Source organism: Gemmatimonadaceae bacterium (assembly GCA_036273715.1).
Classification (GTDB): Bacteria; Gemmatimonadota; Gemmatimonadetes; order Gemmatimonadales; family Gemmatimonadaceae; genus JADGGM01.
In genome coordinates, this window is record DASUHB010000033.1 from 57,672 (window position 1) to 115,116 (window position 57,445).

At 67.9% G+C, this 57,445-nt stretch carries 55 protein-coding genes and 1 riboswitch (2 of these 56 only partly in view); of the genes, 35 read left to right on the plus strand and 20 right to left on the minus strand.

The features are described from left to right. From VFW04_06860 to VFW04_06925, 14 genes are all read left to right on the plus strand, one after another. Positions 1–327, plus strand: partial view of a hypothetical protein gene (locus VFW04_06860; protein HEX5179031.1) — the 3' end only. It extends 687 nt beyond the left edge of the window; only the last 327 of its 1,014 coding nucleotides appear in the window; its start codon lies off the left edge, out of view; its stop codon occupies positions 325–327. Next, positions 324–1,085 carry a hypothetical protein gene (locus tag VFW04_06865; GenBank protein ID HEX5179032.1) on the plus strand — a complete coding sequence of 254 codons (762 nt, stop codon included), beginning with the start codon at positions 324–326 and terminating at the stop codon, positions 1,083–1,085. The genes VFW04_06860 and VFW04_06865 overlap by 4 nt, the downstream gene beginning before the upstream one ends. Before the next feature lie 30 nt (positions 1,086–1,115). Further along, entirely contained in the window at positions 1,116–1,967 is an 852-nt protein-coding gene (locus tag VFW04_06870; protein ID HEX5179033.1) for a L,D-transpeptidase, read from the plus strand. A gap of 104 nt (positions 1,968–2,071) precedes the next feature. After that, positions 2,072–2,156: riboswitch (cyclic di-GMP riboswitch) on the plus strand. A gap of 9 nt (positions 2,157–2,165) precedes the next feature. Further along, positions 2,166–3,155: a D-Ala-D-Ala carboxypeptidase family metallohydrolase gene (locus VFW04_06875; protein HEX5179034.1), complete on the plus strand. Its 990-nt coding sequence runs from the start codon at positions 2,166–2,168 to the stop codon at positions 3,153–3,155. Positions 3,156–3,190: 35 nt separating this feature from the next. Further along, on the plus strand, positions 3,191–4,228 hold the full coding sequence (locus VFW04_06880; GenBank protein HEX5179035.1) for a hypothetical protein: 1,038 nt from the start codon (positions 3,191–3,193) through the stop codon (positions 4,226–4,228). Positions 4,229–4,250: 22 nt separating this feature from the next. Continuing rightward, positions 4,251–4,685, plus strand: coding sequence for a DUF2281 domain-containing protein (locus VFW04_06885; protein ID HEX5179036.1), 435 nt, complete (start codon positions 4,251–4,253; stop codon positions 4,683–4,685). Then, positions 4,682–5,179: a YkvA family protein gene (locus VFW04_06890; GenBank protein ID HEX5179037.1), complete on the plus strand. Its 498-nt coding sequence runs from the start codon at positions 4,682–4,684 to the stop codon at positions 5,177–5,179. Before VFW04_06885 ends, VFW04_06890 begins: the two co-directional genes overlap by 4 nt. Positions 5,180–5,236: 57 nt before the next feature. Next, on the plus strand, positions 5,237–6,778 hold the full coding sequence (gene guaB, locus VFW04_06895) for an IMP dehydrogenase (protein HEX5179038.1): 1,542 nt from the start codon (positions 5,237–5,239) through the stop codon (positions 6,776–6,778). Positions 6,779–6,918: 140 nt separating this feature from the next. Then, on the plus strand, positions 6,919–8,394 hold the full coding sequence (locus tag VFW04_06900) for an amino acid permease (GenBank protein ID HEX5179039.1): 1,476 nt from the start codon (positions 6,919–6,921) through the stop codon (positions 8,392–8,394). Between the two features lie 63 nt (positions 8,395–8,457). Then, entirely contained in the window at positions 8,458–9,522 is a 1,065-nt protein-coding gene (locus VFW04_06905; protein ID HEX5179040.1) for a DHH family phosphoesterase, read from the plus strand. Positions 9,523–9,533: 11 nt separating this feature from the next. After that, on the plus strand, positions 9,534–9,797 hold the full coding sequence (locus VFW04_06910) for a NifU family protein (GenBank protein ID HEX5179041.1): 264 nt from the start codon (positions 9,534–9,536) through the stop codon (positions 9,795–9,797). Positions 9,798–9,817: 20 nt separating this feature from the next. Beyond that, the gene (locus VFW04_06915; GenBank protein ID HEX5179042.1) at positions 9,818–10,954 is read left to right on the plus strand and encodes an Mrp/NBP35 family ATP-binding protein; all 1,137 of its coding nucleotides are present in this window, start codon (positions 9,818–9,820) and stop codon (positions 10,952–10,954) included. Next, the gene (locus VFW04_06920; protein ID HEX5179043.1) at positions 10,951–12,396 is read left to right on the plus strand and encodes an MATE family efflux transporter; all 1,446 of its coding nucleotides are present in this window, start codon (positions 10,951–10,953) and stop codon (positions 12,394–12,396) included. The genes VFW04_06915 and VFW04_06920 overlap by 4 nt, the downstream gene beginning before the upstream one ends. Before the next feature lie 2 nt (positions 12,397–12,398). Continuing rightward, positions 12,399–13,148: an SAM-dependent chlorinase/fluorinase gene (locus VFW04_06925; GenBank protein HEX5179044.1), complete on the plus strand. Its 750-nt coding sequence runs from the start codon at positions 12,399–12,401 to the stop codon at positions 13,146–13,148. 80 nt (positions 13,149–13,228) lie between these two features. Here the strand turns inward: VFW04_06925 and VFW04_06930 are convergent, their stop codons facing one another. From VFW04_06930 to VFW04_06945, 4 genes are read right to left on the minus strand one after another with little or no spacing between them, the layout of a single operon-like run. Beyond that, positions 13,229–14,119, minus strand: a complete 891-nt coding sequence (locus tag VFW04_06930; protein HEX5179045.1) for a hypothetical protein — start codon at positions 14,117–14,119, stop codon at positions 13,229–13,231. Next, positions 14,119–15,267: a polymer-forming cytoskeletal protein gene (locus tag VFW04_06935; protein HEX5179046.1), complete on the minus strand. Its 1,149-nt coding sequence runs from the start codon at positions 15,265–15,267 to the stop codon at positions 14,119–14,121. The genes VFW04_06930 and VFW04_06935 overlap by 1 nt, the downstream gene beginning before the upstream one ends. Positions 15,268–15,271: 4 nt before the next feature. Continuing rightward, positions 15,272–15,853: a hypothetical protein gene (locus VFW04_06940; GenBank protein ID HEX5179047.1), complete on the minus strand. Its 582-nt coding sequence runs from the start codon at positions 15,851–15,853 to the stop codon at positions 15,272–15,274. A 47-nt stretch (positions 15,854–15,900) separates the two neighbouring features. Next, positions 15,901–16,527 (minus strand): sigma-70 family RNA polymerase sigma factor, encoded by a 627-nt coding sequence (locus tag VFW04_06945; protein ID HEX5179048.1) that lies wholly within the window; start codon positions 16,525–16,527, stop codon positions 15,901–15,903. Between the two features lie 91 nt (positions 16,528–16,618). Here VFW04_06945 and VFW04_06950 point away from each other — a divergent pair, with 91 nt between their 5' ends. From VFW04_06950 to VFW04_06975, 6 genes are all read left to right on the plus strand, one after another. Beyond that, positions 16,619–17,428 carry a ubiquinone/menaquinone biosynthesis methyltransferase gene (locus VFW04_06950; protein HEX5179049.1) on the plus strand — a complete coding sequence of 270 codons (810 nt, stop codon included), beginning with the start codon at positions 16,619–16,621 and terminating at the stop codon, positions 17,426–17,428. Continuing rightward, on the plus strand, positions 17,425–18,909 hold the full coding sequence (locus VFW04_06955; protein HEX5179050.1) for a menaquinone biosynthesis decarboxylase: 1,485 nt from the start codon (positions 17,425–17,427) through the stop codon (positions 18,907–18,909). Before VFW04_06950 ends, VFW04_06955 begins: the two co-directional genes overlap by 4 nt. A 40-nt stretch (positions 18,910–18,949) precedes the next feature. Continuing rightward, on the plus strand, positions 18,950–19,864 hold the full coding sequence (locus VFW04_06960) for a UbiA-like polyprenyltransferase (protein HEX5179051.1): 915 nt from the start codon (positions 18,950–18,952) through the stop codon (positions 19,862–19,864). Further along, on the plus strand, positions 19,861–20,484 hold the full coding sequence (locus VFW04_06965) for a flavin prenyltransferase UbiX (GenBank protein ID HEX5179052.1): 624 nt from the start codon (positions 19,861–19,863) through the stop codon (positions 20,482–20,484). The genes VFW04_06960 and VFW04_06965 overlap by 4 nt, the downstream gene beginning before the upstream one ends. Continuing rightward, entirely contained in the window at positions 20,477–20,974 is a 498-nt protein-coding gene (locus VFW04_06970) for a metallophosphoesterase family protein (GenBank protein HEX5179053.1), read from the plus strand. Before VFW04_06965 ends, VFW04_06970 begins: the two co-directional genes overlap by 8 nt. Before the next feature lie 140 nt (positions 20,975–21,114). Further along, positions 21,115–23,262 carry a prolyl oligopeptidase family serine peptidase gene (locus tag VFW04_06975; GenBank protein ID HEX5179054.1) on the plus strand — a complete coding sequence of 716 codons (2,148 nt, stop codon included), beginning with the start codon at positions 21,115–21,117 and terminating at the stop codon, positions 23,260–23,262. On the opposite strand, the gene VFW04_06980 is transcribed toward VFW04_06975, so the two are convergent. The 5 genes from VFW04_06980 to VFW04_07000 are packed head-to-tail and all read right to left on the minus strand — an operon-like array spanning position 23,199 to position 28,603. Then, positions 23,199–24,350 (minus strand): UvrB/UvrC motif-containing protein, encoded by a 1,152-nt coding sequence (locus tag VFW04_06980; protein HEX5179055.1) that lies wholly within the window; start codon positions 24,348–24,350, stop codon positions 23,199–23,201. The genes VFW04_06975 and VFW04_06980 overlap by 64 nt on opposite strands. Beyond that, positions 24,347–25,174, minus strand: a complete 828-nt coding sequence (gene mutM / locus VFW04_06985) for a bifunctional DNA-formamidopyrimidine glycosylase/DNA-(apurinic or apyrimidinic site) lyase (protein ID HEX5179056.1) — start codon at positions 25,172–25,174, stop codon at positions 24,347–24,349. The genes VFW04_06980 and mutM overlap by 4 nt, the downstream gene beginning before the upstream one ends. Continuing rightward, entirely contained in the window at positions 25,158–26,444 is a 1,287-nt protein-coding gene (gene purD / locus VFW04_06990) for a phosphoribosylamine--glycine ligase (protein ID HEX5179057.1), read from the minus strand. Before purD ends, mutM begins: the two co-directional genes overlap by 17 nt. Further along, positions 26,441–27,409: a M48 family metallopeptidase gene (locus VFW04_06995; GenBank protein HEX5179058.1), complete on the minus strand. Its 969-nt coding sequence runs from the start codon at positions 27,407–27,409 to the stop codon at positions 26,441–26,443. The genes purD and VFW04_06995 overlap by 4 nt, the downstream gene beginning before the upstream one ends. Positions 27,410–27,436: 27 nt before the next feature. After that, the gene (locus VFW04_07000) at positions 27,437–28,603 is read right to left on the minus strand and encodes a PLP-dependent aspartate aminotransferase family protein (protein ID HEX5179059.1); all 1,167 of its coding nucleotides are present in this window, start codon (positions 28,601–28,603) and stop codon (positions 27,437–27,439) included. Positions 28,604–28,649: 46 nt separating this feature from the next. On the opposite strand from VFW04_07000, the gene VFW04_07005 reads away from it, so the two are divergent. The 7 genes from VFW04_07005 (at position 28,650) to VFW04_07035 (ending at position 36,136) form a co-directional block, all read left to right on the plus strand. Further along, positions 28,650–29,741, plus strand: a complete 1,092-nt coding sequence (locus tag VFW04_07005) for an HD domain-containing phosphohydrolase (GenBank protein HEX5179060.1) — start codon at positions 28,650–28,652, stop codon at positions 29,739–29,741. Between the two features lie 213 nt (positions 29,742–29,954). Continuing rightward, the gene (gene glmM / locus VFW04_07010) at positions 29,955–31,343 is read left to right on the plus strand and encodes a phosphoglucosamine mutase (GenBank protein HEX5179061.1); all 1,389 of its coding nucleotides are present in this window, start codon (positions 29,955–29,957) and stop codon (positions 31,341–31,343) included. 19 nt (positions 31,344–31,362) lie between these two features. Continuing rightward, the gene (gene glmS, locus VFW04_07015; protein ID HEX5179062.1) at positions 31,363–33,189 is read left to right on the plus strand and encodes a glutamine--fructose-6-phosphate transaminase (isomerizing); all 1,827 of its coding nucleotides are present in this window, start codon (positions 31,363–31,365) and stop codon (positions 33,187–33,189) included. Positions 33,190–33,248: 59 nt separating this feature from the next. Beyond that, positions 33,249–34,226 (plus strand): SDR family oxidoreductase, encoded by a 978-nt coding sequence (locus VFW04_07020; protein HEX5179063.1) that lies wholly within the window; start codon positions 33,249–33,251, stop codon positions 34,224–34,226. A gap of 19 nt (positions 34,227–34,245) precedes the next feature. Next, on the plus strand, positions 34,246–34,686 hold the full coding sequence (gene dtd / locus VFW04_07025; GenBank protein ID HEX5179064.1) for a D-aminoacyl-tRNA deacylase: 441 nt from the start codon (positions 34,246–34,248) through the stop codon (positions 34,684–34,686). A gap of 2 nt (positions 34,687–34,688) precedes the next feature. Continuing rightward, positions 34,689–35,288: a Maf family protein gene (locus VFW04_07030; GenBank protein HEX5179065.1), complete on the plus strand. Its 600-nt coding sequence runs from the start codon at positions 34,689–34,691 to the stop codon at positions 35,286–35,288. Then, positions 35,285–36,136 carry a class I SAM-dependent methyltransferase gene (locus tag VFW04_07035; GenBank protein HEX5179066.1) on the plus strand — a complete coding sequence of 284 codons (852 nt, stop codon included), beginning with the start codon at positions 35,285–35,287 and terminating at the stop codon, positions 36,134–36,136. The genes VFW04_07030 and VFW04_07035 overlap by 4 nt, the downstream gene beginning before the upstream one ends. Positions 36,137–36,163: 27 nt before the next feature. On the opposite strand, the gene VFW04_07040 is transcribed toward VFW04_07035, so the two are convergent. Then, positions 36,164–37,213, minus strand: a complete 1,050-nt coding sequence (locus VFW04_07040; GenBank protein ID HEX5179067.1) for a glycosyltransferase family 9 protein — start codon at positions 37,211–37,213, stop codon at positions 36,164–36,166. 82 nt (positions 37,214–37,295) lie between these two features. Between VFW04_07040 and VFW04_07045 the strand changes: the two genes are divergently transcribed. Genes VFW04_07045 through VFW04_07055 form a run of 3 tightly spaced genes read left to right on the plus strand, consistent with a single transcriptional unit; the run spans position 37,296 to position 38,816 of the window. Continuing rightward, entirely contained in the window at positions 37,296–38,327 is a 1,032-nt protein-coding gene (locus VFW04_07045) for a glycosyltransferase family 9 protein (protein ID HEX5179068.1), read from the plus strand. Then, positions 38,324–38,539, plus strand: a complete 216-nt coding sequence (locus VFW04_07050) for a DUF4254 domain-containing protein (GenBank protein HEX5179069.1) — start codon at positions 38,324–38,326, stop codon at positions 38,537–38,539. The genes VFW04_07045 and VFW04_07050 overlap by 4 nt, the downstream gene beginning before the upstream one ends. Next, a complete protein-coding gene (locus VFW04_07055; protein HEX5179070.1) occupies positions 38,532–38,816 on the plus strand; it encodes a DUF4254 domain-containing protein in 285 nt (94 codons plus the stop codon). Before VFW04_07050 ends, VFW04_07055 begins: the two co-directional genes overlap by 8 nt. Here the strand turns inward: VFW04_07055 and VFW04_07060 are convergent. Genes VFW04_07060 through VFW04_07075 form a run of 4 tightly spaced genes read right to left on the minus strand, consistent with a single transcriptional unit; the run spans position 38,813 to position 43,163 of the window. Continuing rightward, positions 38,813–39,850, minus strand: a complete 1,038-nt coding sequence (locus VFW04_07060) for a glycosyltransferase family 9 protein (GenBank protein HEX5179071.1) — start codon at positions 39,848–39,850, stop codon at positions 38,813–38,815. The two genes, VFW04_07055 and VFW04_07060, sit on opposite strands and share 4 nt — an antisense overlap. Further along, a complete protein-coding gene (locus VFW04_07065) occupies positions 39,847–40,740 on the minus strand; it encodes an FkbM family methyltransferase (GenBank protein ID HEX5179072.1) in 894 nt (297 codons plus the stop codon). The genes VFW04_07060 and VFW04_07065 overlap by 4 nt, the downstream gene beginning before the upstream one ends. A gap of 6 nt (positions 40,741–40,746) precedes the next feature. Further along, a complete protein-coding gene (locus VFW04_07070; GenBank protein HEX5179073.1) occupies positions 40,747–41,553 on the minus strand; it encodes a lipopolysaccharide kinase InaA family protein in 807 nt (268 codons plus the stop codon). Next, a complete protein-coding gene (locus tag VFW04_07075) occupies positions 41,550–43,163 on the minus strand; it encodes an adenylate/guanylate cyclase domain-containing protein (GenBank protein HEX5179074.1) in 1,614 nt (537 codons plus the stop codon). Before VFW04_07075 ends, VFW04_07070 begins: the two co-directional genes overlap by 4 nt. Positions 43,164–43,337: 174 nt before the next feature. Here VFW04_07075 and VFW04_07080 point away from each other — a divergent pair, with 174 nt between their 5' ends. Next, positions 43,338–44,819 (plus strand): hypothetical protein, encoded by a 1,482-nt coding sequence (locus VFW04_07080; GenBank protein HEX5179075.1) that lies wholly within the window; start codon positions 43,338–43,340, stop codon positions 44,817–44,819. Between the two features lie 24 nt (positions 44,820–44,843). Further along, entirely contained in the window at positions 44,844–45,377 is a 534-nt protein-coding gene (locus VFW04_07085) for a nuclear transport factor 2 family protein (protein ID HEX5179076.1), read from the plus strand. Between the two features lie 19 nt (positions 45,378–45,396). Here the strand turns inward: VFW04_07085 and VFW04_07090 are convergent, their stop codons facing one another. Beyond that, positions 45,397–46,944, minus strand: coding sequence for a chorismate-binding protein (locus tag VFW04_07090; protein ID HEX5179077.1), 1,548 nt, complete (start codon positions 46,942–46,944; stop codon positions 45,397–45,399). A 9-nt stretch (positions 46,945–46,953) separates the two neighbouring features. Between VFW04_07090 and VFW04_07095 the strand changes: the two genes are divergently transcribed. Next, a complete protein-coding gene (locus VFW04_07095) occupies positions 46,954–49,047 on the plus strand; it encodes a hypothetical protein (GenBank protein HEX5179078.1) in 2,094 nt (697 codons plus the stop codon). Between the two features lie 14 nt (positions 49,048–49,061). Then, positions 49,062–49,703, plus strand: a complete 642-nt coding sequence (locus VFW04_07100) for a DedA family protein (GenBank protein ID HEX5179079.1) — start codon at positions 49,062–49,064, stop codon at positions 49,701–49,703. A 48-nt stretch (positions 49,704–49,751) separates the two neighbouring features. Here the strand turns inward: VFW04_07100 and VFW04_07105 are convergent, their stop codons facing one another. Genes VFW04_07105 through VFW04_07125 form a run of 5 tightly spaced genes read right to left on the minus strand, consistent with a single transcriptional unit; the run spans position 49,752 to position 57,112 of the window. Then, positions 49,752–52,832: an efflux RND transporter permease subunit gene (locus tag VFW04_07105; GenBank protein HEX5179080.1), complete on the minus strand. Its 3,081-nt coding sequence runs from the start codon at positions 52,830–52,832 to the stop codon at positions 49,752–49,754. Then, positions 52,829–53,881 (minus strand): efflux RND transporter periplasmic adaptor subunit, encoded by a 1,053-nt coding sequence (locus VFW04_07110; protein HEX5179081.1) that lies wholly within the window; start codon positions 53,879–53,881, stop codon positions 52,829–52,831. The genes VFW04_07105 and VFW04_07110 overlap by 4 nt, the downstream gene beginning before the upstream one ends. Next, a complete protein-coding gene (locus tag VFW04_07115) occupies positions 53,881–55,128 on the minus strand; it encodes a TolC family protein (protein ID HEX5179082.1) in 1,248 nt (415 codons plus the stop codon). Before VFW04_07115 ends, VFW04_07110 begins: the two co-directional genes overlap by 1 nt. A gap of 42 nt (positions 55,129–55,170) precedes the next feature. Beyond that, positions 55,171–56,433: a HAMP domain-containing sensor histidine kinase gene (locus VFW04_07120; GenBank protein HEX5179083.1), complete on the minus strand. Its 1,263-nt coding sequence runs from the start codon at positions 56,431–56,433 to the stop codon at positions 55,171–55,173. Positions 56,434–56,440: 7 nt separating this feature from the next. After that, positions 56,441–57,112 carry a response regulator transcription factor gene (locus VFW04_07125; GenBank protein ID HEX5179084.1) on the minus strand — a complete coding sequence of 224 codons (672 nt, stop codon included), beginning with the start codon at positions 57,110–57,112 and terminating at the stop codon, positions 56,441–56,443. 163 nt (positions 57,113–57,275) lie between these two features. Here VFW04_07125 and VFW04_07130 point away from each other — a divergent pair, with 163 nt between their 5' ends. Continuing rightward, positions 57,276–57,445 carry the start of an NUDIX domain-containing protein gene (locus tag VFW04_07130; protein ID HEX5179085.1) on the plus strand. It continues 292 nt past the right edge of the window, so the window shows 170 of its 462 coding nt (coding positions 1–170); its start codon is at positions 57,276–57,278; its stop codon lies off the right edge, out of view.

Genomic DNA, 57,445 nt, shown 5'->3' on the forward strand with positions numbered 1-57,445 from the left:
GTGCTGACGATGATCAGCGCGGCCGACCTCCGCGCTCAGCCCGATCGATATCGGGGGCAGGTGGTTCGGTGGGTGGTCCAGAAGATCGCCGTTGAGACGGCGGACCCGTTACGAAAAGGAATGGCGCCGGACGAACCGTACATTTTGGCGCGCGGACCCGGTCAGGAGAATTCCTTGCTGTACCTGGCTCTGCCGCCGTCGCTGGTCGATCAGGCCAAGCGTATCGATCCTCTCGCAGCGATCACTGTGACGGCGCGGGTCAGATCAGGTCGCAGTGAACCTTCAGGTGTGCCGTTGCTCGACGTACTCAGCATTACAGCCAGGTGACTTCGCCTCAGCCTCCGAACGACCCATCGGTGCGGCGGCTCGTCCCGAGCGAGCCGCCGCCGCCGGCCAGGCCGACGTTTTCCGGATTCCGTCGCAACCATCGCGCTCTGTTGTCGGCGATCGTGCTGCTCATCATTGCCTGCTGCGCGTTGGATGGCTGGCTGCTGTACAAGCGCGGTCGATATGAAGCCGAAACGCAGCGGCTTCGCGCGGGAATGGACGAGTTCGAGCGGCAGCGCGCCGATGCGATTCTGAGCTCGCGGTCGAAGCGGCTGAAAATGGAGATGGAATTGATCCGCCGGCAGGCTCGCTGGGGGAAAGAGATTCATCTCGCGGTGTCGGTGGACAGCGGCCGCATGTACCTGGAACGTCAGGGCGCGCTCCTGCGATCGATTCCCATCCGCATGGGACCTGAGCGCCGAATCGGGACGGCGCCGGACACCGTGCATCTGGCCATCCCGCGCGGAGCGCGCGCCGTGCAGGCGGTGCTGAGCGACAGTGATTCCTGGCAGGTGCCGGAGTGGGTGTATACGGATCGCGGACTCACGCCGCCGCCGGCGGCGCGGCGGACGCTGACGAAAGCGTTGGGCCCCGTGGCGATCGTGCTGGATGGCGGCACGGTGATCTACTCGCTGCCGACCAACGGGCCCCTCAACGATTCGTCGTACACGATGCCGGGCAGCGTGCGTGCGCGATCGGAGGACCTGCAGGCGATCGTGCCTAACGTAACCAAAGGGATGGTGGTCTATTTCTACTGAGGGCGTGTCGGGCGCTGCGAGGATCGGGCGATGAATCCGTTTCGCTCGATTTCGCGCGGTGCGTACGTGCTGGGCGGCATCGCGTTGGTCGTGGCGGCGGCGTCCGGCGCATTTCTGTATTCGACGCTGCAAGTGCGGTACCGGCGGGACATCAGCCGGATCGTGTTCAACCGCAACTGGGATCTGCTCGACCAGGTGCGGCGCGATGCCGGCGTGACGGCCGACTCGCTGCGCCGGGCGATGGCGGAGGCGAGTCCCGGCCCGGATGCGGACAAGCCGTATATCGTGGTGAGCATCTCCGACCGCCGGCTGTGGTACAAGTTAGGCGACAGCGTGTTCTACACGACGCGCGTCGCGGTGGGCAGCGGCAAGACGCTGGTGAAGCAGGACGGGCGCGACGAATACAAGTTCGACACGCCGCGCGGCCGCCTCACGGTGCAGAGCAAGGATGCGGGCCCGGTGTGGGTGCCGCCCGATTGGCACTTTCTCGAGATCGCCGAGAAGCGAAAGCTCGGCGTGGTGATGCTCAAGCGCGGACAGAAGGTGCCGGCGGCCGACGGTTCGGTGATCATGGTCGACGGCAACGACGTCGTGAAGAAATATCCGGACGGACACGAAGTGCCGTACGAGTCCGGCGAGGGCCGCGAAATCGTCGACGGAAAGAACATCATCGTGCCGCCTTACGGAACGAATCAGCGCAAATACCGTGGCACGTTAGGCGGCCATCGGCTGAATCTGGGTGACGGCTACGCCCTGCACGGCACCGATGAGCCCAGGTCCGTGGGCGAAGCGACGAGCCATGGGTGTGTGCGCTTGCGCAATGAAGACATCGATTATCTGTACGGCATCGTTCCGGTCGGAACGCCCGTGTACATTTATTGACCGTTTGGTCAGTCAAGTTGGCTTGTAGACACGGGTTGCGGGTTACCGCGAAGTGCGTCCCCCCTAAGGTTATTGGAAGTTCCTCCCCCGTCGTGACGGGGGCTCCTTGCCAAGGGCAAGTCGGCTGCGAAAAGCCGACGCGCAAAGCCAAGAGACGGCCCCGTCGTTGCCGTCAGTCTGGTTGCCGGGGAGGCGCCGATGGTCCGTGCACATACAGGCGCGCATCGCTTCGCGCGCGCCATTCGAGTCGTCGGTGCAGGAATCGCACTCGCAGCGGCCGCAGGCGCGGCACCGCGCGCTGACGCGGCGCGCGTTCCTGTTTCGTCGCGCGATTCGATCGACGCGCCCATTCCGGCCCGCGCGCCGCTTCCCGCCAAAGCAGGTCTCTGGTTTCTCGACTCACTCGTGGGCCGCAGCGGCAAACTTCGCGCGCTCTTCGTGAGTCCGTCGCATCCGTACGGCGTCGATGCGCTTCAAGAATTGTTCGGCGACAGCGCACTCGATCGGCCCGGTGTCTACGCGGTTCATGATAGCGCTCTAACGCAACCGCTCTGCTTCATCTCGCTCGTGCCGTTCGCCGCAAAGCAAAAGGGACGCATCGGATCCTATTGGCTTGGCACTTGGCCGCACGAACGGCACGCGTCTCGCGACTCGATGTACGCCGATCCGGATGGCTTCATCGAAGTCACACCGGAGAACGAGGACACCTGGGTGTCGGAGCACTTTCAACTGCGCGACTTCCTAACGCACGACCAGGAAGACGTGTGGCCCAAGTACCTCGCGCTGAGCCCGAAGTTGGTCGACAAGCTCGAGCTCGTGATCGATGATCTGAATGCGCACGGCGTCGACGTGACACACCTGACGGTCATGTCGGGGTTCAGGACGCCGGAGTACAACAGACGCGGCGTGGGCAAGCGCGGTGGTCGTGCTCGCGACAGCCGTCACCAGTATGGGGATGCGGCGGATGTGTTCGTCGACAACACCGAGTCGGGCCGGATGGATGATCTCAATCACGACGGGCGCGTGAATCTTCGGGACGCTCGCGTCATTCGCGATGCGGTCGATCGCGTGGAAGCAGCACACCCCGATCTGATCGGCGGAGTGGGGCTGTATCACGCGACTCGTGCGCACGGACCATTCGTGCACATCGACACGCGCGGTGAGCGCGTGCGCTGGAGCGCACGGTGATCAGCGGCCGGCCGTCAGCTTCCGGTCGGCATCTCATGCTCCGAGCGGCCTCGGCAACGGGCCGCCACCTAACAAAACTGCTCAAGCTGACATTCTGGGGCGGCGCCGCCGCAGGCGTCATCGGCTGGTATCATCCCCCGGGCGCGCTTGCGACTGCCACCGCGCCTCGACTTGTGGTCGACAGTTCCTTCGGCGCCCTCGCTCTCGAGGCGACACCGGCGCCCGAAGCACTCGGTAAGAGTGGCGAGCTCCGACTTGCCGTTGCCATGCCCGGCGAGGCTGTCGACTATCCGATTACGATGCCTGACGACACGCTCACGCTACGTTACGCGTGGGAGCGCGTGTCTGATTCGCAGTTGGAAGACAGTGCGCGCGCTTACTCGGGCGACACGCTTGTCGCGCCCGAGCAACCGGGCTTCTACCGGCTCACGCTGATTCACGGCACGCAGCAGCACGTGGTCGACGGCATGTCGCTCGCCGTGATGGTGCCGTTTGACGAAAAACACGGTTTGTCCCTCGACGGCTACAAGATCGGATGGTACCGCGGCGAGCGGCATCGCGCGGATTCGACCGATCGTCCCGAAGGCTTCGTGAAGGTGACGTCGGACGAAGTCGACTTGCCGATATCGGCGCACCTCCGCCTGGGCGATTTCCTGTCGCGGGACGGACAGGAGACGTGGCCGCGGTATGCGGCGATCGATCCGCGTGTGTTCGACAAACTCGAGCTGGTGCTCGAGCGCATCTCGCGGTCGCTCGGCCGCGAGCGCGGCGATGTTCCGGTCGAACTCGATCTACATTCTGGATTCCGGACGCCCGCGTACAACCGGCATGTGCCTCGTGCCGCCAGGGACAGTCGCCATCAGTTTGGCGATGCACTCGACGTCTCGATCGATGCGGACGGAAACGGCAAGATCGATCGCAAAGACGCCCGGCTCGTTGCCGCGGCCGTGGACTCGGTCGAAGCGGAGTATCCCGACCTGGTGGGCGGCATGGGAGTGTACACCAGCCGCAGATATCGTCATCCTTACGTGCATATCGACGTGCGAGGCCGCCGCGTTCGCTGGCACGGTTGACGCCGTCACTGCCGTAGATGACATGAACGAGACATTGCGGGATCGCCTCCTGCGCAAGCTCGACACGCTGCCTGATGAGCGTGGTTACCAAGTGCTCGACTACCTCGAGTTCCTAGAATCGCGCTATGCGCAGAAGACCGCGCAAACGCCCAACGTTTTTCAGCGCTTTGCCGAAGGCGTGGAGGACAGCCTGCGGGCGGGCCGGGTTTCGGCGACGGGCATCGCAGAGACGATGGGGCTCTTGAACAAGGCGATGGGAGTGTTGCAGGGCGTTGCGGCGGCGGGGAAATCAGTGGCATCGGATGTGATGGAAGTTGCGGCACGCACGGCGAGTCGCGCCGCATCGACGGATCGAGCGGATGAACCTGCATCCGAAAACGGTGCACCGTCGCCGGCGGCGGCGCCCAGTTCGCCTAACGGAACGCAGTCGCAGGAGCCGACGGGAGGTGCGTCATGAGTCTGAGAACGAAACGTCTCGAGCGACAAGGCGGCAGAGTGCTCGGCGGCGCCTGGCTGCGCGACAAGTACGAGCGACAGGAGCGCCGGTCGGGCCGCGGTCCGCGGCGTGCGGCAAAGCGCACGGTGCTCGGTGCGGTGCGGCAGATTCCGTCGTATCTGAGACTCTTGTGGGGCTTGCTGACCGATGAGCGTGTGTCCGTGCTGGACAAGGTGCTGGTGGGCGCCGCCATCGGTTACGTGGTCATGCCGTTCGACCTCATTCCGGATTTCATTCCGCTGATCGGACAGGTGGACGACATCTACGTGATCATGCTGGCGCTGGACCGGTTGATCTCGCACGCCGGCGCCGAAGTGCTTGCCGATCACTGGGATGGCGATCCGCGCGAGCTAACGCCAAAGAGTCTCGAGGCGGTCCTCTTGGCCGCGGCGTTTTTCCTGCCGTTCAGTGCGCGCGTGCGCGTCCGCCGGCGGCTGCGCAAACGACTCCTGTAGAGGGGCGATGCACCTCAGCGCGCTTGCAGCGTATAGGTGCACGCCGTAGCTTTGGCTATGGCTACCACGACTCGCGCGTCAGCCCTCCGGCCCGCCCATTCCACGTCAGTGGAGGGCGGGCCGTCGCGCATTGACGAGGGCGCGTCGCGCGTGCGCGATGGATACGCGTTGACGTTCGACGACGTGCTGCTCGTTCCTCGTCATTCGCATTCGCATCCGAAGGACGTCAGCACCACATCGCGCTTCACCACCGGCATTCCGCTCAACTTGCCGCTCGTGTCGGCCGCGATGGATACGGTCACCGAATCGGAAATGGCGATCGCGATGGCGCGGGCCGGCGGAATCGGCGTGATCCACAAGAACATGTCGATCGACCGTCAGGCCGCTGAAGTAGATCGCGTGAAGCGGTCCGAGAGCGGTATGATCCTGAATCCCATCACCCTGGCGCCGGACGCGACGCTCCGCGAAGCGAACGCGCTCATGATGCGCTTCAAGATCTCCGGCGTGCCGATCGTGGATCGCGAGGGCCGGTTAGTCGGGATCATTACCAATCGCGACTTGCAATTCGAGCGGAACCTCGACCGTCCGCTGCACGATGCGATGACGAAGGATGGACTGGTCACCGCGCCGGTGGGCACGACGCTCGATGAGGCCGAACGAACTCTTGGACAGCATCGCATCGAGAAGCTGCCGGTGGTCGATGAGTCTGGAAAGCTGCGCGGCCTCATCACGGTGAAGGACATCCATAAGCGCCGGCAGTTCCCGGTGGCGAACAAAGATCAGCACGGACGGCTGCGCGTTGCGGCCGCGATCGGCGCAGCGGGCGACATGACGGAGCGCGCGTCGGCGCTCATCGCAGCCGGAGTCGACGCGATCGTGGTGGATACGGCGCACGGGCATTCGGAGTCGGTGCTGCGGGCTACGGCCACGGTTCGCGAGATGTTCCCGGACGTGCAGCTCATTGCGGGCAACGTGGCGACGCGCGACGGTGCGGCTGCGTTAGTCGAGCGCGGTGTGAACGCGGTGAAGGTTGGCGTGGGCCCCGGGTCGATCTGCACGACGCGTGTGGTGACGGGCGTCGGCGTGCCGCAATTGACGGCGGTGCTCGAGGCGGTCGAGGGGGCGGGTGGCGTGCCGGTGATCGCGGACGGCGGAATCAAGTATTCGGGCGACATCGTGAAGGCGCTCGCCGCAGGGGCCTCATCGGTGATGATGGGGTCGATGCTGGCGGGAACGGAGGAAAGCCCGGGCGAGTCGTTCCTCCTCGAGGGACGTCGCTTCAAGATGATTCGGGGCATGGGGAGTCTTTCGGCCATGCAGGACGGCAGCGCCGATCGGTACTTTCAGGAAGGCGAGATGTCGCCCAAGAAGCTGGTGCCTGAAGGCATCGAGGGTCGGGTGCCATACAAAGGACCTGTGGCCGACGTCATCTATCAGATGGTCGGCGGGCTCCGCAGCGGGATGGGATACGTCGGTTGCGCGACGATCGAGGCGCTGCGCACGGAGACGGAGTTCGTACGGATCACAACGGCCGGTCTTCGCGAATCGCATCCGCACGACGTTGCGATTACCCGGGAGGCGCCCAACTACTCGGTGTAGCCGGCGGTGTGCGAAGCACGTGTCCCTTGACAAAGGGGGGCGCGCCCCGTGAACGTAGCACCGTCGCCGCCTAGTCCTGCCTTCATGTCGCGTGGCGCGCGCGCATCCATCAATATCATAGTCTCCGACGGAGATCCCGAATGAGTTTGTTTGCGACGAAGAGCATAGCCGCGCTCATGGACGAGGCCGGCGCTGAGGGAGAGGGCTCACTCAAGCGGGCGCTCGGGGCGACGAACCTCACGTTATTGGGCATCGGCGCGATCATCGGCGCGGGCATCTTCGTGCTGACGGGCACGGCGGCGGCGCAGTACGCCGGACCAGCGGTGGTGATCTCGTTCATCCTGTCCGGAATCGCCTGTCTGTTCGCCGGCCTGTGCTACGCGGAGTTTGCTTCCATGATTCCGATCGCCGGGAGCGCGTACACGTACGCGTACTCGACGTTGGGCGAATTCCTGGCGTGGATCATCGGGTGGGACCTGATCCTGGAATACTTGTTCGGTGCATCGACTGTGGCCGTGGGATGGTCCGGCTACTTCACCGCACTCATGAACGAGTGGGGCTTACACATTCCGGCATCGCTGTCGAACGCACCACTGACCGTCACGGGTGGATGGCACATTCACGCGACGGGCGCGCTGCTCAATCTGCCGGCGCTGGTGCTCGCCGCGGCGATGACGGTGCTCCTGGTGGTCGGCATCAAAGAGTCGGCGACTTTCAACAACTTCATCGTCTTCGTGAAGGTTGCGATCGTCCTTCTCGTGATCGGCATCGGGTTCGCGTTCGTGAATCCGGCGAACTGGCACCCGTTCATTCCACCTAATACGACGGGTCAGACGGGCGTTTATGGGTGGAGCGGCGTGATCCGCGGCGCAGGCGTGATCTTCTTCGCGTACATCGGGTTCGACGCGGTATCCACAACCGCCCAGGAGGCTCGAAATCCGCAACGCGACATGCCGATCGGGATTCTCGGATCGTTAGCCATCTGTACGGTTCTGTACATCCTCATGGCGCTGGTCATGACGGGCCTGGCGCACTACACAGATCTCAACGTCGCGTTTCCGGTGTACGTCGCGATCGCGCACACGGGGATTGGCTGGCTCAAGGAAGTGGTCAACATCGGGGCGATCCTGGGTCTGGCGTCGGTGGTGCTGGTCATGTTGATGGGCCAACCGCGTATTTTCTTTTCGATGGCGCGCGACGGACTTCTCCCGCCCGTCTTCGGGAAGGTGCACCCGCGGTTCAAGACACCATACGTGACGACGATACTCACTGGGTCGGTTGCCGCGATCGTCGCCGGTCTGTTTCCGATCCAGCTGCTGGGCGAACTAGTCAACATCGGTACGCTTCTCGCTTTTGCAATCGTGTGTGCGGCGGTGATCGTGCTGCGCCGTACGCGACCGGATCTACATCGTCCATTCCGCACGCCGCTTGTCCCGCTCGTTCCGATCCTGGGGATTTTCTGCTGCGTGGGGCTCATGGTGTTCCTGCCGCTCGACACGTGGATCCGGCTCGCCGTATGGCTCGTCATAGGGCTGTTCATCTACTTTGGTTACGGCCGGTATCACTCCCGGCTGCAGCAGAACATCGAAGCACCGTCCGCCGTCGCGGCGGATTGACCGCGCGATTCTTGCACGGAGAGCGGCGCCCCGGTTCGGGGCGCCGCTTGCTATTGATAGACCATGACTCTATCGCTGCCTGATCTCTTGACTGTTCCGTCGGTGCGCCGCGCCGCGGCCGAGCGCATCGGCGCCGAGCTGAAGCCCGGGCGGAAAGTGGCGCTGTCGACGCACATCAACGCGGACGGCGACGGATGCGGGTCGGAAGCGGCGATGGCGCATTTGCTCGCCCAGCGCGGGCTGGTGGTGCGCATCGTCAATCCCACGCCGTGGCCGTCGATGTTCTCGTTTCTGCTCGAGGGCGTGGACGAGCGTAGCGCCGCCGGCGCGCGCGCCATCGAGGACATCGATCTTCTCGTGGTGCTCGACATCAACGACGTGCGCCGGTTAGGCAACCTGGCCGACGCGGTACGCGCCCTGCACGTGCCGCGCATCGTCGTCGATCATCACGTGCCGAGTGATGCGCCGGCGGGCGACATCGTGATGGCGGACATCGCCGCGTGCGCGACCGGCGAGCTGGTGTTCGATCTGGCGTGCGTCCTCGACCTTCCGCTCTCGCCCGCCATCGCGCGGGCGCTCTATACGGCGATTCTCACCGACACCGGCGGGTTCCGTTTCAGTAACACGTCGCCACGGTGTCATGCGATGGCCGGGCAACTGCTCGCCGCGGGCGTCGATCCCGAGGAGATGTACCGCCGCATCTACGCGTCGGTCTCCGTTGGGCGCTTGCGCGTGATTCGCGAAGCGCTCGAGTCGCTGCACGTGGATGTGGCGTACGGACTGTCGTGGGTCTCGCTGCCGTCGGGCGCGCTCGAGCGACACCACGTACATCCCGAGGAACTGGACGGCATCGCAGAGTATCCGCGCAGCGTGGCGGGTACGCGCATGGCGATCTTCTTCCGCGAGCTGCCGCACGGCCAGGTGAAGGCGTCGTTTCGGAGCACAGGGAGCGTCGACGTGAACGCGTTTGCGCGACAATTCGGCGGCGGTGGTCACGCGCGAGCCGCGGGCGCACTCATCCCTGGTTCGTTGGACGAGGTCTGCGATCGTGTGCTGCGCGCGGCTCGTGAGTTCGTCGGCAAGCAGTCGCCGGGGCGAGACTTGGCAGGCGAGCCGGCCCCCACCTAGCTTTCGGCATCATGAGCTTGTGGAAGCACGCTCCGCGCGATGACGAATCCGTCGAGCGCCGGATTCGCGAAGCGCTGACGGAAATGCGGCCGCTGTTGCGTCTCGATGCCGCAGTGATCGAGCTCATCGAGTTCGACGGTGAGACGGGCGTTGCGGTCCTCCGCATCGGTGGCGACTGCCCGGATTGTGACATGGATGCCGGAATGTTGCGCCAAGGGATCGAAGCGCACCTGCGCATGCAGGTGCCGGAGATCAGCGCGGTGCGCGCGGTCTGAACGATCGGGGAGATCACGACATGTCTGAACCTCTGCAAGCGCGCATCGCGGCAGCGTTGCGCGCGGTGACGAATCCGCGCACCGGCCTCGACGTGATGTCGTCGGAGATGATCCGCGACATCGGCGTGACGGTCGAAGGCCGGGTGCGCTTCACCATGCTGCTTGCTGCCGAGGATCCGGCATCGCTGGTGCGCGCGGTGCGTCAGGCGGTCGAAGCTGTCGACGGGGTTACCGACGTGCGCGTGGACGTGAAAGATCCGTCGCAGGCAAAGCAGAAGTCGCAGCCGCCGGCACAGGACGCGTCACCTGCGGGGCGCGCGCTGCCGGTGATCGGACAGGAGCCGCAGTCACGGCGCGCGGCGGTGCCGCCTCCGCCGACACCGGTCGAGTATCCCAACCTGGGGCATGTGATCGCGATCTCGAGCGGCAAGGGCGGCGTCGGGAAGACGACGGTCGCGACCAACCTCGCCGTTGCATTGGCGCGGAGTGGTGCACGTGTGGGCATCATGGACGCGGACGTCTATGGGCCTAACATTCCGCGCATGATGGGCGTTGACGAAGCCCCGCCGGTGATGAACAACCGCATCAAGCCGCTCGTGGCGCATGGCGTGAAGCTGATGAGCCTCGGGTTTCTGATCGAGCGGGACCAGCCGGCGATCTGGCGCGGTCCGATCGTGATGAAGATCGTGACGCAGTTTCTGCGCGACGTGGATTGGGGCGAGCTCGACTATTTTCTGGTCGACATGCCGCCGGGGACGGGCGACGCGCAGTTGTCGCTGGTGCAGGCGACGCACGTGCACGGCGCGGTGATCGTGACGACGCCGCAGCCCGTGGCGGTCGGCGACGCGCTGCGGGGCGCGCGGATGTTCCAGCGGGTGAGCGTCCCGGTGTTAGGCATCGTCGAGAACATGAGCTGGCTCGAGTGCAGCGGCTGTGGCGCGCGGACGCCGATCTTCGGCGCCGGCGGCGGGCGCGGTCTGGCCGATGAGCTGGGTGTGCCGCTGCTCGGCGAGATTCCGCTCTATCCGCCCGTGCGCGCGGGCGGCGACGAAGGCGTGCCCATCGTGTTGTCGGAGCCGGAGTCGGCGGCCGCGCGCGCGCTCGAAGATGCCGCGCGTCGCGTCGTGGACGCGGTGGACCGGGCCAGAGCGGCATGAGCGAGCGAAGCGTGACGCCGTCCACTCCAACGCGGCCGCCGGAGCTCGATCCGGCGGCCGCGTTGCCGTTGGACCCTCGCGACGGGCTTCTGACCGTCGCGGTGACGGGCGAGTACGGGGCGAACCCGGCGATCACGAGTGGGCCGCTGGCGCGCGCGATCGTGGTGTTCGCGCTGCCGGCGGTCGCGTCGATGCTGCTCATGACGTTGTTCTACTCGGTCGACGCGTTCTGGGTGGGTCAGAAGATCGGCGCGGCCGGCCTGGCGGCGGTGTCGACGTCGATATTCTGGATCTGGATGATCATCTCGTGCGCCGACATGATCAGCGTCGGCCTAACGGCCGTCGCGTCGCGGCGCCACGGGCAGGGCCGGCCGGACGCCGCGGCGCGGGCGGTGGGCGACGCGGTCGTGTATGCGCTGTTCATCGGGGCGGTCATTGCCGTCGCGGGGCACCTGGCGCTCGACCGAATGTTCGCGGTGATGGACACGCCGCCCGACGTCACCGTGTTAGGCATCCGGTATCTCGGGACCTACCTGATCGGGGCGCCGCTCATTTTCGGTTTCTTCGCCGTGGACGCGGCGTTCCGCGCCTCCGGCGACACGCGCACGCCGTTCCTGCTCCTCGTGACCACGGTGGCGGCGGCGCTGGTGCTGGACCCGGTGCTCATCCTCGGCCTGGGGCCGGCGCCACGGTTAGGCATCGCGGGCGCCGCGGTGGCGACGATCGCCACGCGCGCGGTCGCCTTCGTGCTCGGCATCGCGCTCCTCGCGCGCCGACGGAAGATCCGCGTGGGGCGGATCGCGTTCGGCACGCTGGCCGCGATCTCGCGCGTCGGGCTCCCCACCGCCGTGACGGGCATCGTGTTCGCGATCGTGTACGTGCTCCTCACGCGCACGACCGCGGAGTTCGGCACGCCGGCGTTGGCGGCCCTCGGCGTCGGGCAGCGGGTCGAGAGCTGGACGTTCATGATCGGCGTGGGCTGCGCCGCCGCGGCCGCGGCCATGGTCGGACAGAACCTCGGCGCGCGGCAGCCGCAGCGCGCGGCGCGCGCCGGCTGGATCGCCACGGGGTTTTCCACGGCGATCTGCGCCGTCGGTGCGCTGCTCGAGTTCACGTTGGCGCCGCAGTTCACCGGGCTGTTCACGCGCGATCCGGCGGTCGTGATCGAGGGCGCGCATTATCTGCGGATCGCGGCGGTATCAACACTGTTCAGCGGAAGCGAGCTCGTGTTGGAGGGTGCGCTGGGCGGCGCCGGGGAGACGCTGCCGCCCATGCTCACGTCGAGCACGCTGACGGTGCTGCGGCTTCCGATCGCGGTGTGGGCGGCTGCCAGGTGGGGCACCGCCGGGATCTGGTGGACCATCTCGATCACTGCGTTGGGCCGCGGCGTGGCGATGATGTCGCTCTGGCGCTGGGGCCGATGGAAGCGTAAGTCCGTGTGACCATGCCGCTGATCACGCTCCTCACCGACTTCGGCACCGCCGACGGATACGTCGGCGAAATGAAGGGGGTGATCTACGCGATGCTGCCGCAGGCGCAGCTGGTGGACATCGCGCACGACGTGGCGCCGCAGGATGTGGATGGCGCGCGGCTCGCCATCGCGCGCTACTGGCGGCGCTTTCCGTTAGGCACGATCCACCTGGTGGTGGTGGATCCGGGCGTCGGCACCTCGCGCGCGGCGCTGGCGGTGGAGAGCGACGGCCGGTTTCTCGTCGGGCCCGACAACGGCGTGCTGTCGCCCGCGTTGCTGCGGTCGGACGTGCGGGTCGTCGAGCTGCCGACCCCGCCGCAGGCGTCGGCGACATTTCACGGGCGCGACGTGTTCGCCCCGGCCGCGGCGCGCCTCGCCGGTGGCTCGCCGCTCGAGGCGTTAGGCCGGACGTACGACGCGCCCCTGCTGCGTCGCACGCCCGAGGCGAAGCGGATGGCCGATGGCACCCTGTCGGGCGAAGTGATCACGGTCGACCGGTTCGGCAATCTGATCACCAACCTCGTGGCGCCGCGTGGAGGATCGGTAGTGCTCGGCGAGCACGTGGTGCCGATCGTGCGGTCGTACGGCGACGGCACATCGGGCGATGTGGTGGCCGTGACCGGGTCATCGGGCTTGCTCGAGATCGCCGTGCGAGATGGCAGCGCCGGCCGGACGCTGGGTGCGGCGCGCGGGACGCCGGTGCTTCTCAGGCCGGCGCCGTAGAACGGCCAGCACACGGCGTCGGATATTTGAATCGCGCTTTGTGGGTCGACGAGCCGGCGGCGACCGACGGCCTGCGCAGCCTACTCGCGGGTGATCTCGAGACCGGCAAGCGTGGCGGTGGCGTCGATGACGATCGTGCGCGTCGCGGTCGTCCAGTTGGCCGAATGGTAGACGCCGTCGCGCTCGGTGAGATCGGCGGCGTCGAGGCTGCCCAGGGTTTTGGCGACGCGCGCCTCGATCCCCACGTCCTGCGGCACGCGCAGGGTGATGCCGCCTAACGCAGCGCTCAACACCAGGTGCATCGTGCCGGTCCACGTTCCGCCGAGGTCGAGGTCCGCCCCCCCGACGCCGGCCGACACCTGCACGTTCGCCGCGCGGGCGTTGCCGAGCGAGTTCACGGTGAGGCCGGCGGCGCCGATGTTCAACTGCATGGACGTCATCGCCACCGGGTTGGGCGCCGAAAACGTCATCGTGGTCTGGCTCGCTCCGGTCTCGAGGTGCAGGCGCCGCACCGAGAGGTTCGAGAGATCGAGCGTCGCGTCGCACGCGCCTAACGTAAGCGAGAGGTCGAGCGGCACGCCGCGCGCGAGGCCCAGCGAGACGTCGGTGCCGTTGCGGTCGTCGCCCGGTCCGTTGAGGTTGAACCCCGTGCGCTTGAGGTCCAGCGAGAACGGGTGGCCGATCGCGCTGTCCGAGCGGATCGTGAGCGTGTTCGTCGCGGCGTCGTAATGGTGCATCGGCCGCACGCGGTTGGCGTCGAATCGCAGATCGAGCGTATAGAGCAGCGGCTCCGTGGCCGGCATGATGTTGAACGTGCCCGCGCCGAAGTACACGTGGAGCCGCAGTGAATCGGCCGCTCCGCGCTGACGCGAGGCGGTGACCGTCCTCCAGACCTGGCTGCGCGCTGCCGGAACGCGTGCCGCCACGAGGGCGAACACGAGCACGGCCAAGGTGTCGCGTCGAGCGCGCATCAGCGTTGCACCGACCGGGGCGGCGGCGTGGGACGGCGCGCCGCGGCGACGCCTGATACCGGCGTCGGCGTCTGCCAGCTGGCGTCAGGGATAGTGGGCGGCGTTCGCGGGGGCGGAACGCGGCCACCCGGCGCGCGTGTACCGCCGCGCGACGCAAGCGTGGCGCCGAACCCGACGGTGACAGCCACCCACGTCACCATAGCCGCGACGAGTCGAATCAGCGCGCCGAACCAACCAGCCCACGACAGCAGACCACCGACCATCCACAGCACGAAGTAAAGGGACAGCCCGATGAACAGGAACTGCACCACCGGCGGCGGAGTGTACGGCGATACCGCTCCGCGCCATCGCATGGCCGCTTCGCCGGTCATATACGACATGGCGAGGAAGCCGAGTGCGATGGCACCGGCGCCGCCCAACACGAAGCCGACGATCGCGAAGGGAATGAGCAGAATGCCGATGACGGTGATGCAGAGCGCGACGATGCAGACGACGAGCGCGGGCAAGAACGCGATCTGTCCAACGACGCCGTAGAAGAAACACCGCGAAAAGTCGTCGCGGATGCGCTCGGCGATGTTTTCGAGGTTGCCGCGCGCGAAGAGGGCGGCGAACAGGCCGATCACCGCGAGCACGAGGTACCAGCCCACGGCCAGCGACAGCGACCGTTTGGTGGCCTGCGCCGGCGTCCGCGGCGCGCTCTTGGCCAGCGGCCCCACGGTGAGGGCGGACAGCGAGCGCATCTCGCCCTCGACCGTTCCGCCGTCGAGCTGCACATGGCCGCCTAACGCGATCGCGTCGCCGCGCACCACGCCGCCCGAGTGGACGACGACGTCTCCGCCTAACGCAACGGCGTTGCCCGTGACCGTGCCGCGGACGTCGAGGGGCCCGTGGAACGATCCGATGGACCCGTTGACCGTGGTCCCCGCCGGCACCGTGCGCGGCCCGGATTCCACCGCGGACCGCTCGATCGCAACGCCGTTGGGATCGCGGCCGAGGGAGTCGACGAGGGCGGTGATCGAATCGCCGGCGCTCGGCGCGCGGGCAGGAGCGCGTTTGGTCTGGGCCCCGGCGGCATGGACGGATGTGGCCACCGCGAGCGCGCCAGCCAGGATCGCGGCGCGCAGGCAGGCCAGGTGGCGGGTCGGCATCGGTCTAACGACGGCGCGGACCCGCCACCACGGCGCGCATCGCACGGGCCGTAACGGCGGCAAACAACAACAAGAGCGTGAGCGCGACCCAGACGCCGATGGCGCCGCTCGTTCGAAACGCGTGAACGGCCGCATTCCCGAAGAACGCCGCCACGACGTCGGCCAGACCGCTGCCGACGGCAGCGCGTACCCGGCCGACTGCCAAGTCGATGGAGAAGATCACCGCGTCGAGGCGCGTCAGCAGAAAGAGCGACACGATGGTGAGGACCACGGCGGCGCTGCCTACGCCGGTCCACGCAAATGCGCGAGCCGTGCGCGTGCGCGGCATCCAGCCGCGGACGGTATCCAGCGCGGCGACGTGCCAGGGGACGAACACCTGGACCTGCGACAACACCCGATCCGCGAAGACGGTGGACGGCACGAAGTGCGGGAGATGCTCGAGCTGCCGGACCAATGCACGCGCCTCGTCGAGCTCGGCGCGACACGTCGCGCAAGCCCGAACGTGCATCTTGAGCGGCGCCGTGCCGAAGCCGACGTCGCCGTCAAGCAGCTGATCGATCTCTTCAGGAAGTAGGTGTCTGTCCACGGGGCCTCCACCAAGTCGTACGTTGCGGTGTGTCAGAGGGTTTCACGTCAGGTGCGCAGGTGAGACAGGGCTTCCCGGAGCTCGTGCCGGGCACGATGGATGTACGTTTTGACCGTGCCAAGGGGCAGGTCGAGGGTGGCCGCTATTTCCTCGTAGGACCGGCCCTCGACGTGCCGCAGGAGAATGCAGGAGCGATATTCGGGGCGAAGCTGGGCGATGGCGCGTTCGATGGCGGTTCCGAGCTCACGCGACTCGATTTCCTCGAGCGGCGATTCGTCGTGCGACCGCACGTCGACCGAGGTTGCCTCGGCTTCGGCGGTGGTCTGAGCGTGGGGCGAGCCTTCGATACTGATCGTGTCGAGCTGGCGCTTGCGGAGATGATCGATGGTGAGGTTGTTAGCGATCTTGAACAACCAGCTCGAGAACTTGAATTCCGGACGGTAGCGATCGATGTGGTTCAGGACGCGAACGAACGTATCCTGCGCGAGATCTTCCGCGGTCTCGCGATCGCGGACCATGCGGAAAATGAGCGAGAAGACGGGTCGTTCGTAGCGGTGAACGAGCTCCCGAAACGCCGCTTCCCGTCCTTCTTTGGCGAGGGTTGCGACATCGGCGTCGGGGAGGGTCGAGAGATCGTAGGAAGACGGCAACTCGATCGAGTGCGAGACGGTCAACCGGCCGATGCTCGCGCAAGTTAGCGTGCTGGTGCTCGGGCATCCAGCATCGCGCTTGCTTTGGCTTTTGCTTGAGCCCAACTTTTCCTGAATGTCTGCGGTCGACACGGAACGGCGCGAAGCGCTCGAGGCGGCGGGTGCGGGGCGCGAGCGCGCGACTGACGCGCAGGCGGAGCAGGGCGCGCAGGCGAGCGGTGTGGTCAAGCGCCGATACGTGCGGCGGATGTTCTCCGAGATCGCGCCGACCTACGATTTTCTCAACAGGCTGCTGTCGTTCAACATCGATCGCCGGTGGCGCCGGCGGGCGATCGACGTGCTCGGCTGGGAGCGTCGTCCGCGGGGGCTCTATCTCGACGCGTGCGCCGGCACGCTGGACATGAGCGTCGAGCTGTCGAAGCGCGCCGGATTTGCCGGCACCGTGCTGGCGGCCGATTTCGCCGAAGCGATGCTGCGGGCGGGAGGGAACAAGCCTGGCGCGGCGAACGTGCGCGCGCTGGTGGCGGACGCGCTCCAGCTTCCGTTAGGCGACGCGTCGGTCGACGGCGCGATGGTGGCGTTCGGCGTGCGCAATTTCGCCGACATCGACGCCGGGCTTCGCGAGCTGGCGCGCGTCCTCAAGCCAGGGGCTCGGCTCGTGGTGCTCGACTGCTCGGCGCCGCCCTCGGCACTCGTCCGCGGAGTATACCACGTGTATTTTAGACAGTTGCTGCCGCTGGTGGGCCGCCTGGTGAGCGGCCATCGCACCGCGTACCGCTACCTGCCCGAGTCGGTGGCGCATTTTCCGCCGGCGCCGGAGCTCGCGGCGCGGCTGGCGCAGGCCGGTCTCGCCGGCGTGGGCTACGAGACGCTCACCCTCGGCGTGACGGCGGTGCACTGGGGCGAACGAGGAGCCGGCGCGTGAGCCTCGATTCGTTAGGCGAATTTCTTTCGGCCCTCGAGGCGGCCGGCGAGCTGGTGCGCGTGCGCGCGCCGGTGGCCGTGGAGCTCGAGCTGTGCGCGATCGCCGACCGGGTGATGAAAAGCGCAGGGGGCGGGAAGGCGCTCGTGTTCGAGCAGCCCGTGCTGCGCGACGGGTCGCGATCGAACTATCCCGTGGCCATCAACCTGTTCGGCTCGCTGCGGCGTATGGCGATGGCGTTAGGCGTGGACGACCTGGATGCGATCGGCGCGCGGATCACCGAGCTGCTCGAGCTCAAAGTGCCGGAGGGCATTCTCGGAAAGCTGTCGCTGCTGCCGCGGCTCCTCGAGGTGGGAAAGTTTCCGCCGCGCATGCGGAGCGGGTCGCCGCCGTGCCAGGCCATCGTGTGGCAGGGCGACGAGATCGATCTGCACCGACTGCCGATCATCACTTGCTGGCCGGAAGACGGCGGTCCCTACATCACGCTGCCGATGGTCATTTCACGCGACCCGGTGCGCGGCATTCGGAACGTCGGTATGTACCGCGTGCAGCAACTGGGGTCGCGCACGCTGGCGATGCACTGGCAGCGCCACAAGGTCGGCGCCGCGCACTGGCGCGTGATGGCCGGGCGGGGCGAGACGATGCCGGTGTGCATCGCGATCGGCGCCGATCCGGCGTCCGTGTACGCGGCGTCGGCGCCGCTCCCGCCGACGGTCGACGAGTTTCTGTTCGCCGGTTTCCTGCGCCGCGAGCCGGTCTCGCTCGCCAGGGCGGTGACGTGCGACCTCGAGGTGCCGGCCGAAGCGGAGATCGTGATCGAAGGGTACATCGATCCGCGCGAGCCGTTAGTCACCGAGGGGCCGTTCGGCGACCACACGGGATTCTATTCGTTAGCCGATCTCTATCCGTGCGTGCACGTCACGGCGGTGACGATGCGAGAGAATCCGGTGTACGCGACCACCATCGTCGGCCGGCCGCCGATGGAAGACTTCTATCTCGGCCATGCCACCGAGCGCATTTTTCTGCCGCTGCTCAAGTTGACGATCCCCGAGATCGTCGACTATCACATGCCGGCGGAGGGGATCTTTCACAACCTCGTCTTCGTGTCGATCGACAAGCAGTATCCCGGACACGCGTACAAGGTGATGAACGCGATGTGGGGGCAGGGGTTGATGGCGCTGGCGAAGCTGTTGGTGGTCGTGGACAAGGACGTGAACGTGCGCGATCCGCAGGAGGCGTGGTGGGTGGCGCTCAACAATCTGGACCCGGAGCGCGACGCGCGATTCACGATGGGGCCGATCGACGTGCTCGACCATTCGAGCCGCGCCTTCACGTATGGATCGAAGATGGGCCTGGACGCGACGCGCAAATGGCCGGAGGAAGGGTTCGATCGGCCGTGGCCCGGCAGAGTGGTGATGGACGCGGCCACCGACGCCCGCGTCCGCGCGCGTTGGGCAGAGCTCGGCATTCCGCTCGGCGCGTGAGCATTCAGTTAGGCGCGCGGGGGGAGGCGCGGAGCGCGGCATGACCACGGACACGGCGCCCATGCGCGAGGGCCAGACGTTCACGGGCGCGTCGCGCCTGACACGTTACGCCAATCTGGTCAAGCTGCCGCACACGCTGTTCGCGCTGCCGTTTGCGCTCGTCGGTGTGGTGCTCGCGAGCTATGCCCAACCGGTGACGTGGCGGGTGGTGGGCTGGGTGGCCGTCGCCTTCACGGCGGCGCGGTTCACGGCGATGGGCTTCAACCGGATCGCCGATCGCCGGCTGGATGCACAGAATCCGCGGACGGCGCAACGCGAGATTCCGTCCGGTGCGATCGGCGTCGGCGAAGCGGCGGCGGCCGTGGCCGTTGCCGCCGCGCTCTTCGTGTTCGCGGCGTGGCGCCTCAATCCGCTCTGCTTCCGGCTGTCGCCGCTTGCGTTAGGCTGGGTGCTCTTCTACAGCTACACCAAGCGGTTCACGCACTGGGCGCACCTTGCGCTCGGACTCGGAACGGGCATCGCGCCGGTGGGCGGCTATCTCGCCGTGACCGGCACCTGGAGCAGTCCCTGGTGGGCGATCGTGCTGCTGGCGATCGCCGTCATGGGTTGGGTGGGCGGCTTCGACATTTTCTACGCGCTCCAGGACGTCGGCTTCGACAGGCAGCACGGCCTGCACTCGCTGCCGGTGACGCTGGGCGAGCGCGGCGCCGTGCGCGCCGCGCGCGCGCTCCACACGCTGACCGTACTCTGCCTCGCGGGCGCCGGCCTGGCGTTAGGCGGCGGCGCGCTGTATCTCGCCGGCGTGGCGGTCGTGGCCGCGCTGCTCGTGTACGAGCACGCGCTCGTGCGGCCCGGCGACCTGTCCCGCCTCGACGCCGCGTTCTTCACGATGAACGGCATCATCAGCGTCACGTTCTTCGGGTTCGTGCTGCTCGAGCGGCTGATCCGGCGATGACGCCGCGCGCCGCGCCCATCGTCGTCGCGATCACCGGCGCCTCCGGTGCGCCCTACGCGGTGCGCCTGGTCGAGCAGCTCGCGGCGGCCCGCCGGACCGTGTCGCTCATCGTGTCATCGCACGGATGGCGTTTGTTAGGCATGGAGGCCGGCATCGGGGACGCGGACGCCCTGCGCGCGCGGGTCGGCGCGGCCGCGTGGGACCGCTCCGTGACCGTGTTCGATGACGGCGATCGCGGCGCCGCTCCGGCGTCGGGCTCGGCGCGCACCAGCGGGATGGTGGTATGCCCGTGCTCGATGGGGACGCTGGCGGCGATCGCACACGGAACGTCGCGGTCGCTCATCGAGCGCGCAGCCGACGTCACGCTCAAGGAGAGACGCCCGCTGCTCCTCGTACCGCGGGAGACTCCGCTGAGCGTGATCCACCTCGAGAACATGCTGCGCGTGTCCCGCGCCGGCGCCATCGTAATGCCGGCCGCGCCGGGATTCTATCACGCGCCAACGGGCATCGATGACCTCGTCGATTTCGTCGTCGCCCGCGTGCTCGACCACCTGGGCGTGGAGCACCGGTTGAGCGCACGGTGGGGCGACGCGGCGCCGCGCCGCGGCGTCGATGCCTAACGACACGCCCGTCGTCATCGGTCTCATCTCGGACACGCATGGCCTGGTGCGGCCGGGCGTCCACAGGGCGTTGGCCGGCGTGTCGCTCATCCTTCACGCCGGCGACGTCGGCGGCGATGACGTGCTCGACGAGCTCGCGCTCATTGCGCCCGTCGAGGCGGTGTTCGGCAACACCGATGAGCCGGACGACCCGCGTCTCGCGCAGGAATTGGTGCGCGAGGTGGCGGGTGTCCGCATCCACGTAAGCCACGGACACGAGCTCGGACAGCCGCGACCCGAGCCGCTCGCCGCCCGATACGCGGGCGATGTCCTCGTGTACGGCCACACACATCAAGCGCTCGTCACCCGAGTCGATGGACGTCTCATCGTGAATCCCGGCGCCGCCGGACCGCGGCGCTTCAACCTGAAGCCGAGCGTTGCGCGGCTCACGATTGCCCGGGGCCGGGCAGAGGTCGCGATCATTCCGGTCGACGCGGAGACGGTCGGCTGATCGTCGCGAGGATTCGTCCACCGCGAATTGGTGCGCGGCAGCGAGTAATTGGTTGACGCCGCTTGCGCCGGACGCGAGTATGTCGCCGTCCGTCGCGGCGACATCGGCCGCCGCGCCGCACTCTCACTCCGAGGATCCCCATGCATCAGTGCTCATTCCGCAGGTCGCTCGTGTGCATAGCGACTGCGCTCCTGGCCGCGAGCGCGGCGACGGGCGTCGCCCGTGCGCAGCGCGCGTCGGGCCCGTTCACCCTGCAACAGGTCATGTCGTACCCGTTCCCGTCGGCGCTCGTCGCGGCGCCGAGCGGCGCGCGGGTCGCATGGGTCTTCGATGAACGCGGCGTGCGGAACATCTACGTCGCTTCGGCGCCCGATTGGCAGGCGCATCGCGTTACGAGCTACACCGCCGACGATGGGCAGGAGCTCACGAATCTCGCCTTCACCCCCGATGGCAACACGGTCGTCTACGTGCGCGGCGGCGACCACGACGCCAATTGGCCGGCGCCGGGCAATCTGGCTCCGGATCCGGCATCGAGTCCTGTACAGCCGATGGTAGAGATCTGGACCGTGCCCGCGAGCGGCGGTCAACCCAAGAAGCTCGCCGAAGGCGACCTCCCCGCGGTCTCGCCGCGCGGCGACCGCGTCGCGTACGTCCGAGATCATCAGATCTGGGTAGTTCCGACCGACGGATCGCAGGCGGGCAAGCGACTGCTGTTCGCGACGGGCGAGAGCGAGGATCCGGAATGGTCGCCGGATGGGAACACGCTCGCGTTCGTGTCGTCGCGCGGCGACCACTCGTTCATCGCGCTCTACACCAACGACTCGACGCCGCTGCGCTACGTGTCGCCCTCGACGTCGATCGACGAGAATCCGCAGTGGTCGCTGGACGGTACGCAGATCGCCTTTGTGCGCCGGCCGGGAAACGGTGGCGCGCCGGAGACGATGCTCGAGCAGCATCCGCGGCCGTTTGCCATCTGGGCCGCAAATCTGTCGACGCTGGCCGCCCATCAAGTGTGGCAGAGTCCGAACACGCTGCGCGGTTCCATGCCGACCACGGATGGCGAAGCGAATCTTCACTGGGCAACGGGCAACCGCATCGTGTTCCTCTCGGATGTCGATGGGTGGCCGCATCTCTATTCCATTGAATCTTCCGGAGGAACGCCGCTCCTGCTCACGCCCGCGCGCGGTATGGCCGAGTACATCACGATGTCGCGCGACGGCAAGACGCTGGTGTACGCGTCGAACATGGGTGCGGGTCCGGACGACATCGAGCGCCGTCACGTGTTCAAGGTGCCGGTGGACAGAGCGGCGCCGGTGAATCTGACGCCGGGCACGGGAGTCGAGTGGACGCCGGTGGTCACCGGCGACGGCGCATCGGTGGTGTACCTGTCGGCCGACGCGCGACGGCCACCCGTGCCCGCGATCGTTCCGTTAGGCGGCGGCGCGGCGCGGCTCATCGGGGCCGACCGGATTCCTTCGGACTTTCCGGCATCGCAGCTCATCGTGCCTCGGGCCGTCACGTACAAGGCATCCGACGGCACGGAGGTGCACGCGGACCTCTTCGCCAAACCCGGCCTGTCGCACGCACCGGCCGTGGTGTTCGTCCATGGCGGTCCGCCGCGCCAGATGCTGCTCGGCTGGCACCCCATGGATTACTACTCGAACTCGTATGCGGTCAACCAGTACCTCGCGTCGCGCGGGTTCGTGGTGCTCGCCGTCAACTATCGGTTAGGCATCGGCTACGGCCACGAGTTTCATCATCCGGATCACGCCGGCCGCTTCGGCGCCTCGGAGTATCTGGACGTGAAGGCCGGCGCGGAATACCTGCGTTCGCTGCCGGAGGTGAACGGCGCGCACATCGGCATCTGGGGCGGCTCGTACGGCGGCTTCCTGACGGCGATGGCGCTGGCCAAGAACTCCGATCTCTTCGCGGCCGGCGTCGACATGCACGGCGTGCACGACTGGATGTCCGACGTGCAGGAGTTTTTCGCGCGCCGCGCGCTGCAGTACGAGAAGGCCGACCTGGATTCGGCGGAGAAGGTGGCGTGGCAGTCGTCGCCGGTCGCGTACGTGTCGACGTGGAAGTCGCCGGTGCTTCTCATTCAAGGTGATGACGACCGCAACGTGCACTTCCACCAGACGGTCGATCTCGCGCGGCGCCTCGATGCGCAAGGCGTGCAATACGAGGAGCTCGTGCTGCCCGACGAGATCCACGGCTTCCTGCGCTACGCCTCCTGGCTCGCCGCCGACAGCGCGACCGTGTCGTATCTGGACAAGACGCTGCGGTGAGGCACGTGCCTAACGCGCTCCAGCTCTTCGGGGAAGCGGCCGAACCATGAGGTGAGGAGCAGCATCTCGTCGATCTCGTGCGTCGGCACGCGCGTGGTCTGGCGCTCGATCGGGCCGTAGACGTCCGCGATGGCCCGTTCGAGCGCCGCGTCATCGGCGGGCGTGCGCGGCGCGGGCCGCTCGTCCCGCACGCGGCCGCGGCGAATCAGGTACACGCGGTCCTCGCCGCCGTGGCCGGGCACGGTGTACACGAACGTCAGCGACTCGACGCCGAACCGCAGCCGCAGAAATTGCACGCGCAACTCTTCGAGGCGGTTCACCTTGTCTCGCAGTGCGGCCGCGCGCTCGAACTCGAGCCGCGCGCTGCTCGCCTCCATCTCGCGGCGCAGCGTCTGGAGGGGCGTGTCATCGGTACAGTCGAGAAACGCGCGTGCTAACGCGAGCCGGTGGTCGTACTGCGCCTCCGAGCAGCCGCCGACACACGGTCCCAGACATTTATGGATCTCGAATCGGATGCAGCCCGGCGTCCGCGCGATCTGAAAGAGCTCGCTCTGATCGGAGAAGTGCATTTTGCGCTCGACCGTGCAGTCGCGCAGGCCGAGCGCGTCGTTGAGCTCGCGCAGCGATTCGCTCACCCGTTGTGCGCCCTGGAACGGGCCGTAGTAGGCGGCGGTGTCTTCCGTTGGGCCTCGGACGACGGTGAGCTTTGCCGCGGGCCCGCGCGAGATCTTGATGAACGCGAAGTGCCGGTCGTCCCGCTTCATCGCCACGTTGAGCCGCGGACGCAGCCGCTTGATGAGCCGCATCTCGAGCAACAGCGCGGCGAACTCGCTCGGTGTGTAGTCCCAGTCGATGCGCACCGCCTCGCGAATGATGCGCGCGCCTTTGTCCTCGGGGTATCGACCGCGGAAATAGCTGAGCAGACGCGTCCGCAGCCGCTTCGATTTCCCGACGTACACCACTTCGCCGCTGCTCCCGTGCATGCGATAGACGCCGGGCCGGTCTCGCGCATCCGCGGTCACGGCAGCGCGCATGCGCGCCAGTTGGTCATCGTCGGTGCAAGGCGGAAGGAGCGAGCGCCGCTTCATCGCTGACAGCGGGGACACAACACGGTCGCACGGCCGTCGATGACGTCGGTAGCTAGGAGCCGGCCGCCGCAGCGATGACACGCCTCGCCGCCGCGTCCGTAGACATCGAGGCGTGCCGCGAACGAGCCGCGCTCGCCGGATGCGTCGCGATAGTCGCGAAAGCTCGTCCCGCGCGCTTCGATGGCTTCGCGCAGCACGCCCACGATGCTCGCGTGCAGCCGCTCGACCTCGTCCGCACGAATGGTTCGGCCCGCACGCGATGGATCGATCCCCGCGCGCCACAGCGCTTCGTTCGCGTAGATGTTGCCGAGGCCGGCGATCCGGCGCTGATCCATCACCAACTTTTTCACCGCCTGTGAGGAGCCCCGAAGAGCGCCCGATAGATGCGTGACGGTGAATGCAGCGTCAAGCGGTTCGACGCCCAGCGTTGCCGCATGGCGTTCCCAACGCTCGGGCGACATCAGCGTCACGGTGCCGAGCCGGCGGATGTCGCGATAGTGGAGGGCGCGTCCGTCGGCGAGGTTGAGCAGCAGAGTCGAGTAGGCGCGTTCGCGCTCGGGGAGCGAGCCCGCGTCGATCAACAACGCGCCGGTGAAACGGGGTTGCACCACCAGCCGGTTGCCGGTCGAGAGATCGAGCACGACGAGCTTGGCGCGCCGCCAACATCGCTCGATCGTGGTGCCGGTGAGCGCGCGCCGCAGCTTGGCCGGCGTGGTTTCGCGAAGGACGTCGGCGTGCGTGACGGTCACGCCGGTGATGCGGGCTCCCGCGAGCGCGCGCTGCAGGTCGCGCGCGATGGTCTCGGTTTCAGGCAGCTCCGGCATGGCGCTCGAGCTCCCGCCACGCGATGTCGGCGCGGTACTGGCTGCCCGCGAACTCGATTCCTCCGGCGGTACGAATGCTCGAGCGTTGGGCATCGGCGAGCGTGTCGGCGACGGCCGTCACCGCGAACACGCGGCCGCCGGCGGTGACGAGGCGCCCGTCGTCCGCGCGGCGGGTTCCGGCATGGAATACGTGCACATCGGCGCGGGCCGCAGGCAGCGCGATCGGGTCGCCCAACCGAGGCGATTCGGGATAACCCGACGCCGCGACCACGGTGGTCACGGCGTGGCGTCCGCTCCACCGGAGCGGCCTTTCCTCCATCTCGCCCTCGGCGACGCCTAACAGTCGCGGCAGGAGCGGCTCCTCGAGCAGCGGCAGCAGCGCTTCTGTCTCCGGGTCGCCGAACCGGCAGTTGAACTCGACGACGCGCGGCGACGAGCCGTCGCTCGCCACCATCAGGCCGGCGTAGAGGAGGCCGCTGAACGGGGTACCCGCATCGTGCAGCGCGCGCAGGGTCGGACGCATCACGCGTTCGACCACATCGTCGACCAGGACCGGTGTCGCGATAGAGAGCGGCGCAAAGGCGCCCATGCCGCCGGTGTTCGGCCCGGTGTCCCCGGTGAGCAGGCGCTTGTGATCCTGGGCGGGCAGCATCGGCACGACGCGCCGTCCGTCGGTGAGGGCAAACAGCGACATCTCCTCGCCGTCCATGAACTCCTCGACGAGGATCTCGTTGCCCGCCTCGCCGAACGAGTGGCCGACCAGCATCGCGTCGATCGCCTGCTCCGCTTCGCCTAACGTACGGGCGATCACCACGCCCTTGCCGGCGGCCAGGCCGGACGCCTTGATCACGACCGGCGCGCCTAACGCACGCGCGGCGCGCTTCGCGTCCTCCGGCCTGACGTACCGGCCGGCCTGCGCGGTCGGAACGCCGGCATCGAGCATCAATTGCTTGGCGAACGCCTTCGAGGCCTCAATGCGCGCGGCGGCCGCGCCGGGTCCGAACGTCGGCACCCCGTGCGCGCGCAACGCGTCGGCCAGGCCGGCGGCGAGCGGTGCCTCCGGGCCGATGATCGCGAGGTACGGCCGCTCGCGGCGCGCGAGCTCCACGAGGCCGGCGAGGTCAGTGGCCGGTGTCGATACGCAGCGGCCATACTCGGCGATTCCCGGATTTCCCGGCGCACCGATCAGCTCGAGGGATGGATCGTCGGTCGTGAGCTTCCAGGCGAGGGCGTGTTCTCGAGCGCCACCGCCGACGAGCAACACCTTCACTTTGATGTAGCGTTCCGGTAGGCGTTGTTGAACGCGTCGCGGGCGCCGCGGAGCGCATCCTTCATCGTTTCGACCGCGGATTGCGCCTCGTTTCGGTAATAACCGGCAGCTTCCGCATAGTCGTCGGACAGGGGCCGGTCGTTGTCGCCGCGGCGCGGATAGTCGCCATTCACGATGCGATCGTACGCGCCGGTTGCGATCCAGCGTTGCAGCTCGGCCGCGCGCACGGTGTTGAACGGGTGCGTGCGCATGGCGACGTTGAGCACACGGAAGATCGCGTCGAGCGCGCCGCCGCGCTCTTCGTATTCCTGCGCTTGCGTGAGGAATTCATCGAGGTTCGCTTCGTCGTCGGTGGTGATGCCGCCGGCAAACTTGAGGAACATGCGCATCGAGGCGAGCGGGTCCTGCGTGGCGAGCAAGCCGGCGCGGTCCGACGACAACTCCGCCTTGCGCGACCACTCCATGAGCGCGAGCTGGATCGGCAGCGCGATCAGGCCGAGCCCCGGAATGTTGCTGAATCCGATTCGCAGAATGAGCAGCGCGAGCGTGGTGTAGGTGGCGTGGCCGCTCATGACGTGGCCTAACTCGTGGCCCAGCAGCACGCGGCGCTCGTCCCAGTCCAGAATGTCGATGGCGGCTGAGTTGACGACGATGAACGGCTTGTCGAAGCCTACCGCCATCGCGTTGGCCACCGGGCTCTGCGACACGAACAGGTCGGGGCGTTCCGCCCAGTCCATGGTGTGCAGCACTTCCTCGTACAGCGCGTCCAGCTTCGGCCGCTGGCGAGGCCCGACGCGCACCGCGTTGGCGGTGAACAAGCTCCGGACGCCGCGCTCGCCAATGAGTCCCATCACCTTGCGCAGGACCTCATCGAAGCCGGGTAAGGCGCGCAGCGTGTTGAGCGCGGCGCGGTCCGCCGGGTGCTCCCACGAGGCCGGCGCGATCTGGATCAGTTGGTTAGGCATGGTGGTCGCTCGCTCGGAAAGTCGCGGCTACGTGGCGAAGGCGTGATCGAGGTCCGCGATCAGGTCACCAATGTCCTCGACCCCGCACGACAGCCGCACCATCCCTTCTCCGATACCGAGCTCGGCGCGGCGCTCGGGGGGCACGGATGCGTGGGTCATCGACGCCGGATGACTGATGAGGCTCTCTACTCCACCCAACGATTCCGCCAGGGAAAAGATTCTCGTGCGACCGAGCACCCGCGCGGCACGCTCGCGCGTCCCGAGGTCCACCGTGATCATACCGCCGAAGCCACGCATCTGGCGGCAGGCGAGCTCGTGCTGGGGATGCGACGGCAGCCCGGGGTAAATGACTCGTTCGGCGCCGACGCGCTCAGCCAACCAGCTGGCCACGCGTCGCCCATTCTCGTCGTGCCGCGGCATGCGCAAATGGAGCGTCTTGGTGCCTCGCATGGCAAGCCAGCAGTCGAAGGGTCCTGGAACGGCTCCTGAAGCGTTTTGAATGAATGCCAAGCGGTCGGCCAGGTCGTCGTCCCGCAACAGGGCGATGCCGCCGATCATGTCGCTATGGCCGTTGAGGTACTTTGTCGTCGAATGAAATACGATGTCAGCGCCGTGCGCAAACGGGCGCTGGAATACCGGTGTGGCGAACGTGTTGTCCACGATGAGCAGCGCGCCGGCCTGATGGGCCGCTTCCGCGGCAGCCGACAGATCGGTAATCCACATGAGCGGGTTAGTCGGCGTCTCGACTAACGCGGCGACGGTGCGAGGCGTGCATGCGTCGGCGATCCGTTGGGCATCGCGGGTGTCGACGTACGTGAACAGCAGACCCATCTTCTGCAGCAGCTTGTCGAACAGGCGGAACGTGCCGCCGTAGACGTTCTGGCCACAGATCACGTGATCGCCGGATTGGAACAATTTCATGATCGAGTCGACGCACGCGGTACCGCTAGCGAAGGCGAAGCCATGTCGCCCATCTTCCAGCGCAGCCACATTCCGCTCGAGTGCGTCTCGCGTCGGGTTCCTGCTGCGCGCGTACTCGAATCCCTTGTTCTTGCCGAGCCCCTCCTGCACGTACGTCGACGTGAGGTAGACCGGCGTCATGATCGCGCCGGCCAGCGGATCCGGTCGCTGACCAGCATGGATGGCCCGCGTGCCCAACCCGGACTGTAGATCGTCGTCGAAGATGCGCGTCATGCCAAGATCCGTTGATCAGTTCGCGCAAGATAAACTCCCGAAACCAGTGACGCACGCTACGAGCGTCGATGGAACGCGCTGTCTCGTCGTCGACGATGAGCCGCGGCTCCGCCAAGCACTTGTGCGCCTGATGCAGGGCGCAGGCTACCACTGCTTCGAGGCAGGCTCGGCGCAGGACGCCTTGGCGTTGCTGGATCGAGAGCCGGTCGAGCTGGTGTTGTCCGACATGCGCATGCCCGGGATGGATGGCGCCTCGCTGCTCAGGCGGATCCGCGAGCTTCACCCGGAAGTGGCGGTGGTGATGGTGACGGCCGTCGCGGAAGTGGAAGTCGCCGTGTCGTGTTTGTCGGCGGGCGCGATGGATTACATCACGAAGCCGTTCAGCTTCGAGGAAGTGCGCGCGCGTGTGACGCAGGCGCTGGAGAAGCGGCGGCTGCTGATCGAGAACCGCGACTATCAGGAGCGCCTCGAGGAGCGCGTAAGAGCGCAAGCGCAGCGCCTCGAGGAATTGTTTCTGGCGAGCGTGCAGTCGCTGGCCGAAGCGTTGGAGCTCAAGGATCCGTATACGCGCGGCCACTCGATCCGGGTGAGCCGCTACGCGGTCGGGATCAGCCGCATGCTCGGCATCGACGCGGCGACGGTCCGGCACATCGAGTTAGGCGGACAGCTCCACGACATCGGCAAGATCGGCGTGCGTGAGGACGTGCTCAACAAGCCCGGTCCGCTCACGAAGGAAGAATATCAGCACATCATGACGCACCCGGTGCTTGGCTGGCGGATTCTGCGGCCGCTGCTGGGCGACAATCCGGTGGTGCTCAACATCGTGCGATCCCACCACGAGCGCATCGACGGTACGGGCGTGCCGGACGGGTTAGGCGGCGATGCCATCGCGCGCGAGGCGCGCATCATTGCGGTGGCCGACGCGTTCGACGCCATGATGAGCCGCCGGCCGTATCGCAAAGGCCTGTCGTATGCGGACACGCTCGACGAGCTCAAGCGGATGTCGGGGACCCAGTTCGACGGGCAGGTGGTCGACGCGTTCCTCGAAGCCGTGACGACGGGTGCGATCGAGCTGGACCAGCGCGACACGATGCCCGATGCCGTCCGGGCGGCGCGGCTCGCGCAGCCGGCCGGCTGACCGCTCCGCCTTTCCGCCTAACGCAGTCCGCCTTGCCGGCGCCGCCATCGAGACGCCCCGCCCAACGCGCGCGCGGCGCCTGGCGCGCCGCGCGCTCACACGCCGCGTCCCTGCATCAACTTCGCGAAAAGCCGTCACGGTCGACGACTTCTCGTTATTCTTGTTACGACGCGTTCGCATAGCTTTGTCTCGGACCGTGATGGAGGTTACAGCGTGTATGAGGGACTGATGGTTAGCGTGTCGGGAGTGCGGGGGCGTGTCGGTGAAGCGCTGACGCCGGACGTCGTGACGCGCTTTGCATCCGGCTTCGGCGCCTGGGCGCGCACCAAGTGGTCCGAGGCGCCGCGTTCATCGACGCGGTGTCGCGTCGTGGTGGGACGGGACTCGCGTGTGTCAGGTCCGATGTTTCATCGCGCGACGATTGCGGCGCTGCAATCCGTCGGCTGCGATGTGATCGATGTCGGACTTGCACCCACGCCGACCATTCAGCTCGCGGTCGAGCACCATCGGGCCGCCGGCGGATTGGCCATCACGGCAAGCCACAATCCGATCGAGTGGAACGCGCTCAAGTTCATCGGCCCGTCTGGACTTTTTCTGGATGGCGCGGAAGGCGCTGAGATGCGCGGCGTGGTCGAAAGCACGATTCCGCGCGCGACGTGGGATGCGCTGGGCGAAGTGGAGACCGACGAGCGAGCGATCGCGCGGCATATCGACGCCGTGTTGTCGCTGCCGTTCGTGAAGGTAGACGAGATTCGGAAGCGAAAATTCCGCGTCGCGCTCGACTGCGCGCACGGCGCGGGCGGCGCGATCGTTCCCGAGCTGCTGGAGCGCTTGGGTTGCGACGTGCACGCGATCAACGTCGAGACTGACGGTCGATTCACGAGGCCGCCGGAGCCCGTTGCGTCGAACCTGGGCGACTTGGAACGGCTCGTGCTGAAGTCGAAAGCGGACGTCGGTTTGGCAACCGATCCGGATGTCGATCGGCTGGCGCTCGTGTCGGACAAGGGCACGGCGATTGGAGAAGACTGGACATTGGCGCTCGCGGCCCGGCTTGTGCTCAGATACAGGAGCGGTCCAGTAGTCGCGAATCTATCGACCAGTCGGATCGTCGATGACGTGGCAAGAGAGGCTGGCGCGCGCGTCGTGCGCGCGCCGGTAGGCGAAGTGAATGTCGCGGTTCGGATGCGCACAGAGGGCGCCGCCATCGGCGGCGAGGGAAACGGCGGAGTCATTCTGTCGGAAGTGCATTTGGGTCGGGACGCTCCGGTCGGTGTAGCGCTCTTGCTGCAAATGTTGCTGGAGGACAACGCGCCGCTTTCGGCCATAGTGGCCAGGTATCCCCAATACGTCATCGTAAAGGACAAGCTGGACCGGCCGAACGCGCCGCTCGACGCGGTGTATGATGCGTTGCGACAGGGCTTTAGCGACGCCGAGGCCGATACGCAGGACGGGCTGCGGCTGTCGTGGGTGGACCGGTGGGTGCACGTGCGGCCATCGGGGACCGAGCCGATCGTACGGGTGATTGCGGAAGCACCGAATGCCGCGGCGGCGCGCGAGCTGGTCGCGCGGTCGCGTGTTCCGTTAGACGGGTTGGGACGATGACTAACCGAGGTTCAACCACATGTGTGGAATAGTCGGCTATGTAGGACCGCGACTCGCGTCGCCGTTGCTGCTCGAAGGACTCAAGCGGCTCGAGTATCGGGGGTACGATTCGGCCGGTGTAGCGATCATGAACGGGAAGGGCGTCGAAACGCGGAAGGCGCCGGGGAAGATTTCCGAGCTCGAGAGGCTCGTCATCGCGGCTCCGATCCACGGCACCCTCGGCATCGCCCACACCCGCTGGGCCACGCATGGCGCGCCGAACTTCTGCAATGCGCACCCGCACGTCTCCTGTGACAACAACATTGCGGTCGTCCACAACGGGATCATCGAGAATGGATCGTCGTTGCGGCAGGCGCTCGAAGACGTCGGCCACACGTTCCGCTCGGAGACCGACACCGAGGTGCTTGCCCACCTGATCGAGGAATTCTTCGACGGCAATCTCGAGGAGGCGGTGCTCGAGGCGCTGCGCAAGGTGGAGGGCACGTACGGGATCGCCGTCGTATCGAGTCGCGACCCCAACAAGATCGTGGCGGCGCGCAAAGGCAGTCCGCTGCTCGTGGGGTTGGGCGAAGGCGAATACTTCGTCGCCAGCGACGTGTCGGCGATCCTCGCGCACACGCGCCAGGTCATCTATCTCGACGATGGCGACCTCGCCGTGTTGGAGCGCGATGGGTATCGCATCATCGACATGCAGGCGCTGCCGATGACGCGCGCCGTGAACAGCATCGACTGGGACCTCGACATGATCGAGCGGGGTGGATTCCCGCACTTCATGCTCAAGGAGATCTTCGAGCAGCCGACCACCGTCGAGAACACGATGCGCGGCCGTCTGCTGGTGGAAGAGGGCACCGCCAAACTGGGCGGCATCAACCTGACCAACGAAGAACTACTCGAGTTCGACAACATCGTCATTACCGCCTGCGGCACCAGTTGGCACTCGGCGCTCATCGGCGAGTTCATGATCGAGGAGCTGGCGCGCATTCCGGTGGAAGTCGAGTACGCGTCCGAGTTCCGGTACCGGAATCCGGTGATCGGGCCCAAGACCCTGTGCATCGTGATCTCGCAGTCCGGCGAAACGGCCGACACCCTGGCCGCGATGCGCGAGGCCCAGAAGCGCGGCGCACGAGCGTTAGGCATCGTGAACGTGGTCGGCTCGACCATCGCACGCGAGTCGGACGGCGGTATCTACATTCACGCCGGTCCGGAAATCGGCGTCGCGTCCACCAAGGCATTCACGAGCCAGGTCATGGCGTTGGCGCTGTTCACGCTGCGGCTGGCGCGCTTGCGTGGGCTGCCGGCAGCGGAAGGCCGCCCGATCGTCGAGGCGCTGCAGAAGCTCCCCGCCCAGATCAAGGACGTGCTGGATCGCGCCGACGAGATCGAGAGCATCGCCGACGAGTTCAACGACGCCGCGAATTTTCTCTACCTGGGCCGCGGGTACAATTTCCCCGCCGCGCTCGAGGGCGCCCTCAAGCTCAAGGAGATCAGCTACATCCACGCCGAAGGGTATCCGGCGGCGGAGATGAAGCACGGACCCATCGCGCTTATCGACGAGAACATGCCGGTGGTGTTCATCGCACCGCACGACTCGGTGTTCGACAAGGTCGTGTCGAACGTGCAGGAAGTGAAGGCTCGCGGCGGCCGGGTGATTGCGCTCACGAGCCGGTCGGAGCCGTCGCTGGCCGGCAAGATCGACTACGAGATTCGCGTCCCTGAAACGATCGACATGTTCACGCCGATCCTGGCCGCGGTTCCGCTGCAGTTGCTCGCGTATTACATCGCAGTGAAGCGGGGGTCGAACGTGGACCAGCCGCGCAACCTCGCCAAGTCGGTGACGGTCGAGTAGCCTAACGCATCTGGGCGCCGGACCTCGGCGCCCACCCCCGCACCCGGACGCGTTTCACCGTGCACTACGTCGTGACAGGAGGGGCGGGCTTCATCGGCTCGCACCTCGTTGAACATCTCGTGACTGCCGTCGGTGGGCATCGCGTCACGGTGCTCGACAACTTTTCCACGGGGCGCCGGGAAAACCTCGAGCCATGGCTCGAGAGGATCCGCATTGTCGAGGGGTCCGTCACCGATCCTGATGCGTGTCGCGAAGCAATCGCCGGCGCCGATTTCGTGTTGCACCAGGCGGCGCTTCCGTCGGTGCCGCGGTCGCTGCGCGATCCCCTGGCCTCGCACGAAGCCAATGCGACCGGGACCCTCAACGTGTTGATCGCGGCGCGCGACGCGCAGGTGCAGCGCGTCGTTTACGCGGCGTCCTCGTCGGCGTACGGCAATACCGCCGAGTTGCCGAAGCGCGAAGAGATGCTGCCGCGTCCGCTGTCGCCTTACGCGGCCGCGAAGTATGCAGGGGAGCAGTACTGCCGGGCGTTCCATGCGTCCTTCGGCGTGGCCACAGTCGCGCTGCGCTACTTCAACGTGTTCGGTCCGCGCCAGGATCCGTCGTCGCAATACGCTGCGGTGATCCCGAAGTTCATCATGTGCGCGGTGGCGGGCGAATCGCCAACCATCTTCGGCGACGGCGAGCAGACGCGGGATTTCACCTTCGTGCGGAACGTCGTGCGCGCCAACCTCCTGGCCTGCGAGGCGCCGGCGGCTGCGTTAGGCGAGGCGTACAACGTCGGGTGCGGCGAGCGTGTGAGCGTGAACGCGCTCTGGCGCCGCATCCGCGACCTGTTCGGCGCCACCGTCGACGCACGGTACGAGCCCGCGCGCACCGGCGACGTGCGAGACTCCCTCGCCTCGCTCGACCGGGTGCGCACCATGCTCGGCTACACGCCGGTGGTCGCGTTGGACGAAGGGCTCCGCGAGACGGTCCGGTCGCTCACCGGCCGCGAGCCGGCTGGAGCCGGATCGGGCGCAGCCGCGAGGCGCTGACCACCACTCGATCGCGGACATGCGCGTCCTGCTTCAGCTCGTCTCCCGCGCCGAGGTCCGCATCGAGGGCCGCGTGACCGGCCGCATTGGCGCCGGCTTCTGTCTTCTGGTAGGCTTTACGCACGGCGACACCGACGAACATGTCAGCTGGATGGCCGACAAGGTGATCGGGTTGCGCCTGTTCGCGGACGAGAACGGGAAAATGAATCGTGCGTTGGCGGAGCTGGAGGACGGCGCGCTCCTGGTCGTGTCACAGTTCACGCTCTATGGCGACGCCCGCAAAGGGCGGCGGCCGAGTTTCATCGACGCCGCGCGTCCGGACACGGCGATACCGCTCTACGAGCGGTTCGTGTCGCTGCTGCGCGCGAGCGGCGTGCGAGTCGAGACCGGCGAATTCGGCGCCATGATGGAGGTCGATCTGGTGAACGACGGGCCGGTCACGCTCTGGCTCGAGCGCTGAGCGTGCGGGTCGTTCTCGCATCCGCATCGCCGCGTCGTCACGAACTGTTGGGCATGATCGGCATCGCGCACGAGATAGACGCGGCGGACATCGATGAATCGCTGCGCCCGGGCGAGTCCGATACCGGCCACGCGCTGCGGCTGGCGACGGAGAAGGGACTGGCTGTCGCGGCGCGGCACCCGGACGCGTTGGTCATCGCTGCCGACACGATCGTCGTCGTGGACGGCCGCATCTTCGGGAAACCGGTGGACGAGGCCGACGCGTGCCGAATGCTGCGGGCGCTCAGCGGCCGCACGCACATCGTGCACACGGCGGTGGTGGTGGTGCTCGGCGGCGGCCGGCGCGTCGAATCGCGGGTGGAAACGACGCGGGTGACATTCCGCGAGCTCGACGACTCGGAGATTGCGGCCTACGTGGCCACCGGCGAGCCGATGGACAAGGCCGGCGCGTACGGCATTCAAGGCTACGGCGCGACGATCGTCGAGCGCGTCGACGGGGACTATTTCACGGTGATGGGCCTGGCGCTCAGGCGGTTGGTGGCGCTGCTCGAGCGGGTGGGCATCCGGTACCGGTTTCATCCGCTCGACGGTGCGCCGGCGTGACGGCGGTCGACCCGACGTTCGACCCTCCGTTAGGCATGTGTCCGTTGTGCACGTGTCCCGACGTGCGCGCGTTCGATCGGGACTACCGCGGCGCCTGCATCTCGCGCTGCGAGGGCTGCGGCGTGCGGTTCATGAACCCGCAGTACACCGATGCTTATCTCGCCGCCTACTACGCGAGCTACGTTCCCGAAGGGCCGAGGACGCCGGAGGCGCGCGCGTTCCGGCTGGCGCAGAAGACGGCCAACATCGAGCTGCTCGAGCGTTACATGGCGCCGGGGCGGCTGTTTTCGGTTGGCTCGGGCGACGGGGTCGAGCTGGCCGTGGCGAAGTCGCGCGGCTGGACCGTGGAAGGGTATGATGTGGACGAAGCGACGACGCAGCGGGTGGCGCGGAGCGTGGGGGCGCGCATCTATACCGGCGATCTGTTCGCGCTACCGCTCGACTGCGGCGGCTACGACTGCGTGTATCTCGACCAGGTGTTGGAGCATCCCAAGCAGCCGGCGAAATACCTGGAGTTGGCGCGTCGGCTCCTCAAGCCCACGGGGATCCTCTACCTCGGGGTGCCGAACATCGAATCGGCGGCGTCGCGCGGGAAGTCCATGTTAGGCAGGTTAGGCCTGAGCCGCCGCCGCGGGCGCTTCTACGACACCTTCCACCACCTGTTCTACTATGCGCCGGCCACGCTGCCGCCGCTGCTGGAGCAGCGGTTCGGCTTCACGGTGCTCACGGTGTTGGGCGATCCCAAGCCGCGGTCGCATCCGACGGTGGCGACGCGCCTGTGGGACCGGGCGATGCGGCACGCCCCGTGGCTGGATTCGACATTCGTGATCGTCGCGCGGCCGCGCTGACGTCGGATGCGGACCATGACATCGGAGTCAGCGAGCAGGCTCGTAGGTCGAACGCCAGCGATCGACCGCTTCCAAGACGTCGCGCACGGCAATCCGCGGCATGCGCCCCGGGCGGCGGTCGGTGCACAGCGCGCCGTTGCGCGAGGTTTCGCCGTAGGCATTGATCACGAGATCCTGGAACCGGCGATAGGGTCCGTAGCGCAGGGGATTCGTATAGCCGAGCAGGCTGACGACGGGTTTGCCTAACGCAACGGCCAGGTGTAGTGGACCGGTATCCAGCGAGACCACGAGCGCCGACGCGTCCAGGATGGCGGTCAGGCGCGGCAGGCCGCTGTCGAGCGCGGACATGACGCCCGGCGCGCCGGCGAGGATCGCCCGCTCGGTTGCAACCTCGCGGAGCGTCCGCGCGCCGACGATCACGGGGGCGAGTCCATACGCATCGTGGAGGACGCGGGCGAGCTCTGCCCAACGATCGGGAAGCCAGTCCTTTTCCGGCCGACTCGAGCCGATCACCAGCGAGACGATCGGGCGATCGAAGCGCGAGACGAACTCGTGCTGCCAGTCGCGCTCGGCGCCTCGCGGCCCCGCGTGCCACTCGATGGGGACGGCCGGAACACCCAGCGCCGAGAGGAACTCGAGGTATTCGTCCTGCACGTGCTGTCGCGCGTGCGGCGGAAGGTGGACGTTGGTGAAGAGCCAGCTGAGGTCGCGCGCGCGTGCGCGGTCGAAGCCGAGTCGGACCGGAGCGCGGGTGAGCGCCGTGAGCACGCCGGCCTTGATGTAATCCTGGAGCGCGAGCGCGATGTCGAACTGTCGTGCCTCGAGGGCGCGCCGGGCATCGAGAAAGCCGCGCCAACCGCGCGAGCGTTCGACCACGATGATGTCGTCGACCGACGGATGGCCGCGGACCAGCGTTGCCGGTCCCGGCTGCAACAGCCAGGTGATGTGGCGCGTTGGATCGTCACGCTTGAGGGCGTTCACGATGGGGAGCGTGTGCACCACATCGCCGACCGCGCTCAGAAGCACGATGCACACACGCCGCATGTCGCGCGGCGCGAGATCGTCGCGCGGCGTCACCGTGCGAGTTGGGCGAGAGCGATAGCGCGTGTCATCGGCAGGGAGAGAAATGTTATATTGGCCACCGTCTCGGGCAACGTGAATGGCACTTCGACCACCAGAGCGGATCCTGCTCATCCAGCTTCGCCGATTGGGCGACGTCGTGCTGTCGACTGCGTTACTCGAGGACTTACGTCGGGCGTTTCCGAACGCGCGGCTGGACTATCTCGTGGGGCAGGAGGCGGCGCCGCTCGTCGCCGGGCATCCGCTGGTGCACGAGCGCATCGTATTCGATCCGGATCGCACGCTCGCCATGTGGCGCGAGATTCGAGCGCGACGGTACGACTGGGTCATGGATGTGCAGGGAAGCCTGCGCACCGCCATGCTCACGCGGGCCTCGGGCGCTTCGGTGCGACTTGGCTGGCGGATCGGCGCGTGGCGGTTGTTCTATACGCACGCGCGGTCGCGCGTTGGGCGAATGGAGTATGTGCCGCGGCAGCGGGCGCGGTTGCTCGAGGACGCCGGCGTGTCGCTCGGCGACGCTGCGTCGCATCCGCGCATCCATTTGTCCGAGGAAGAGCGGTTGCGTGGCGAGCGCGACGCGCGGAGCGCGGGGGCGGTGCCGGATGCGCGCCGTGTCGGCATGCTGCTCTCGACGCGGGAGCCGGCCAAGGATTGGAGCGTCGAGGCGTTTGGCGATGCGGCGCGTGCGCTGCTGCGCGATGGCGTGTCGGTACTCATCTTTCAGGCGCCGGAAGACGCGGCGCTTGTGGCGCGCATGAGGGCGCTGGCGCCCGGTGTGGTGGTGCTGCCGGTGATGGATGTGCGGCGTGTGGCGGGCGTGATGGCCGGCTGCTGCGTGTTCGTGTCGGGCGACACGGGCCCCGCGCACATGGCCGATGCGTTAGGCGTGGCGCGCGTGACGCTGTTCGGTCCGACCTCGCCGGTGTCGTGGACGTCGGGCGCACCAACGACGGTGGCGATTGCCGGACCTCACGCGCGCATCGTGCCGCTGCGCGACCGCGCCAAACGGCACGCGGCGGGCGAGCAATTCATGGCGGGAATCGGGGCGGAGCAGGTGGTGGCCGCCGTCCGGAAGCTGCTCCACGAACGACCGTGTCCCAGGATCGCATGAACGACACCATTGGCGAGTTGGTCGCGCGCTTGGCGCGCACGAACGTCGAGTTGTGGCACGAGGAAGACAACGCGCGGTCGGCGGACGACCACGCGGTGGCGGCGGCGAAGCGCGCCATCGACGCGCTCAACCAGCGGCGCAACGATCTGATCGAGCGCATCGACGCGGAAGTGATGCGCGTCGTGCGCGAGGCGCGGACGTCGCGTGGCTGAGACGGTGGGATCGCTCGCCGACAAGCTCAGCATCATGGAGCTCAAGATCTACCACATGCGCGAGCAGGCGGAGCGCGGCGACGCGACCGCGGACTTCCGCGCGACGTGCGCCGACCGGGTGCGCGTGCTCGAGCAGCAGCGGAATGATCTGGCCGATGAACTTGCGGTGTTGCTCGAGGGGCTCGCGAGCGGCGCGGTGGTGCCGAAAGTGTACCGGCAATTCAAGATGTACAACGATCCGGCGTATCGGCGGCGCGATCCGGCGCCGGATGCCTAACCGCGCTGGCGCGGGGCTGCCCGATAGGTGGCCGCCCAGCGCTCGACCCTCGACAGCACATCGCTCACCTGAATGCGCGGCATCCGACCGTAGCGGTGGGCGAGGGAAACCGGGTACTCCTCGCCGGGGTCGCCGTACGCGTCCACGATGAGATCGTGAAAGCGGCGATATGGTCCCACGCGCTTGGGATTGTTGTACCCCATGAGACTGACGACGGGGCGATCGAGCGCGACGGCCATGTGCAGCGGGCCGGTGTCGAGCGAAATCACGAGCTCGGAGGCATCGATCAGCAGGACGAGATCGCGCAGCGGGATGCCGAGGGTGGAGGGCGGCCGGTGGCGCGCGCGGGAGACGATGTCGCGCTCCGTGGCTCGTTCGCGCTCACTCGAGCCGCCGGCGAGCACCGGCACGAGGCCCCAGCGCTCGACGAGCGCGTCGTTGACGGCGGCCCAGCGGTCGGCCGACCACTCCTTTTCGGGATGGCTGGCGCCGATGACCAGCGTGGCGAGCGGGCGGCCTAACGGAGCGACGAGCGCGCGCTGGCGCTCGCGCTCCTCCGGCCAGGGTCCGAGGTTCCACTGCACGGGCTCGGCCGGTACGCCTAACGCGGCCAGGAACTCGAAGTACTGGTCCTGCACGTGCTGCGGGGCGTGCGGGGGAACGCGGCGGGTGGTCACCAGCCAGTTCAGATCGCGCGCTCTCCGTCGGTCGAAGCCGAGCTTCACGGGAGCCGGTGCGAGCGCGGTGATGAGGCTGGCCTTGGCGTACACCTGGAGGTCAATGAGCAGGTCCAGCGACTCTCGTGCGAGCGCGCCCCGAACGTCGAGCATGCCGCGAAATCCGCGGCGCGCGTCGTACACGATGATCTCATCGACGCCGGGATGTCCGCGCACGAGCGAAGCAGGTCCCGGTTGCAGCACCCACACGATGCGGCACGATGGCTCGTGCCGCTTGAGCGCCGTCACCACCGGAAGGACGTGCACCGCATCGCCGATCGCGCTCATCATGACGATGCCGATGCGGCGTCCGCTCACGCGTGCGGCTCTCTCACGAAGACGACTTCGCGCATGGCCTTCGGGGCGGCGCAGACATCGAAGAGGGCATCGACGGACGCAACGGGTTGCCGCTGCACCGCGTCGCCGGCGAGCACGTACACGTGCGTGAAAATGCCGGCGATCGTGCGCATGTACCCGGCGCGCGTCGTGCCCGACCGCAGAATGCCGTAGGGCCAGAATTCCGACACCACCGGCAGGCCGCGGGCGAGCGTCGCGCGCGCGCCCTCGAAGAACTGGGCTTCGTGTCCCTGGATGTCGAGCCAGACGAGCCGGATGTCCCGTGCGTCCGTTGGGCGTTCGGCGAGCACGTCGTCCAGGCGGCGTACCGGAACGCGCACCGTGGCGCGGCGGTCCTCGCGCCAGGCGCCGGCCCGGCCTCCGTTAGGCGGTCGCAGGCGGTTGTCGCCCGAGTTGTAGTCCGACAGCTCGAGCTCCATCTCGCCGTCGGTCGACGACAAGGCGAGCGCGAGGCGTTCGATGCGGCTGCCGAATCCGTTCTGCGCAATGTTGAGGTCCAGCAGCCGCACATTGTCCGGTGCCGGCTCGAACGCGATCGCCCGCTCGCACCAGCCGTGGCGCAACAGTGCGATGCAGATCATGCCGATGTTCGCGCCCACGTCGAGCACCGTGCCGCCGCGGGAGAGCCCGCCGTCGCGTTCGAGCACCGACAGCGCGCGCTCGATGTAGCGCCGCTCGTACGCCCGCTGCACGAACAGATACTTGCCGATGAGTTTGTCGCGGCTGTCGAACGTCAGCCGTCCGTTCCAGGTGTCGACCGTGACGTCGCGGCGCCGGCCCGCGTACAGCATCTGCCAGCGCAGCTTGCCCGCGAGGCGGGCCGGGTGCGCGACGTATTCCGTTAGGCGCATGGCCGGTCAGGCGCGCGCCGCGGGCTCGGCCGCTTCCCGCGTCACGCCGGGCTCCGCGGCCAGGTGGTGCGCCATGGCAGCCAACCAGCCGATGTCGGTGTCGGCGAAATCGAGCGCGCCGCTTCGCCGCCATTTGCGCGCCGAGCGGGACAGGCGCGCCACATTGCGCTCGGTCACGCGCGAGGCGCCCGGTCGGTCGAACCAGATGCGATCCACGTCCAACACGTAGGCGAGCATGTCTCCGGTGGCGGACCGCTGGACCAGAATGTTCTTGATGTTGAGGTCGGGGTGGCGCGCGCCCGCGATGGTGAGCTCGGCCAGCAGTTGGGCAACCGCGGCGAGCACCGCGCGCCGCTGGTCCTCCGGCATCGGTTCGGCGAGCACGGCGGCGAGATCGGCCGAGCCTGGGATCTCGCGCGTGACGACATCGGCTCGCCGGAAGACTCCGGCCGGATACACTGCGAACGCGACCACCTCGGGTGTGCGGACGCCGGACGCCGCGAGGCGGAGCGCCGTGTCAAGCTCGTACGGCGCGCGGGTTGGCGGCGCGAAGCGGTCGCCGGTGAGCGCTTCGAACATGCCGCCGTGCCGCGACCGTCGAACCACCACGCGCGCGGCATCGCCCGGGAGCGGCACGGCGTAGGCGACGCCGCGGCCGGCCAGCGGGCGCGCACCCGCGGCGTGCGCGGCGTAGGTATAGAACGATCCGAAGCCTAACGCAGTCTCGAGCGGCCCGCGCAGGGCGGTCAGCCCCACGCCGTGGGCCGACCGCGCCGAGAGCATGATGTATCCGTCGGGCAGGACCACGCTCACGGCACCACGCTGTAGACGGGAATCGATTGGCTCTTACCGCGCAGCTCCATCGTGCCGCGCTCCACCATCGGCGGCGGCGACACGAGCTTGGCGCGCATCTCGCCGGTGAGGAGGATCTCGCCGCCTTCCGCGGCCGCGCACAACCGGCTCGCCGTATTCACGGCGTCGCCGATCACGGTGTATTCCAGACGGCGCTCGGAGCCGATGTAGCCGGCGAAGCTCTCGCCGTAATTGAGCCCGACGCCGATCTGCAACGCGGGCCGGTTGCGCGCCCGCCACTTCTCGTTGAGCGTCTCCAGCTCGCGCATCATCTCGAGCGCGGCGGCCATGGCGCTGTCCGCATCGTCGGCGCCGCCGATGGGCGCGCCCCACTGCGCCATGATGGCGTCCCCGATGAACTTGTCGAGCGTGCCGGCGTGGCGAAACACCACCTCGACCATCACGGAGAAATACTCCGTGAGGAGGTGCGCGACGTCGTCCGGTCGCATCTCTTCCGAAAGCGCCGTGAAGCCGCGGATGTCGCTGAACAGCACGGCTACCGTCCGCTTCTCGCCGCCTAACTGGACGGCGTCGGGCGCGCCGGCGATGCGCGCCGCGAGGTTGGGCGCAAAGAATCGCTCGAAGTTGCTGCGCACCAGCGTCTGCCGCCGAATGCGCTCGGCGAACTCGCTGTTCTCGAGCGCCACCGCGGCGATGTTGGAGAACGCGACGAGAAAGTCGAGGTCGTCGTCATCGAAGCGCTGCGTCGTCGTCAGGTTGTCCACGTAGAGGACGCCGTGCACGCGGTCCTCGCTGCCGATGAGCGGCGCGCACATGGCCGATCGCACGCTCTGCATGAGAATCGATTGGCCGCCGAAGCGCTCGTCCTGCGGCGCGTTGTCCGAGAGCACGGCCACCTTCTCGTCGACCACTTTGCGGGCGATGGATTGCGGGATGGCGCGTCCGGCGGCGGCGCCCCGCCGATCGCGCGAGATGCGCCGTGCGTGCGCGCCCGTGCCCTCGTCGTCGAGCAGGTCGATGGCGACGCGGTCCACATCCAGAATCTGGAAAAGCACGCTGGCGATGGTGTTGAGCAGCGCATCGACGTCGGCGGCGCGCGACAACTGCTTGGACACCTCGAGCAAGAGCGCGAGCTTCTTGGCTGTGATCGCATGCTCGTCGGTCATGACGGTCTGCGCCTTCGCCTCGGCCAGATTCGTGGTGTGAATCACGCGTGAGAGGCCGCCCGGGTGACCGAACGGCCGCTCGCGGATGATGGTCGAGCTGGGCATCGTCGGGGTCGGCTCATCCGTCAACAGCTCCGAGCCCAGCGTCGCGAGCGGCCGCGTGATCGTGGCGACGCGGAACGGCACCTTGCCGAACGCGATCGTGTCGCCGGGACTAACGCTGCCTTCGGTCACGCGCGCGCCGTTGACGAACGTCCCGTTGCTCGATCCGAGGTCGCGCACGCGAATCGTGAGACCGTCGCTCGTGAGCTCGGCGTGGCGGCGCGAGATGGTTGGATCGAAAACCGGAAGGTCGCTCACCGACGCGCGTCCCACGACGAAGGTTGCACCGTCCTGCAGCTCGAAGGATTGGTCGCCGGCGGTGCTCGTCAGGCGAAAAGGCATGACACGGAATATGTCACCGGCCCGGGGTCCGGGCGACTGGCGGCTGCCGCGGGCCGCGGCCCGTCTGTTTTTGCGGCAATCGCTCGGGGCTCGTACTTTGTACACGCGTCGACCGCGTCGGGCTTTGTCCGGCGCGCGGCCGCCTCTTTCTTCTACTCGAGACGAAGACCAACCGTGGCAACATCCCTCGTTCCATACGACGACTGGATCAAGCACACCCAGTCGCTCGGCGCCCGCCGGAGCAACGAGCTGGTGGCGCTCGACAACGCGCTGAGCGCGTATCAGAAGGACAAGAGCGCGGCGAGCCTGACGCGCGTCAAGAATGCGCTCGCGGCGTGGAAGAAGACGCAAGGCGCGGGCGACGAGTGGAAGAAGTCGCGCCGGAACAAGGACGGATACGTCGAGCTGTTGACGACGCAGGTCCAGAAGGGCGGCGACACCGACAGCGCGTGGGGCGTGACGCCTAACTTCATGCACGAGAATCTCATCAATGCGCGCCTGGGCGTGCTGTATCTGTTCTCACATCTCACGGTGTCGCCGCGAATTTTCAACGTGCTGCTCGAGGGCGGCATGTCGATCGCGGGGGGTGCGCTGTCGTACGCCGGGGCATCGACCGGGCTCAACAATGCAGTGGCGAACACCGTGTCGACCTATCAGGGCGTGGTGATGGTGCCAGGGAACGAGATCATCGACGCCGGCTGGGGCGCAACCAAACCGTTCCTCCTCAAGCCCGACGCACAGACGCAATTGATGTCGGTGATGGAGCGGGTGAAGCGGTGGTTTCAGGACGTGGCGAAGGGCCTGCTCGAGTCACTGAAGGAAAAGTGGAAGTGCGAATTACCGGCGTCGTTGGTCACGGCGGCCGTCAATGCCGCCGTGAGCGCGACGCAGAGCGCTCTTGCATCCGGCTTGCTGTCCGGTGCGTTAGACCTGGGCAAGGGCGTGGTCGTGACGGTGGACGCGGCGATCACGCGCTTCAAGGCATGGAAGTCGTCGCGCGATGTGGAGTTCGGTTCGGGTCATCCGAAGATGGTCGTGGACACGATTCATCGCGCGATGACGGTGAGCGTCGGCGAGGGCATGTGGACGATGTTGAAGGGCGCGGCGAACATGGGCCTGGCGGCGGCGAGCGCGGGCGCCGGTCTCATCGCGGGCATTCTCATCGCGGGCGCCGAGATGCTGGCGAAGTTGTTCTGGCGGCTCTATGAGACGTCGCAGATGCGCGCGTTCTTCGAGGAGGCCGCCGAGCATTGGCGGAATCGTGATGCCGGCAGCGCGCTGCAGAAGCAGCCGTTCGCATTCGCGCGGTGGTATCGGAAGCACGTGCTGTTGGCGCCCGCGCTCGCGGTGATCACGCTCAACAGCGGCATCTGCGGCGACAAGATGGTCTATCTGTCGATGTTCAAGGACGACCAGAGCGTGATCTCGAGCGCGGAATTTCAGGCCGGCGCGCAGCACCTGGATGGTCTCAAGGTGTGGGGCGTCAAGTATTTGAGCGAGACCGGATTTTCATTCGGGGCGAACGATGCCTTCGTCGGGAAGCTCCTGGCGTTCGCGAAGGGCGGGGGCAGCGACGGCGTGTTGTCGGCACACCAGGAGAACCTCTCGGGCGGCGCCTGGGTGTGGGACAAGGTGGTGTCGGTGGCGAAGGCCTAACGGCTGGCAATCACTGGAGGCCGCATGACTCGTTCGTTAGGCAGGTGGCGTGGTGCGGCGCGGTCGGCGGTGTGCGCCGTGATCGCGGTCCTCGGTGCGGCGGGTATCGCCTGGGGGCAGTCGAGCCCGGTGGCGGCGTCGTCAAGCGCCGACAGCGTTGCGCGGCGCGCCGTGGACGCACTCAACGCGAAAGAGGTGCGGGCGTGCCAGCAGATGGACAATCCCGCCTCGGCCGAATTGTGGGCCGAGGACGGCGTTGATCTGATTCAGGGTCTCGAGCCCATGGTGGGGAAGGCGGCGATCGCCGCGTGGCTCAACGGCCTAACGCCGGGGCTCAAAGGCGCGAAGATGGTGTACTGCGCCATCGACTGGAAGCAGATCACTATTCAGGGCGACTGGGCGTACGAGTGGGGGATCAACAAGCAGCGAATCGAGTTCCCGCCGCCGCAGCAGCCGTTCGAGAGCGAGGGGAAGATGACGTTGGTGCTCAAGCGGCAGACGAGCGGCGAGTGGAAAATCGAGCTCGAGTCGTGGAATAGCAGTCCGAAGGCCGGATGAGGGGGGAATGGGGCCGCCGTCACGCCGGCGATCCGGTCCGCGACGCCGCGCGCACGCGTCCGATCGCCGTCAGGAGGGCGCGCATCTTGTTTTCGGTTTCCTCGAACTCGCGGGCCGGCACCGAATCGGCGACGATGCCCGCGGCCGCCTGCACGTTCGCGACACCGCCGGCTATGACGCACGTGCGGATGGTGATGGCGAGGTCCATGCGCCGGTCGCCGGCCGCGATGTAGCCCACCGCGCCCCCGTACGGACCACGGCGCTCCGGTTCGAGCTCGTCGATGATTTGCATCGCGCGCACTTTCGGCGCGCCGGTGAGCGTGCCGGCAGGGAAGGTCGCGCGAAACACATCGACGGCCGACGCATCGGCCCGCAGCTCGCCCTCGATCTGGCTGACGATGTGCAGCACGTGGCTGTAGCGCTCGATCACCATGAGATCCGTTACGCGCACGGTTCCATAGGCGGCGATGCGCCCGACATCGTTGCGGCCGAGGTCGACCAGCATGACGTGCTCGGCGCGTTCCTTCTCATCGGCGAGGAGCTCGGCGCTGAGCCGCGCATCTTCTTCCGGCGATGCGCCGCGGGGGCGCGTCCCGGCGATTGGCCTAACGGTGACGGTGCCGTCGGCGACGCGGACGAGCAGCTCGGGCGAGCTGCCGACCAACTCCATGCCGTCGAGCACGAGATGGTACATGTACGGCGATGGATTGAGGGCTCGCAGCGCCCGATAGAGCGAAAGCGGCTCGAAGTCCACGGGGACGGCGATGCGCCGCGCCAACTCCGCCTGAAAGCAATCGCCGGCGAAGATGTATTGGCGAATCCGCTCGACATCCCGCTCGAAGTGCTCGCGCGAGTAAGACGACACGCCCTGGGCGGCCGGCGCGCAGTCGTCGAGCGCAAGCGGAGGCAGGGCAACCGGTCCCTGCAGCCGCGCGATCACGGTCTGGATCTCGCGTACCGCGGTGTCGTAGAGGGCGCGGCGCGCCGGGCCGTCGAGGCCCGGCTCGACCGGCACGGCGACCACGACCCGCGCCTGTGCGCGCAGATTGTCGATGATGACCAGCGCGCGCGTGAACACGAACACGGCGTCCGGCACGTCGATGGCGCGCGGCGGTGCGTTCGGCAGCCGCTCGAGGAGCCGCACCACATCGTAGCCGAAATACCCGACGGCGCCGCTCCAGAACGCGCCCAACTCGGGGACGTCCGCGGGAGTGTACTCCGTTAGGCGGGCGCGGAGATCGTCCAATGGATCGGCGGCGCGCCGCGCGCCGTGCCAACCGCGGTCTGGCGTCCAGTCGTCGACGATGCCGTCGCGCAATCGCCACGCCGCGCGCGGCTCGGTGCCGAGGAAGGTGTAGCGGGCCCACGTCTCGCTGCCCGCGGGCGCCGATTCGAGGAGGAACGCAAACGGTCCGCGGCGCAGTTTCGCGAATGCCGACACCGGCGTGTCCGCGTCGAGCAGGCAATCGCGCCACACGGGGATGAGTCCGCCGGACTCGGCGAGCGCGACGAAGCGGTCGGGCGTCATCATCGCGTCGCTTGCCGCCTGCACTCGAGCCCGCGACATTTCTCGATCATGCTTCGGTTCTCCGCGGCGCACGCCGCCGCGTTGTGTGTCCTGGTGGGTCTCTTGACCGCCGTACGACCCGCTGACGCGCAGGCATGGGACGACCCGCGCACGATGGCGCTGGTCGAGCGCGCGACAGAAGGCCGCGCCGCGCAACTCGCCGACAGCACGCTGGTGGATTATCAGGCCACCGCGCACGGCTATCTCACGCTTCTGGTCCAACTCGGGCAGGGGTTCCCCGATCCACCGTCCATCGTGAAGTCGGACGAGCTGGCGCTCCAAGTCTACTGGCGCGCGCCCAATCTCAGCAAGCAGATCATCGAAGGGCGCCGCGACACGCTGCTCCTGCCGACGGACATCGAGTACCACCAGGACCATCTCGGCATCGTTCAGAACAACTTTCCGAATTTCATTCGTCTGGGCGAAGGCGATGAGGTCCGCGACGTGCCGCACCCGCTGTCGGCCGACGGCCTGCATCTCTACGACTTCGCTATTCGCGACTCGCTCGAGATTCGTCTCGCGGGACAGGATCGGTTCGTTTACGAGGTTGCCGTGCGTCCGCGCGACGAGCACGCGGCGCGCATCGTCGGCGAGATTTATCTGGACACGGCGAGCGCGCAGGTGGTGCGCATGGCGTTCGCCTTCACACGGCCGGCGTACCTGGATCCGGCGCTCGACGACATCTCGATCGTGCTCGAGAACGCGCTGGTCGACGACCGGTACTGGCTGCCCTACCATCAGGACATCGAGATCCGTCGCACCGGCACGTGGATGCGCTTCCCGGCGCGAGGCATCATCCGCGGGCGGTGGGACATTTGCTGCTACCGGATCAACACGCACCTCGCCCCGTCGTTGTTTGCGGGTTCGGAGATCGTGCAGGCGCCGCAACCCATCGTATCATCATACCACTGGACGGGGCGCATCCTGGACTCGCTGCCCTCGGACGTGCGCGCCGCGACCGAGGCCGACGTGCGCCGGGTGCAGGAGCAGGTGCGAGCGCTGGTCGGTACCGAGGCGATCTCGCGCGCGGCCGGCGTGGAGCCGGCCGCCCGAGGGCTGTCCGACATCGCGCGCGTGAACCGCGTCGAGGGGTTGGCGTTGGGCGCGGGGGCGACGGCGCGGTTGGGCGGCGGCCTCGCGCTCTCGGCCACCGGCCGGTGGGGCTTCGACGACCATCAGGCCAAAGGGCGCGCTTCGTTCGCCTACGAGTGGACGCCCGGCCGGTCGATCGGGCTGTTCGCCATGCGCGAGTACCGCGAGGCCGGCGACATTGCAGAGACGTCGCCGCTGGCGAACAGCATCGCGGCGCAGGAGTTCGGCTCGGATCGCACCGACCCGTACGACGTGCGCGGCGTCGGGCTCGACGTGGCGCTGGGCCGTCTTGCGGCAGCGGACTGGTCGATGACGGCGGCGTACGAGGAGCAGGGGCGCCTCGCGGTGCACGCGACACCGTGGCACGGCGCGTATGGCGCTACGCTGCCTGCGTGGTCGGTGCGCGAGGCGCGTCTGGGCGTCGCCGTGCGCCGGACGTTCGCATCGACTCCGTTAGGCGACGTGACGCTGCACGCGGAGCTGCGCGGCGGCTGGTACACGGGCCGCGACACGACGCTGGCCGCGGCCCATCCGACGTTCGAGCGTGCGGCGCTCGACGCACATGCCCAACGGAAGGTCGGCGGCGACGCCCTGGTGCTCGAGGCGACGGCGGCCGGCGTGCGCGCCTCGTCCGACGTGCCGTCGCAGGAATACGTCTTGCTCGGCGGACCGGTGAGCGGACCCGGCTACGACGTCCACCAGTTCGCGGCGCGGGTCGGCCTGACCGGGCACGCCGAGTGGCGCATGCCGATCCCGTTTCCGCCGATCTCGCTCGGCGCGTTCGGTCGCGCGTCGGCTACGGCCACGCTCGCGCCGTACGTGCACACGGTGTACGTGACGGGCGGTGCGCCCTTCGCCGGTGCGGCGCGCGGATGGTATCCATCGATCGGCGCGGGGCTTCTGGTGCTGTTCGACCTCGCCCGGTTCGATGTCGCGCGAGGGCTGCGGCGCGGCGCGGGCCGGTGGACGTTCTCGTTCGACGTCGCGCCGACGCTCTGGCGCGTGCTCTGACATCGGCCTAACGGATGCTCCACGAGAATTTTCTCCAGCTCTTTCGCACCTACGGCTACGGCCTCCTGTTTCTCGTGGTCGGCCTGGAGAGCCTCGGCGTGCCCGTGCCGGGCGAAACCGCGCTCGTGGCGGCTGCCGCGCTCGCTGCGCGCGGCCACATGAAAATTGCGTTGGTCATCGCCGTCGCCGCGGCGGCGGCGATTCTCGGCGACGCCGGAGGCTACTGGATCGGCCGGCGCGGCGGCATCGCATTCGTGCGCCGCTACGGCCGCTTCTTCCGCGTGAACGACGCGAAGCTGGAGCACGTCAAACGCTTCTTCGAGCGACACGGCGCGAAGACGGTGTTCTTCGGCCGGTTCATCGCGCTGCTGCGCACCTGGGCGGCGCTCTTCGCCGGCGTGGGCTGCATGCCTTACGGGCGCTTCACGATGTACAACGCGAGCGGCGGCATCGTGTGGGCGGCCGCGTTCGGCCTGATCGGCTATCTGTTCGGGCGCAACCTGGAGCGGCTCCAGAGCATCGTTGGCGACGCGAGCTGGGCGCTCGCCATCTTCGTCGTGCTGGTCGTGATCGGCTTCTGGCTCTGGCGCCGCACGATCGAATCGAAGATGCGCAAGAAGTCCGCGCCGACGGCCGAGCGCCGAGACGCGCGCTAGCCGCGCCTACCGCGTCGCGTCGTGGCGAGCGGGAATTTCCGCGCCGGCCTACCAGGCCGCCGCCGAGCGGCGCCGGGCGCGGATCGCCATGACTAACGACGGCACCACGTACAGGGTGATCGGCGTCGACAGGGCCAGCCCGCCGATCACAGCCAGCGCCAGCGGGCGCTGCAGCTCGCTGCCGGGGCCCAGGCCTAACGCGAGAGGGAGAAGCCCGAACAGCGTACAGAGCGTGGTCATGAGAATCGGCCGCAGGCGCACCCGCGCCGCGTCGCGGAGCGCCGCGTCCAGCGCCATGCCCTCGTGCCGCATCCGGTACCGCGTGAAGTCGAGCAGAATGATGCCGTTCTTCACGATCAGCCCCACGAGCAGAATCAGCCCCATGAACGACGACACGTTGAGCGGCGTGCCGGTGATGAGGAGGAGCAGCACCGCGCCGACGAACGACACCGGCGCCGCCAGCGCGATGATGAGCGGCTCGATGAACGACTCGAATTGAATCACCATCACGGCGACCACGCTGACACCGGCCAGGCCTAACACGAGCAGGAGCGCGCGAAACGCTTGCTGCTGGCTCGCGTACTGCCCGGCGAGCTCCACGCGGATGCCGGCCGGCGGCGGGTGGGCCGCGAGCACCGCTTTCACATCTTTGATCACATCGCCGAGCGAGCGGTTGCTGACGTCGGCGGTCATGTCGAGCATCTGCTGCTGGTTCTCGCGGTCCAGCTCGGCCCGCGAGTCCACGGCGTGCACCGAGGCGAGGCTCGACAAGGGGACAATGGCGCGGCCGGTCGCGCCGGTCATGACGGGCAGCGAGCCCAACCGCAGCGGGTCGTACCGCACCGAGTCCGGCGCGCGCACGCGCACGCCGATGGGACGGTCGCCCGCGTGTACCTGGCCGGCGTCCACGCCTAACAGGGACGCGCTCACCGCGCTCCCGACCTGCGCCGGGGTGAGGCCCACCCGCGCCGCCTCGGCGCCATCCACCCGCAGCAGCATCTCGGCGGCAGGCTCGCTCACGCCATCGTACAGGTCCTCGATTCCATCCACCTTCGACATCGGCTCGGCCAGCGTTTTGGCGTAGCGCTCGAGCGCGTCGAGCTGCGCGCCGAACAGTTTGATCTCGACGGGCCGCGCCGCACCGGCGAGATCGTTGATGACGTCGGAGAGAATCTGCACGAACTCGATGTGCAGCCGCGGAGCAGCGGCCTGGATCCTGGGCCGCACATCGTCGATCACCTCATCGACGCTGCGGTGGCGCTCCGATCGCGGCACCAGGCGCGCCACGATGTCCCCGCTGTTCTGCTCGGTCGCGAACAGGCCGAGCTCGGCGCCTAACCGGCGCGACGTGCCGGAGATTTCGGGCGTCCGGGCGAGGATGCTCTCGGCGATGCGAACCTGGCGGTCGCTCTCCGCGAGCGCCGTGCCGCCCGGCGTGAAATAGTCGAGCACGAACGCCCCTTCGTCCATCTCGGGCAGGAACCCGGTGCCGGTGAACTGGTAGGCCACCACGCCGCCCGCGGCCAGCAGCGCGGCGATGACCACCGTGCGGCCGGGATGCCGGAGCGCCGCGTCGAGGGAGCGGGAGTACGCGTCCGTTAGGCGTCCGAGCATCCGCCCGATGCGGGCGCTGATACCGGATCCCCGCTCGTCCACGCCTCCGCCTTCCACGTCGTGCGCCGTCACGAATTGTTCGCTCAGCAGGGGGATGATCGTGAGCGCGAGCAGCAGGGACACCAACACCGCGATGGACAGCGTGATCGACAGCGCGTGGAAGAACTGTCCCACCACGCCTTGCAGCAAGCCGAGCGGCAGGAACACGACCACCGTGGTGATGGTCGACGAGGTCACCGGCCACACCAGCTCGCGCACGGCCTCCCGGATCGCGGCGTGCCGGTCGGCCGTGAGATGGACGTGCCGCGCGATGTTCTCCGTGATCACGACGGCGTCGTCGATCACCAGGCCGATCGCGATGGCCATTGCGCCTAACGTCATCAGATTGAACGTCTGGCCGAGCAGCCGCATCACGAACACGGTGATCATGAGCGTGAGCGGGATCGACGTCGCGCTGATCGCGGTGATGCGCGCGTGCCGGAGGAACACGAGCAGGATCAGCACCGCGAGCACGGCGCCGACGAGCATCGCGTCGCGCACCGACCGCACCGCGTCGCGCACCAGCGATGCCTGGTCGTAGACCGGCTTGAGCCGCACGCCCGGCGGCAGCGTGCGCTGGACCTGCCGGGCGATCGCCGCGACGCTGTCGGCGATGAGCAGCGTGTTGCCGCCGATCTGCCGGGTCACGTTGAGCAGCGCCGCCGGGCGGCCATCGCCGGCGATGACGCTCACGTGGTCCTCCGTGCCTAACATGACCGTGGCGAGGTCGCGCACCCGCAGTCCGTCGGACACGACCACGTTGGCCACGTCATCGACATCGTGCGCCTCGTTGTCGGTGACGATGAGATACTGCCGGTAGTCGCGTGCGACGCGGCCGACGGCCTGCGGCGTGATCGCGGAGTCGATCGCCGCCGCGAGGTCATCGTACGACAGGCCGGCCGACGCCAGCCGTTCGGGGTCGGCCACCACTTCGATTTCCCGGACATCGCTCCCCTGCACATCCACCAGCCCGACACCGGGGATGCGCGAGAGCAGCGGCTTGATCTGGTACCGCGCGATGTCGTACAACGTGGCCGGATCGCCGCCCTCGAGGTTGTACGACAGGATCGGAAAGAGCGATGGCGTCAGCCGCGCCACTTCGATCTGGATGCCCGGCGGCAGCTGCTGCTGCGCTTCGTTCACGCGCGCCTGCACGAGTTGCAGCGCGTAGATCATGTCCGTGTTGGGCGCGAAGGTCACGTCGATCTGCGATGAGCCGCGAATCGTCTTCGAATCGACGCGGCTCACGCCGGGCACCACGCTCACCGCTTCCTCGAGCGGCCGGGTGATGCTGAACACGATCTGCCGCGCGCCTAACGCAGACCCCTGCGCCACGATCGTGATGCGCGGGAACACGAGCTCCGGATAGATGGCCGAGGGCAGCTGGAGCGCCGCACCGATGCCGGCGGCGCTCAGCAGCGCCACCACCAGATAAATGAAGCGGCGTTGCCGGACGAGGTGGTCGAAGAGACTCACGGTTTGACCGGGACGATCTTCGCGCTGTCCGCCACGCCGTAGGCTCCGTAGGTGACGACGCGCTCGCCGGCGGCGAGCCCTTTCAGAATCTCGGCGTCGGTCTCCGTGCGCGCGCCGACGTCGACGTCCCGCGCATGCGCGACGCCGGACGAATCCACCACGTAGACGCGGTAGCCTTCGCCCTCCGGCACGAGGGCCTGGATCGGCACCGACACCGCGTCGGCGTGCACCGCGACATCGATCCGCCCGAAGACGGTTTCGCCAATGCGCAGCGCGCGCGCCGGGTGGTCGAGACGCGCGCGGACACCGACGCTGCGCGTGGCCGAGTCGAGCGTCACGGCGACCGATTGCACGATGCCGTCGCCCAGCGTCTCGCCGCCGGCGTTCGCGCCGGCCACGAGCGACACGCTGTCGCCGGCATGCACGCGCGCCGCGAGCGCCGGAGAGAGCGCGAGCACGATGTCCAACGCCGACGGATCGGCCACTTCCACGACGAGCTGCCCCGGGTCGACCGACTGGCCTAACACGGCATTGAGGCGCGTCACCACGCCGGAAATCGGCGTGCGCAGCGTCGCCAACTCGGCGTTCCGTTGGGCGGCGCTGAGCGCTGCCTGCGCCTGCGCCAGCTCCGCACTCGCCGTCTCCTCGTCCTTGCGCGGCGCGATGCCCTGATCGGCCAGACGCGCCGCGCGGTCGAAGCTCGCCTGCGCAGTCGCGACCGCGGCGTGCGCGCTCCTGGCCGCGGCGTCGAACGGCGCGTGATCGAGCTCCACCAGCGCCTGTCCGGCGTGCACGCGCTCGCCGACCGCGACGTCGATGCGCAGCACGCGCGCCGTGGCCGGTGCGGACAGCGCCGCCAATCCCCGCGGTCGGGCCGCAACGGTGCCGATCGCGTCCACCGTTTCGATGAACGGATGCCGGGTTGCTTGCGCGGTGCGGGCGCCGACCACCGGCGGCGGTCCGGCGCCCGTGTCGTCGCTCGCCTCATCGCCGCGGCGGCACGATACGGCAACCACGGCGAGCGCGCACAACAGGAGGAATCGTGGCATTACGGGCTCTGGCTGGAAGCGGTCGCCAGCCGGAGCGCCGCATCGGCGATCTGGGCGGCGGCGACGTCGTCGACGAATTGCAGCAGCATCCCGCGCGCGTTCCGCTGTGCCTCCAATACGTTAGGCAGCGCGGACGCGCCTTCGGAATACGCGGCGAGCGACATGCGGGCCACCGTGTCGGCGCCGGCCAACAGCTGCCGGTCGCGCTCCGCGCGCGCAATGGCTAACGCCCGCTCGCGCGCCGACCGCAAGCGCTCGGCGTCGCTCTCGCGGGTGGCGAGCGTGAGCTGTGCGCGCGCGCGATCGCGCGCCGCCTGCGCGGTCGCGATGGCACCGCCATGCCGATCGAACAGCGGCAGCGGAATCGTCACGCCGAACAGCGGCAGCGCGCCCGGCTCCTGCCCCGTCGGATCGCCGCCCTCGATGCCCGCTTCGACCGACGGTGCGGCGAAGACGTTGCGTCGTTCCAGTGTGTACGATCGTTCGGCGGCATCGAGGTCGGCGCGCGCGGCCGCAACGGCGAACGGGGCCGCGCTGTCGGCCGGCGGCGACGGATCGGCGGCAGGAATGACGAGGCTGTCGGCGAGCGAGATGGCGGGCGTGTCGGCCGTCATGCCCATCAAGCGTTGCAGATCGAGCAGCGCCAGGACCGCGGTGAGCGAGTCGTCCTGCGCGGTATTTTCGAGCTGTCCTGCGTTGATCTGCGCCAGCTTCACATCCAGCTCGCTGGCGTCTCCCGCCTGCTCCCGGCGCTGCGCCATGTGAAACAGGCTGTCGGCGTCGAGGGCGTCGCGCCGGCCTAACCGAGCGTGTTCCTGGAGGGCGAGCACGCGCGCGTAACTGGTCTCGGCGACGAACGTCACCGACGCGCGTGCGAGACCCAGACGCAGCGTCGCCGCGTGCTGGCCGGCCGCGGCTGCGCCGACGCGCGGGTTGCGCACCCACGGAAAGTCGAGGGGAATGTCGAGCATCGAGTGGTGCCGCGGAATGTCCTTCGTGTACTGAAACGAAAACGTCGGGTTGGGATACGCGCGCGCGCTGGACAGCCCCGCTGCAGCCGTCGCGCTGTCGGCGCCGGCCAGCGCCAGGAGCGGCTGCGAGGAGAGCGCCGCGGCGACTGCCTGCGCGCGCGTGTACGGCTGTTGGGCGTGCGCGCATGGCGCCGACATGGCGCCGGCTGCGATGGCGGCACCGACCAGGAGCGCACGCCTCGCAGTCGGATGCGGCGGAGGGATCGTGGAGCGCATTCGCAGTGAAATTAGGCGGCGTAGCTGTCAGCGGGATTACAGTCAGGGCGCGCGCGGAAATCGCAGTGTAACCGTGGTGCCGGCGCCCGGCGCCGAATCGAGCGAGACCGTCGCGCCGTGCGCCGTGGCGATCCACCGGGCGATCGAGAGGCCGAGGCCGGCGCCGGGCGCGCGCTCGCGCGCGTTTTCGGCGCGGTAAAATCGGTCGAACACGTGCGGCATCTGGGCTGCCGGGATGCCGATCCCCGTGTCGGCGATGACGACGGTCGACGTTCCGTTGGTCGCCGAAACATCCACGCGCACCCGTCCGCCGTGCGGCGTGAATTTCACGGCGTTGTCGAGAATCTGCATGAGCAGCTGACGGACGAGCGCGCGGTCGCCGATGATCGGGCTTTCCTCGAACGTCCCGACGTCGAGCGCCACGCCGCGCTGCCGCGCCAGGACGTGCGCGGCGTCGGCCGCATCGAGCGCGATGTCGTCGAGGAAGAAGGGCTCCTGTGCGACCGGCCATTCCCCGGCGTCGGCGTGCGCGAGCGTAAGCAGGTCGCCCACGATGCCGCCTAACCGCTCGGCCTCTTCTTCGACGCGGGTCAGCGTCTCGATGTAGGCGGATGGCTCGCGCTCGCGTTGGAGCGCGACTTCGGCCCGCGTCCTGAGCACGGCGATCGGCGTGCGCAATTCGTGCGCGGCGTCGGCCATGAACCGGCGCATCTGCGACATGGTCGCCTCGACTGGCGCGGTGGACTTGCGCATGAGAATCCAGCCGCCTAACGCAACCAGCAGCAGCGCGGCCAGCGAGGCGCCGCCGAACGCGCCGATCAGCGACGCATAGCGGTCCTCGAGCTCCACGCGGTCGGCGGCCGCCAGCGCGATGTAGCGCGTGCCGCTCGACGTGGTGAACGCCGCGGCGTGAATGCGCAGCGTGTGGCCGTGGCCTATGTGCGAGTTGAGCGTCACATCCCCCGCCGCGATCGCGCGCTCAGCGGCGCGCGTCACCCACGCCGGCGCCGACGGCGGCTTGAAGGGCGCTGCCGCCGCCGTGAGCAGAAAGAGCTGCCGGTCGGGGATGTGCAGCTCATCCACCGCGTCCACGACCTGGCCCCGGGCTTCGGCCGCTTCCATTTCTCGAATGTTCGCAGCGCGCATGAGCTGCTCGGTGGCGGCCTCGAGCGACGTATCGAGCTGGGCCGTGATCTGCGACCGGATCACCGCGAACAACCCCCCGCCTAACAACACGAGGATGAGCCCGAACGTCGCCGCGTACCAGGCGGTGAGGCCGAGCCGGATGCGTGTCAGCGGCTGCATCGATCGCTCAGGACTGCCCAAACCGGTAGCCCGCGCCGCGCACCGTGTGGATGAGGCGCGGCGTGAAGCCCTCGTCGATCTTGCGCCGCAACCGCCGGACGAGTACTTCGAGCACGTTGGTGAACGGATCGTGGTTGTCGTCCCACACGTACGCCGTAATCGCCGCGCGATCGACGACTTCTCCCTCGTGCTGCAGAAAGAACTCGAGCAGCGTGTACTCCTTGCCGGTGAGCACGATCTCCGTTCCGGCGCGCCGAACGCGGTGGGCGCGGAGATCTACCTCGAGGTTCTCGATGCGCCGAAGGGATGGCTCGAGACGCGGCTGACGTCGCGCGAGTGCGTGGATGCGCGCGAGCAGCTCGCGAAACGCGAACGGCTTCACGAGGTAATCGTCGGCGCCGGCCTCCAGACCGCGGACGCGATCGTCGACGGCGCTCCGCGCCGTGAGCATCAGGATGGGCGTCGCGATGTCGCCGCTGCGCACCTGCGCGCAGAGGTCGAGGCCGCTTCCGCCCGGCAGCATGATGTCGAGTATGATGACATCGTACGCGTGCGAGAAGGCCGCATTGCTTCCGTCGGCGAACGTGTGCACGATCACCGCGTCGATATGCTGTTCGCCCAACCCGTCGCGCAAAATGCGCGAGAGCTCGGGATCATCTTCAACGATTAGAACGCGCATGGCGAAATGATCACGCCGGAAAGGTGGGGTCCGAACGCGACGCTCCGCAATCGAGCGCCCTGGTCGCCGAGGCGTCCGAGGCCCTACTCTGCCTGGCGCGGCGATTCCTGCGTGCAAGGGCGTTTCGCCGCGTTCCCGCTCACCACCTTCTATCTTTCGCGCCATGATCGAAGCCCGGGTTGCCACCGTCGACGTGTATCCGCTCCGGCGTCACGGCACCGAGTGGCGCACGCTCGTGCTCGAGCGCGCGGCCAACACGCGATGCACCGGCGCGTGGGAAGCCGTGCACGGCCACATCGAGCCGGGGGAACGACCGGAAGATGCAGCGATCCG

Coding starts and splice junctions, on each gene's coding strand:
- VFW04_07075 (HEX5179074.1), bottom strand. CDS start 43,163: ATGCCTTTTCGCCTGACGAGCACCGCCGGCGACCAATCCTTCGAGCTG.
- VFW04_06980 (HEX5179055.1), bottom strand. CDS start 24,350: ATGAAGCGGCGCTCGCTCCTTCCGCCTTGCACCGACGATGACCAACTG.
- VFW04_07000 (HEX5179059.1), bottom strand. CDS start 28,603: ATGACGCGCATCTTCGACGACGATCTACAGTCCGGGTTGGGCACGCGG.
- VFW04_06885 (HEX5179036.1), top strand. CDS start 4,251: ATGAACGAGACATTGCGGGATCGCCTCCTGCGCAAGCTCGACACGCTG.
- VFW04_06915 (HEX5179042.1), top strand. CDS start 9,818: ATGTCTGAACCTCTGCAAGCGCGCATCGCGGCAGCGTTGCGCGCGGTG.
- VFW04_06920 (HEX5179043.1), top strand. CDS start 10,951: ATGAGCGAGCGAAGCGTGACGCCGTCCACTCCAACGCGGCCGCCGGAG.
- VFW04_07050 (HEX5179069.1), top strand. CDS start 38,324: ATGAACGACACCATTGGCGAGTTGGTCGCGCGCTTGGCGCGCACGAAC.
- VFW04_07120 (HEX5179083.1), bottom strand. CDS start 56,433: ATGCAGCCGCTGACACGCATCCGGCTCGGCCTCACCGCCTGGTACGCG.
- VFW04_06975 (HEX5179054.1), top strand. CDS start 21,115: ATGCATCAGTGCTCATTCCGCAGGTCGCTCGTGTGCATAGCGACTGCG.
- VFW04_06870 (HEX5179033.1), top strand. CDS start 1,116: ATGAATCCGTTTCGCTCGATTTCGCGCGGTGCGTACGTGCTGGGCGGC.
- VFW04_07065 (HEX5179072.1), bottom strand. CDS start 40,740: ATGCGCCTAACGGAATACGTCGCGCACCCGGCCCGCCTCGCGGGCAAG.
- VFW04_07045 (HEX5179068.1), top strand. CDS start 37,296: ATGGCACTTCGACCACCAGAGCGGATCCTGCTCATCCAGCTTCGCCGA.
- VFW04_06965 (HEX5179052.1), top strand. CDS start 19,861: ATGACGCCGCGCGCCGCGCCCATCGTCGTCGCGATCACCGGCGCCTCC.
- guaB (HEX5179038.1), top strand. CDS start 5,237: ATGGCTACCACGACTCGCGCGTCAGCCCTCCGGCCCGCCCATTCCACG.
- VFW04_06970 (HEX5179053.1), top strand. CDS start 20,477: ATGCCTAACGACACGCCCGTCGTCATCGGTCTCATCTCGGACACGCAT.
- mutM (HEX5179056.1), bottom strand. CDS start 25,174: ATGCCGGAGCTGCCTGAAACCGAGACCATCGCGCGCGACCTGCAGCGC.
- VFW04_06880 (HEX5179035.1), top strand. CDS start 3,191: ATGCTCCGAGCGGCCTCGGCAACGGGCCGCCACCTAACAAAACTGCTC.
- VFW04_07095 (HEX5179078.1), top strand. CDS start 46,954: ATGCTTCGGTTCTCCGCGGCGCACGCCGCCGCGTTGTGTGTCCTGGTG.
- VFW04_07100 (HEX5179079.1), top strand. CDS start 49,062: ATGCTCCACGAGAATTTTCTCCAGCTCTTTCGCACCTACGGCTACGGC.
- VFW04_07115 (HEX5179082.1), bottom strand. CDS start 55,128: ATGCGCTCCACGATCCCTCCGCCGCATCCGACTGCGAGGCGTGCGCTC.
- VFW04_06900 (HEX5179039.1), top strand. CDS start 6,919: ATGAGTTTGTTTGCGACGAAGAGCATAGCCGCGCTCATGGACGAGGCC.
- glmS (HEX5179062.1), top strand. CDS start 31,363: ATGTGTGGAATAGTCGGCTATGTAGGACCGCGACTCGCGTCGCCGTTG.
- VFW04_06910 (HEX5179041.1), top strand. CDS start 9,534: ATGAGCTTGTGGAAGCACGCTCCGCGCGATGACGAATCCGTCGAGCGC.
- VFW04_07110 (HEX5179081.1), bottom strand. CDS start 53,881: ATGCCACGATTCCTCCTGTTGTGCGCGCTCGCCGTGGTTGCCGTATCG.
- VFW04_06935 (HEX5179046.1), bottom strand. CDS start 15,267: ATGCCGACCCGCCACCTGGCCTGCCTGCGCGCCGCGATCCTGGCTGGC.
- VFW04_06905 (HEX5179040.1), top strand. CDS start 8,458: ATGACTCTATCGCTGCCTGATCTCTTGACTGTTCCGTCGGTGCGCCGC.
- VFW04_06925 (HEX5179044.1), top strand. CDS start 12,399: ATGCCGCTGATCACGCTCCTCACCGACTTCGGCACCGCCGACGGATAC.
- VFW04_06960 (HEX5179051.1), top strand. CDS start 18,950: ATGACCACGGACACGGCGCCCATGCGCGAGGGCCAGACGTTCACGGGC.
- VFW04_07125 (HEX5179084.1), bottom strand. CDS start 57,112: ATGCGCGTTCTAATCGTTGAAGATGATCCCGAGCTCTCGCGCATTTTG.
- VFW04_06950 (HEX5179049.1), top strand. CDS start 16,619: ATGTCTGCGGTCGACACGGAACGGCGCGAAGCGCTCGAGGCGGCGGGT.
- dtd (HEX5179064.1), top strand. CDS start 34,246: ATGCGCGTCCTGCTTCAGCTCGTCTCCCGCGCCGAGGTCCGCATCGAG.
- VFW04_07090 (HEX5179077.1), bottom strand. CDS start 46,944: ATGTCGCGGGCTCGAGTGCAGGCGGCAAGCGACGCGATGATGACGCCC.
- VFW04_07085 (HEX5179076.1), top strand. CDS start 44,844: ATGACTCGTTCGTTAGGCAGGTGGCGTGGTGCGGCGCGGTCGGCGGTG.
- VFW04_06875 (HEX5179034.1), top strand. CDS start 2,166: ATGGTCCGTGCACATACAGGCGCGCATCGCTTCGCGCGCGCCATTCGA.
- VFW04_06930 (HEX5179045.1), bottom strand. CDS start 14,119: ATGCGCGCTCGACGCGACACCTTGGCCGTGCTCGTGTTCGCCCTCGTG.
- VFW04_06995 (HEX5179058.1), bottom strand. CDS start 27,409: ATGCCTAACCAACTGATCCAGATCGCGCCGGCCTCGTGGGAGCACCCG.
- VFW04_06890 (HEX5179037.1), top strand. CDS start 4,682: ATGAGTCTGAGAACGAAACGTCTCGAGCGACAAGGCGGCAGAGTGCTC.